At 60.5% G+C, this 57,671-nt stretch carries 51 protein-coding genes (1 of these 51 only partly in view); 26 read left to right on the plus strand and 25 right to left on the minus strand.

What is annotated here, in order from left to right; genetic code table 11:
* The 7 genes from FHT85_RS20390 to FHT85_RS20420 form a co-directional block, all read left to right on the plus strand.
* Positions 1–97: the end of a dihydroxyacetone kinase subunit DhaK gene (locus tag FHT85_RS20390; RefSeq protein WP_112411351.1), read on the plus strand. It extends 923 nt beyond the left edge of the window; only the last 97 of its 1,020 coding nucleotides appear in the window; its start codon lies off the left edge, out of view; it ends in the stop codon at positions 95–97.
* Complete coding sequence (dhaL, locus tag FHT85_RS20395) at positions 94–732, plus strand: dihydroxyacetone kinase subunit DhaL (protein WP_112411350.1); 639 nt, start codon at positions 94–96, stop codon at positions 730–732. The genes FHT85_RS20390 and dhaL overlap by 4 nt, the downstream gene beginning before the upstream one ends.
* Before the next feature lie 87 nt (positions 733–819).
* A complete protein-coding gene (locus FHT85_RS20400; protein ID WP_112411349.1) occupies positions 820–2,073 on the plus strand; it encodes an ABC transporter substrate-binding protein in 1,254 nt (417 codons plus the stop codon).
* A gap of 87 nt (positions 2,074–2,160) precedes the next feature.
* Complete coding sequence (locus tag FHT85_RS20405; RefSeq protein WP_112411348.1) at positions 2,161–3,060, plus strand: carbohydrate ABC transporter permease; 900 nt, start codon at positions 2,161–2,163, stop codon at positions 3,058–3,060.
* Positions 3,057–3,944 (plus strand): carbohydrate ABC transporter permease, encoded by an 888-nt coding sequence (locus FHT85_RS20410; protein WP_112411347.1) that lies wholly within the window; start codon positions 3,057–3,059, stop codon positions 3,942–3,944. The genes FHT85_RS20405 and FHT85_RS20410 overlap by 4 nt, the downstream gene beginning before the upstream one ends.
* 38 nt (positions 3,945–3,982) lie before the next feature.
* Positions 3,983–5,497 (plus strand): DUF5060 domain-containing protein, encoded by a 1,515-nt coding sequence (locus tag FHT85_RS20415; RefSeq protein WP_112411346.1) that lies wholly within the window; start codon positions 3,983–3,985, stop codon positions 5,495–5,497.
* A gap of 23 nt (positions 5,498–5,520) precedes the next feature.
* The gene (locus FHT85_RS20420; protein WP_112411423.1) at positions 5,521–6,585 is read left to right on the plus strand and encodes an ABC transporter ATP-binding protein; all 1,065 of its coding nucleotides are present in this window, start codon (positions 5,521–5,523) and stop codon (positions 6,583–6,585) included.
* A 24-nt stretch (positions 6,586–6,609) separates the two neighbouring features.
* Here the strand turns inward: FHT85_RS20420 and FHT85_RS20425 are convergent, their stop codons facing one another.
* The 3 genes from FHT85_RS20425 to FHT85_RS20435 form a co-directional block, all read right to left on the minus strand.
* A complete protein-coding gene (locus tag FHT85_RS20425) occupies positions 6,610–6,972 on the minus strand; it encodes a hypothetical protein (RefSeq protein ID WP_112337196.1) in 363 nt (120 codons plus the stop codon).
* 236 nt (positions 6,973–7,208) lie between these two features.
* Entirely contained in the window at positions 7,209–9,251 is a 2,043-nt protein-coding gene (locus tag FHT85_RS20430; RefSeq protein ID WP_112411345.1) for an NADH:flavin oxidoreductase, read from the minus strand.
* Positions 9,252–9,318: 67 nt separating this feature from the next.
* Complete coding sequence (locus FHT85_RS20435) at positions 9,319–10,236, minus strand: DMT family transporter (RefSeq protein WP_112411344.1); 918 nt, start codon at positions 10,234–10,236, stop codon at positions 9,319–9,321.
* Positions 10,237–10,345: 109 nt separating this feature from the next.
* Here FHT85_RS20435 and FHT85_RS20440 point away from each other — a divergent pair, with 109 nt between their 5' ends.
* On the plus strand, positions 10,346–11,221 hold the full coding sequence (locus FHT85_RS20440; RefSeq protein ID WP_183774271.1) for a LysR substrate-binding domain-containing protein: 876 nt from the start codon (positions 10,346–10,348) through the stop codon (positions 11,219–11,221).
* Here the strand turns inward: FHT85_RS20440 and FHT85_RS20445 are convergent.
* Complete coding sequence (locus tag FHT85_RS20445; RefSeq protein WP_112411342.1) at positions 11,196–12,188, minus strand: GlxA family transcriptional regulator; 993 nt, start codon at positions 12,186–12,188, stop codon at positions 11,196–11,198. The two genes, FHT85_RS20440 and FHT85_RS20445, sit on opposite strands and share 26 nt — an antisense overlap.
* A gap of 107 nt (positions 12,189–12,295) precedes the next feature.
* Between FHT85_RS20445 and FHT85_RS20450 the strand changes: the two genes are divergently transcribed.
* The 9 genes from FHT85_RS20450 (at position 12,296) to FHT85_RS20490 (ending at position 24,092) form a co-directional block, all read left to right on the plus strand.
* On the plus strand, positions 12,296–13,198 hold the full coding sequence (locus tag FHT85_RS20450) for a 3-keto-5-aminohexanoate cleavage protein (protein WP_112411341.1): 903 nt from the start codon (positions 12,296–12,298) through the stop codon (positions 13,196–13,198).
* Positions 13,199–13,205: 7 nt separating this feature from the next.
* Positions 13,206–14,696: a carnitine 3-dehydrogenase gene (locus FHT85_RS20455; protein WP_112411340.1), complete on the plus strand. Its 1,491-nt coding sequence runs from the start codon at positions 13,206–13,208 to the stop codon at positions 14,694–14,696.
* A 12-nt stretch (positions 14,697–14,708) separates the two neighbouring features.
* Complete coding sequence (locus FHT85_RS20460; protein WP_112411339.1) at positions 14,709–15,869, plus strand: acyl-CoA dehydrogenase family protein; 1,161 nt, start codon at positions 14,709–14,711, stop codon at positions 15,867–15,869.
* A gap of 4 nt (positions 15,870–15,873) precedes the next feature.
* Positions 15,874–17,931 (plus strand): acetate--CoA ligase family protein, encoded by a 2,058-nt coding sequence (locus FHT85_RS20465; RefSeq protein ID WP_112411338.1) that lies wholly within the window; start codon positions 15,874–15,876, stop codon positions 17,929–17,931.
* Positions 17,932–17,937: 6 nt separating this feature from the next.
* A complete protein-coding gene (locus FHT85_RS20470; protein WP_112411337.1) occupies positions 17,938–18,720 on the plus strand; it encodes a carnitinyl-CoA dehydratase in 783 nt (260 codons plus the stop codon).
* A 127-nt stretch (positions 18,721–18,847) separates the two neighbouring features.
* Entirely contained in the window at positions 18,848–20,437 is a 1,590-nt protein-coding gene (locus tag FHT85_RS20475) for an ABC transporter substrate-binding protein (protein ID WP_112398552.1), read from the plus strand.
* Positions 20,438–20,636: 199 nt separating this feature from the next.
* A complete protein-coding gene (locus FHT85_RS20480) occupies positions 20,637–21,644 on the plus strand; it encodes an ABC transporter permease (protein ID WP_112411336.1) in 1,008 nt (335 codons plus the stop codon).
* Complete coding sequence (locus FHT85_RS20485; protein WP_112337208.1) at positions 21,641–22,468, plus strand: ABC transporter permease; 828 nt, start codon at positions 21,641–21,643, stop codon at positions 22,466–22,468. The genes FHT85_RS20480 and FHT85_RS20485 overlap by 4 nt, the downstream gene beginning before the upstream one ends.
* On the plus strand, positions 22,461–24,092 hold the full coding sequence (locus tag FHT85_RS20490) for an ABC transporter ATP-binding protein (RefSeq protein ID WP_112411335.1): 1,632 nt from the start codon (positions 22,461–22,463) through the stop codon (positions 24,090–24,092). Before FHT85_RS20485 ends, FHT85_RS20490 begins: the two co-directional genes overlap by 8 nt.
* 27 nt (positions 24,093–24,119) lie before the next feature.
* Here FHT85_RS20490 and FHT85_RS20495 read toward each other — a convergent pair whose 3' ends face one another.
* Both FHT85_RS20495 and FHT85_RS20500 read right to left on the minus strand, forming a co-directional pair.
* Positions 24,120–25,145 carry a thioesterase domain-containing protein gene (locus tag FHT85_RS20495; RefSeq protein WP_246780045.1) on the minus strand — a complete coding sequence of 342 codons (1,026 nt, stop codon included), beginning with the start codon at positions 25,143–25,145 and terminating at the stop codon, positions 24,120–24,122.
* A 270-nt stretch (positions 25,146–25,415) separates the two neighbouring features.
* A complete protein-coding gene (locus FHT85_RS20500) occupies positions 25,416–26,201 on the minus strand; it encodes a helix-turn-helix domain-containing protein (RefSeq protein WP_112411333.1) in 786 nt (261 codons plus the stop codon).
* 122 nt (positions 26,202–26,323) lie between these two features.
* Here FHT85_RS20500 and FHT85_RS20505 point away from each other — a divergent pair, with 122 nt between their 5' ends.
* Positions 26,324–27,904 carry an ABC transporter substrate-binding protein gene (locus FHT85_RS20505; protein WP_112411332.1) on the plus strand — a complete coding sequence of 527 codons (1,581 nt, stop codon included), beginning with the start codon at positions 26,324–26,326 and terminating at the stop codon, positions 27,902–27,904.
* Between the two features lie 21 nt (positions 27,905–27,925).
* A complete protein-coding gene (locus FHT85_RS20510) occupies positions 27,926–29,929 on the plus strand; it encodes a CocE/NonD family hydrolase (RefSeq protein WP_183774274.1) in 2,004 nt (667 codons plus the stop codon).
* A 1-nt stretch (position 29,930) separates the two neighbouring features.
* Here FHT85_RS20510 and FHT85_RS20515 read toward each other — a convergent pair whose 3' ends face one another.
* The 10 genes from FHT85_RS20515 to FHT85_RS20555 all read right to left on the minus strand — a co-directional run bounded on the left by FHT85_RS20515 (position 29,931) and on the right by FHT85_RS20555 (position 39,424).
* Positions 29,931–30,851, minus strand: a complete 921-nt coding sequence (locus tag FHT85_RS20515; RefSeq protein WP_112411330.1) for an alpha/beta hydrolase — start codon at positions 30,849–30,851, stop codon at positions 29,931–29,933.
* Between the two features lie 113 nt (positions 30,852–30,964).
* Complete coding sequence (locus tag FHT85_RS30850) at positions 30,965–31,087, minus strand: hypothetical protein (protein ID WP_281412969.1); 123 nt, start codon at positions 31,085–31,087, stop codon at positions 30,965–30,967.
* Positions 31,088–31,283: 196 nt separating this feature from the next.
* Complete coding sequence (locus FHT85_RS20520; RefSeq protein WP_112411422.1) at positions 31,284–31,682, minus strand: cupin domain-containing protein; 399 nt, start codon at positions 31,680–31,682, stop codon at positions 31,284–31,286.
* A 138-nt stretch (positions 31,683–31,820) separates the two neighbouring features.
* Positions 31,821–33,452, minus strand: coding sequence for an FGGY-family carbohydrate kinase (locus FHT85_RS20525; RefSeq protein WP_112411329.1), 1,632 nt, complete (start codon positions 33,450–33,452; stop codon positions 31,821–31,823).
* Positions 33,452–34,180 (minus strand): SDR family oxidoreductase, encoded by a 729-nt coding sequence (locus tag FHT85_RS20530; protein WP_112398570.1) that lies wholly within the window; start codon positions 34,178–34,180, stop codon positions 33,452–33,454. The genes FHT85_RS20525 and FHT85_RS20530 overlap by 1 nt, the downstream gene beginning before the upstream one ends.
* A 25-nt stretch (positions 34,181–34,205) precedes the next feature.
* Complete coding sequence (locus FHT85_RS20535) at positions 34,206–35,456, minus strand: sugar ABC transporter permease (RefSeq protein WP_183774277.1); 1,251 nt, start codon at positions 35,454–35,456, stop codon at positions 34,206–34,208.
* The gene (locus tag FHT85_RS20540) at positions 35,453–36,274 is read right to left on the minus strand and encodes an ATP-binding cassette domain-containing protein (protein WP_112411327.1); all 822 of its coding nucleotides are present in this window, start codon (positions 36,272–36,274) and stop codon (positions 35,453–35,455) included. Before FHT85_RS20540 ends, FHT85_RS20535 begins: the two co-directional genes overlap by 4 nt.
* Positions 36,275–36,359: 85 nt before the next feature.
* Positions 36,360–37,445 carry a sugar ABC transporter substrate-binding protein gene (locus FHT85_RS20545; protein ID WP_112411326.1) on the minus strand — a complete coding sequence of 362 codons (1,086 nt, stop codon included), beginning with the start codon at positions 37,443–37,445 and terminating at the stop codon, positions 36,360–36,362.
* A gap of 204 nt (positions 37,446–37,649) precedes the next feature.
* Positions 37,650–38,534, minus strand: coding sequence for an AraC family transcriptional regulator (locus FHT85_RS20550; RefSeq protein ID WP_112337218.1), 885 nt, complete (start codon positions 38,532–38,534; stop codon positions 37,650–37,652).
* 485 nt (positions 38,535–39,019) lie between these two features.
* Complete coding sequence (locus FHT85_RS20555; RefSeq protein ID WP_112337219.1) at positions 39,020–39,424, minus strand: DUF983 domain-containing protein; 405 nt, start codon at positions 39,422–39,424, stop codon at positions 39,020–39,022.
* 332 nt (positions 39,425–39,756) lie between these two features.
* Between FHT85_RS20555 and FHT85_RS20560 the strand changes: the two genes are divergently transcribed.
* From FHT85_RS20560 to FHT85_RS20580, 5 genes are all read left to right on the plus strand, one after another.
* Positions 39,757–40,215: a universal stress protein gene (locus tag FHT85_RS20560; RefSeq protein ID WP_112398546.1), complete on the plus strand. Its 459-nt coding sequence runs from the start codon at positions 39,757–39,759 to the stop codon at positions 40,213–40,215.
* Positions 40,216–40,332: 117 nt separating this feature from the next.
* Entirely contained in the window at positions 40,333–41,589 is a 1,257-nt protein-coding gene (locus FHT85_RS20565) for an arsenic transporter (protein WP_112398545.1), read from the plus strand.
* A 56-nt stretch (positions 41,590–41,645) separates the two neighbouring features.
* A complete protein-coding gene (locus FHT85_RS20570; protein ID WP_112411325.1) occupies positions 41,646–42,248 on the plus strand; it encodes a TetR/AcrR family transcriptional regulator in 603 nt (200 codons plus the stop codon).
* Positions 42,249–42,289: 41 nt separating this feature from the next.
* Positions 42,290–43,270, plus strand: a complete 981-nt coding sequence (locus tag FHT85_RS20575; RefSeq protein ID WP_112337223.1) for a zinc-binding dehydrogenase — start codon at positions 42,290–42,292, stop codon at positions 43,268–43,270.
* Between the two features lie 176 nt (positions 43,271–43,446).
* Positions 43,447–45,798 (plus strand): heavy metal translocating P-type ATPase, encoded by a 2,352-nt coding sequence (locus FHT85_RS20580; RefSeq protein WP_112411324.1) that lies wholly within the window; start codon positions 43,447–43,449, stop codon positions 45,796–45,798.
* 62 nt (positions 45,799–45,860) lie between these two features.
* Here FHT85_RS20580 and FHT85_RS20585 read toward each other — a convergent pair whose 3' ends face one another.
* Positions 45,861–46,655 carry an AraC family transcriptional regulator gene (locus FHT85_RS20585; protein WP_112411323.1) on the minus strand — a complete coding sequence of 265 codons (795 nt, stop codon included), beginning with the start codon at positions 46,653–46,655 and terminating at the stop codon, positions 45,861–45,863.
* A 118-nt stretch (positions 46,656–46,773) separates the two neighbouring features.
* Here FHT85_RS20585 and FHT85_RS20590 point away from each other — a divergent pair, with 118 nt between their 5' ends.
* Positions 46,774–47,964, plus strand: coding sequence for an FAD-dependent oxidoreductase (locus tag FHT85_RS20590; RefSeq protein ID WP_112411322.1), 1,191 nt, complete (start codon positions 46,774–46,776; stop codon positions 47,962–47,964).
* A gap of 10 nt (positions 47,965–47,974) precedes the next feature.
* The gene (locus tag FHT85_RS20595; protein WP_112337227.1) at positions 47,975–48,400 is read left to right on the plus strand and encodes a hypothetical protein; all 426 of its coding nucleotides are present in this window, start codon (positions 47,975–47,977) and stop codon (positions 48,398–48,400) included.
* Between the two features lie 97 nt (positions 48,401–48,497).
* Here FHT85_RS20595 and FHT85_RS20600 read toward each other — a convergent pair whose 3' ends face one another.
* From FHT85_RS20600 to FHT85_RS20635, 8 genes are all read right to left on the minus strand, one after another.
* Positions 48,498–49,538 carry an LLM class flavin-dependent oxidoreductase gene (locus FHT85_RS20600; protein WP_112337228.1) on the minus strand — a complete coding sequence of 347 codons (1,041 nt, stop codon included), beginning with the start codon at positions 49,536–49,538 and terminating at the stop codon, positions 48,498–48,500.
* Positions 49,539–49,550: 12 nt separating this feature from the next.
* Positions 49,551–50,462, minus strand: a complete 912-nt coding sequence (locus FHT85_RS20605) for an ABC transporter substrate-binding protein (protein ID WP_112411420.1) — start codon at positions 50,460–50,462, stop codon at positions 49,551–49,553.
* Between the two features lie 104 nt (positions 50,463–50,566).
* The gene (locus FHT85_RS20610; protein ID WP_112411321.1) at positions 50,567–51,511 is read right to left on the minus strand and encodes an ABC transporter substrate-binding protein; all 945 of its coding nucleotides are present in this window, start codon (positions 51,509–51,511) and stop codon (positions 50,567–50,569) included.
* A gap of 93 nt (positions 51,512–51,604) precedes the next feature.
* Positions 51,605–53,386, minus strand: a complete 1,782-nt coding sequence (locus FHT85_RS30855; protein ID WP_112411320.1) for an amino acid ABC transporter permease/ATP-binding protein — start codon at positions 53,384–53,386, stop codon at positions 51,605–51,607.
* A 40-nt stretch (positions 53,387–53,426) separates the two neighbouring features.
* The gene (locus tag FHT85_RS20620; protein ID WP_095437626.1) at positions 53,427–53,975 is read right to left on the minus strand and encodes a GNAT family N-acetyltransferase; all 549 of its coding nucleotides are present in this window, start codon (positions 53,973–53,975) and stop codon (positions 53,427–53,429) included.
* Positions 53,976–53,983: 8 nt separating this feature from the next.
* A complete protein-coding gene (locus tag FHT85_RS20625) occupies positions 53,984–55,183 on the minus strand; it encodes a M20 aminoacylase family protein (RefSeq protein WP_112411319.1) in 1,200 nt (399 codons plus the stop codon).
* Between the two features lie 15 nt (positions 55,184–55,198).
* Positions 55,199–56,548, minus strand: coding sequence for an LLM class flavin-dependent oxidoreductase (locus tag FHT85_RS20630; RefSeq protein WP_112411318.1), 1,350 nt, complete (start codon positions 56,546–56,548; stop codon positions 55,199–55,201).
* 24 nt (positions 56,549–56,572) lie between these two features.
* Positions 56,573–57,565 (minus strand): LLM class flavin-dependent oxidoreductase, encoded by a 993-nt coding sequence (locus FHT85_RS20635; RefSeq protein WP_112411317.1) that lies wholly within the window; start codon positions 57,563–57,565, stop codon positions 56,573–56,575.
* Positions 57,566–57,671: the final 106 nt, after the last annotated feature.

A 57,671-nucleotide genomic window follows, 5' to 3' on the forward strand; every position in this document is an offset into this window, starting at 1 on the left:
CTCGATTACGCTCATGCATCTGGACGACGAACTGCAGCGGCTGATCGATCATCCCTGCGATTGCGCCATGTTCCGCTCCGGCGAGGCTCTGCAATGACGACGGTTACAACGGAAGATCTGAAGGCGCTTTTCGCGCGAATCGCGGAGGCGATGGAACGTGAAAAGGATCACCTCTGCGAACTGGACGGCGTCATCGGCGATGCCGATCACGGCATCGCCATGGAGCTGGGCTTTGCCGCCGCAGCCAAGGCGGTTTCGGAGCTGGACACGACAGCAGCCGATCCAACGCTGGTCTTCAATACGGCGGCAAAATCCTTCCTCAATGCAGTCGGCGCCTCGTCCGGGCCGCTCTATGCGACAGCCCTGATGCGTGCAGGCGCGGTCGCCAAGGGGAAGAGCACTCTGAACGACGACGATATGGTCGAGATATTCGCAGCCCTCGCCAAGGGCATTCAGGATCGGGGCAAAGCAGAGGTCGGCGAAAAAACCATGGTCGATGCCTGGGCGCCCGCCGCCGCGGCCTGCCGCGCCGCCCGGGATCAAGGGCTTTCACTTGCCGGCTGTTTTGCCGCCGCCCTCAAAGCCGGTGAAGCGGGTGCAGAAGCCACTAAAGATATGGTCGCGGCAAAGGGCCGTTCGTCGCGCCTCGGCGATCGAGCCCTGGGGCACATGGACCCCGGCGCGGCGTCCGCCGTTGTCGTCATCGCCTGCTTTCACGATCACTTCATGTGATACTGCTGATAAGCTCATCATACCAGTTGACATGTTGACAACGATTTGTCAAAACCGCCCTCAGCTTTGCTCAGAGGAGGACGGGAGATGGCTGGCAACTTCAAATATGCGCGTTGGTTCGGGGCAGCTGCTATGGCAGCGGCGGCCTTTTCGGCAACCAATGTTGCCGCGGAAGACCTGACGCTATGGACGCTGAACTTCGACAATGGTGCGGCAAACGGCGCGCTGAAGAAGGTGGCGAAAGACTTCGAGGCCGCCAATCCCGGCACCCATGTCGAAATCGTCCAGCGCGGCGTCGATGAACACAAGACCGCACTTCGCGTAGCCGCGGGCTCCAGCAAAGGCCCGGATATCTATTTCAGCTGGGCCGGCCTTGGCCTCGGTGGCGAATATGTGAAGGCGGGCCTCTCCCTGCCGCTCGACAAATACTACACCCAATACAAGTGGAACGACGAGCTGCTTCCCTCAGCTGCCGCTTTTGCCGATCTCTATCCGGGCGGCAAGCATGGCGTTCCCTTCACCTTCAAGGGTGAAGCGATCTACTACAACAAGAAGCTCTTCCAGAAGGCTGGTATCACCGGGGAACCGAAGACCTACGAGGAACTGTTGGCGGCAGCCGACAAGCTCAAGGCGGCAGGCATTCCGGCCTTCACCTTCGGCGGTTCGGTCAACTGGCATGTCATGCGCCTGATGGACGTGCTGCTCGAAACCAAGTGCGGCGCCGACAAGCATGACGCGCTGATGGCGATGAAGGCCGATTGGACGAAGGAGCCCTGCGCGACCGACGCCTTCACCGAATTCGCCAAATGGACGAAGGATTATACCCTGAAGCCCTTCATGGGGATCAGCAACCAGCAGTCCTATACGCTGTTCGTCGCCGGCCGCGCCGCGATGATGCTCGAAGGCGACTGGCTGGTCAGCCAGCTGAGCGGCAGTAAGGTCAATCTCGACGACTACGGCGTCCTGCCGTTCCCGACGAACACCAATCGCCTCTATGGCTTTGCCGAGTACAATTATGTCAGCACCAAGAGCAAGAATCCGGATCTTGCGGCAAAATTCCTCGACTACTTCCTGTCGACGAAGGTGCAGCAGGATCTCGTCGGCCAGATCAGCTCGATCTCGGTCAACAAGAATGTCCAGTACACCAACCAGAAGCCACTCGAAGCGAAGTGGCTTGAGATCTTCAAGACCTACAGCAAGGTCTACATGAATGGCGACCAGGCCTTCCCGCTTGACGTGACAACCGAATACTTCCGGGTGATCAACGATGTCGCCTCCGGCAATGTCCAGCCGGCCGATGCTGCCAAGCAGCTGCAGACCTTCATCTCCGGCCGCACCTGATCGATCGAGGGGCCGCCAATGCCAGTTGTAGCGGACGGCTCCCTCACCTTCATGCCCACGTGCCAGCTGCCGCCGGGAGCAAGCAGAATGTCATTCCGCAATCGTACTCATGATCCCCGCTTTCAGGCAGCGATACTGCTTGCGCCGGCCATGCTGATCTACGCGATTTTCGCGCTTTACCCGATGCTGAACGTGGTGGTGCTGAGCTTCCAGAAATGGAACGGCCTCGACCCGCAGCGCCCATTCGTCGGCTTGGCGAACTATCAATATATCTTCACACAGGATCCCGTCTTCTGGGTCGCCTTCCGCAATACAGTGATCTGGACGATCATGTGCGTGATCTTTCCGCCCATGGTCGGGCTGCTGCTGGCGCTGAGCCTCAATCAGAAGCTCTTTGCCCGCAATACCTTCCGCGCCATCTTCTATCTCCCGGTCATCATCGCCCCGATCGCGGTCGCGACCATGTGGAAATGGATGTATGATCCCTTCTTCGGTCTCTTCACCGAAATCCTGACATCGATGGGCCTGCAGGACTGGATCCAGGACTGGCTCGGCGACAAGGATATCGCGCTCTATTCCGTCTTTATCGCCTATCTCTGGCAATCCGTCGGCTTTTCCATGGTTCTGTTTCTCGCGGGCCTGCAGAATGTCTCGCAGACGCTGGTGGAAGCCGCCCGCATCGACGGCGCCGGGCGCTGGAACATCTTCCGCTACGTGACCCTGCCCGCACTGCGCGCGACGCTGACCATCGTGCTGGTGCTGTCGGTCATTTCCTCACTGAAGGCCTTCGATATCGTCTACGGCCTGACCGGCGGCGGTCCTGCGCAATCGACCCAAATGCTGGCGCTTTGGGCCTTCACGCAGGCCATGCAGATCTTCGATTTCGGCCGCGGTGCTGCGATCTCCGTCGTCCTGCTGCTCATCACCATCGCCATCGTCATTCCCTATCTGCGCTGGACGCAGAAGCATGAGGAGGCCGAACAATGACGGCAACATCGGCCACATCCATGTCGGACGACTTCGAAACCGTCACACCGGCAAAGCGCAAGCGCGATCCCGTCCTTATCGGCCTATGGATCGCACTGCTGGTCGTCGCCGCGATCTGGCTTGCGCCTTTCGTCTTCATCGTCTTCACCTCGCTGAAAACGCAGGCCGATGTGACATCGACCGGTGCCTTCATGCCGCCGCTCGATCCGGCCTTCGAAAATTATTCGAGCGCCTGGGGTCGTGGCAATTTCGCCAGCGCCTTCCTGAACAGCACCATCATCACCGTGATCAAAGTGCCGCTCGGGCTTATCCTCTCGGCAATGGCCGCCTATGCGCTCGCCAAGATCAGGCTGAGGTTCAGCAAGTTGCTGCTACTCCTCGTCGTTTTCGGCACGATGATCCCTTTTCAGGTCATGCTGGCGCCGCTGTTTACGCTGGTCAATTCGCTCGGACTGATCGACACCTATCCCGGCGTGATCCTGCCTTACATCGCCTTCGGCGTGCCCTATCAGGTCTTCATTCTCCACGGCTTCTTCAAAGGCATTCCGAAGGAACTGTCAGAGGCAGCCCTGATCGACGGCGCAAGCCATTTCACCATCTTCCGCCGGATTTTCCTGCCCGTCTGCCTGCCGGTGCTTGCCGCGCTACTGATCCTGGACTTCGTCTCGACATGGAATGAGTTCGCCATGGCGCTCGTGCTGCTGCAGGACCAGCATATGTGGACGCTGCCGCTGGGGCTCATGTCCTTCCAGGGCCAGTTTTCCAATGATTACGGGCAGTTGAATGCCGCAATTGTCATGACCGTGCTGCCGGCAACCATCGTTTATCTGATCTTCCAGCGCTACTTCGTCTCCGGTCTCACTTCCGGCGCGGTCAAGGGCTGAGCGGTCGAACCATCTATACATCTTCCGAGGAGAACATCATGTCCAACGCGTCCGTCGAAAAATGGGGTGTCTTCGAAGCGGCCTTCAACGGTCCTTCGAGCGGCAATCCCTATCTCGATGTGGCATTCGATGCCGTCTTCAGCCAGAACAGCCGCGAGATCCGCGTACCCGGCTTCTACGATGGCGACGGCGTCTATCGCGTTCGCTTCATGCCGGACAATGAAGGCGATTGGTCGTTCCGCACGCGCTCGAAGACATCGGAACTAGATGGCAAAACCGGCTCTTTCTTCGCGACCAAGCCTTCCGAGAGCAACCACGGGCCCGTGCACGTCCATAACAAATTCCACTTCGCCTATGCCGACGGCAAGCCCTTCCTGTCGTTCGGAACGACCTGCTATGCCTGGACGCATCAGCCGCTCGAGATGCAGACCCAGACGCTCGAAACGCTGAAAAAATCCCGCTTCAACAAGATCCGCATGGGCGTGTTCCCGAAGGACTATCCTTATAATGTCAACGAGCCACTCTACGCCTGCTTTGAAAAGGGTGCGGACGGCAAGGAGGACTTCGATCGCCCGAACCCGGTTCTCTTTCGCCATTTCGAGCGCCAGGTCGCAGCTCTTTGCGAACTCGGCATCGAGGCCGATATCATCATGTTCCACCCCTACGATCGCTGGGGATACGCCGACATGTCGGCCGAGCAGGATTTCCGCTATGTCGCCTATCTCGCGGCGCGGCTTGCCGCCTATCGCAACGTCTGGTGGGCGCTCGCCAATGAGTACGACTTCCTTCTCGACACCAAACCGCTGCAGCAATGGGATCGCTATTTCCACATTCTCGAGGAGAACGATCCCTACGGCCATCTGAAGTCGATCCACAACGGCGAGCCGACGATGAACTTCGATCATCGCAAGCCATGGGTGACACATACCTGCATCCAGAACTGGGACGTGAAGCGCACACAGGAATGGCGCGAGGCCTATGGCAAGCCTGTTGTCAACGACGAGCCGGAATATGAAGGCAACATTATCCAGTCCTGGGGCAACTTGACGGCGCAGGAGCTGGTGCATCGCTTCTGGATCACGGTGACGCGCGGCGGCTATGCCGGCCACGGCGAAACCTATTCGCATCCGCAAGACCTGATCTGGTGGGCGAAGGGCGGCGAACTGCGCGGCAAAGCCTGGAAGCGCATCGGCTTCCTGCGCGACCTGCTGGAGCAGGATGTCGTCAACGGCCTCGAACCCATGTCCTCCTACGGCGAATGGCCGTGGACGCGCGTTTCCGGCGCGCGAGACGGTGATGTCAGCTACATCTATCTCGGCGAACACCAGCCGGTCATCTGGTCTACCGGCCTGCCCAAGGACGGAACCGACTATGACGTCGACATCATCGACACATGGGAGATGACGATCACGCCTGCAAAGAAGGTGGAAGCGCCCATCCCGCATCCGACGCGCCATGGCGCGATCGTGCGCGGCGGCAAGGCGGATGCCGCCTTCGGCGTGGAACTGCCGGGCAAGCCATACCAGGCGCTGCGCATACGCAAGAAGCATTGATCGATCTTCAGGGAAAGAATGTCATGTCCGGATTGACCATCAAGAACGTCAGGAAGTCCTACGGCGCGGTAAACATCATCCATGGCGTCGATGTCGAGATCTCGGACGGCGAATTCGTCATCCTCGTCGGCCCTTCGGGCTGCGGCAAGTCCACACTGCTGCGCATGATCGCCGGGCTGGAAGACATCACCGGCGGTGAGATCTCCATCGGCGGACGGGTCGTCAACGATCTGCCACCGAAAGATCGCGACATCGCCATGGTGTTCCAGAACTACGCGCTCTATCCGCAAATGACGGTAGCGCAGAACATGGGCTTTGCGCTGCAGCTTGCCGGGGCGAAGCGCGCCGAAATCGATCAGAAGGTCGGCGAAGCCGCCAAGATCTTAGGCCTACAGCCATTATTGGATCGCAAGCCCGCCCAGCTTTCCGGTGGCCAGCGCCAACGCGTCGCCATGGGGCGCGCCATCGTGCGCGACCCCAAGGTCTTCCTCTTCGATGAACCGCTTTCCAATCTCGATGCCAAGCTGCGCGTGAAGATGCGCGCCGAAATCAAGGCACTGCATCAGCGCTTGAAGACCACGATCGTCTACGTCACCCACGATCAGATCGAGGCCATGACCATGGCCGACAAGATCGTCGTGCTACAGGGCGGAAAGGTCGAGCAGGTCGGCTCGCCGCTCGAGCTTTACGACCGCCCGAGAAATGTCTTTGTCGCAGGCTTCCTCGGCTCTCCGGCCATGAATTTTCTCGAAGGCAAGCTTACCGGCGGTGCCTTGCCGGAATTGGTATTGCCAACCGGCACACCCATCCAACTCGCCAACGCTCCGGCTCAATCGGAGGGTCGGGAGGTTATTCTCGGCATACGTCCGGAAGATATTTCCTTCGCATCGGAGGCTGGCGTTACCGCAACCGTGACCGTCGTCGAACCCACTGGCTCGGAAACGCACGTGGCGCTTGAGTTGGAAGGCAAGGAATTGACGTGGGTCATGCGGGAGCGCGCCGAACTCGCACCGGGGCAAACGATTCAGATATCGCTCAAGACGCCAAACCTGCACTTCTTCGACAAGACCAGCCAGCAACGACTGTAGGAGATAGCGCCTGGCGGACCTAAATCACTCAGCTGCGCGCCTTTGGGTACCATTCATGACCGAAAAAACGCGTTTGACGAAGGCATCGCCGTCGAACTGCCGCGCAGCTCCCTCGGTCACATGATCAGGGCGATCGAATATGAACGTCTCGATGTTGACGATCGGCAAGTTCAATCGCGTCCGCACGTCCCCGATCATCGCGGTATGCGTCACCACCAGGTGACAGCCGGTTGGATCGAACCATTCCTGAAGACCGGTCGTCGGTATGGCTGCGACCGTCAATCCCTGTTGCGACAAAAGCGAACTGATGCGCGAGGCAATCTGCTGATTATCCAGACAGATCAGCACATCAGTCTGCGAAGGGGACGGCGCATGGTTAGCCAGCATCAAACAACCTCTCGTTCACTCACATGCCGAATATAATGATTCGGCAGGTAACGGGGTGTTATAAGTTGTTACATTTTGTTTCAAAATTAAGGCAGTTCCCACAGCCATGTCGCGGCGGCGGAACCTCACATATCACTTAAGACACCCAAGATATTGCATTGACATCATGAATTTTATTGGCAACCGCAAAAATGTCTGGCGTGATAACGCGGTCAAAGTCGACAATCCCGATGATCTCACAGAAGCGAGCAATAGCGCAGCGCGTCGTAAATCGCGGCATGTATATTGCGGCTTGCGATCGCATCACCGATGCGGATCAGATCGAACGAACCGGCTTCGTTCTTGACGGGCAGCGGCGATCGCCTGGCGATCAATGCGGGATAATCGACGGCACCGAGATTGCGCGACGAGGCCTTTAGCTCAAGGTAAAGTTCATCATTCGCCACCGTGCCATGCTCGACGACCACCTGGGACACCCGCCGCTCCCATTGCGTTTCCTCCGAGAAGTCGGACCCTAGAACTGCAACTAATGCATTGCCGTCGCGGCGCACCGATTTCAGGCGCGTATTGATGGTGACTCGGACATTCTTCTCGGCGAAGGTCTTGGCATAGGGCACATGGTTCATGCCGCCCATCTCGGGGGCGAAGAAGCGCTCCGGCGAGACGAGTTCTAGTTCAGCGCCGCCATTGGCAATGACTTCTGCCGCCGACATGCCCGGATGTCCGCCATTGTCGTCGTAAAGCAGCACCTGGCCCTCGGGCTTAACCGCGCCGGCCAGAATGTCCCAAGAGGAGGTGACGAGGTTGTCGCCGCTCTCCAGCTCGGGGGATTGCGCGATGCCACCCGTTGCCACGATGACGAGATCAGGCTCGAACGCGAGGACATCGTCAGCTCCCGCATAGACGTCGTAGTGGATCGTGACGCTCAACCGCTCCAGCTCTGCCAGCCGCCAGTCGATGATGCCGATCATCTCCTTGCGGCGCGGATTGCGCGTGAGCAGATTCACCTGTCCGCCGGCCTTGCTGCTCGCCTCCAGCACATCGACCTTGTGACCGCGCTCCGCCAGCACGCGCGCCGCTTCCAACCCCGCAGGGCCGGCACCGATGACGACGGCCTTGCGTGATGCTGTTGCGCGCTCGATCCGGTGCGGCATCTCGGCCTCGCGGCCGGTAGCCGCATTGTGAATGCAGAGCGCCTCGCCGCCCTCATAAATACGGTCAAGACAGTAGGTCGCGCCGACGCAGGGGCGGATATTGGCCTCCTGCCCGGACATTACCTTGTTGACGATATGCGGGTCGGCGATATGGGCGCGCGTCATGCCGACCATATCGAGCTTGCCTTCCGCGATCGCATGACGCGCCGTGGCGACATCGGCGATGCGGGCCGCATGGAAGACGGGGAATTTCGTCGCTGCCCTCACCTCGCCGGCAAAATCGAGATGCGGCGCCGAGGCCATGCCCTGGATCGGGATGACATTGTTGAGCGCCGCATCGCTATCGATATGGCCGCGAATGATATTGAGGAAATCGACATTGCCCGAGGCCACCAGCCGCCTGGCGATCTCGACGCCTTCTTCCCGAGAAAGCCCCTTCTCCCAGTCCTCGTCGGCTACCATCCGCATGCCGACGATGAAATCCGGGCCGACAGCCTTGCGAATAGCTTCTGTCACCATCATCGAGAACCGCATGCGGTTTTCAAGCGAACCACCGAACTCATCGTCGCGCCGATTCGTTGCCGGCGACCAGAAGCCATCCGTCAGGTGGCCATAGGCCTCGATCTCGATACCGTCCAGGCCGGCTGCCTGCATGCGTTGCGCCGCCGCGGCAAAGTCGCCGATGATCCGTTCGATATCCCAATCTTCAGCCGCCTTCGGAAAAGCGCGATGCGCCGGCTCGCGGATTGGCGATGGCGCCAATACCGGCAGCCAGTCACCTTTGTTCCAGCCGGTGCGACGACCGAGGTGGGTCAGCTGGATCATGACGGCAGCCCCGAACTCGTGACAGTCGTCGGCAAGCTTCTTCAGCCAGGGCACGATCTCATCGCGATAGGCATGGAGATTGCCGAAGGCCGGCGGCGAATCCGCCGAGACAATCGCCGAGCCCGCCGTCATCGTCAGCGCGATGCCGCCCTTTGCCTTCTCGCGATGGTAGAGCCGGTATCGATCCGTCGGCATACCGCCTTCCGAATAGGCCGGCTCATGAGCCGTCGACATGATGCGGTTCTTCAGCGTCAGATGCTTGAGCTGATAGGGCTGGAGCAAGGGATCGTTGGAAGTCATGTCGCTTTCATCGCTTTTGTGAGATCTAGGCCCAAGCCGCTATCTTTGCTGAGACGAGAGGTTATGGCTATAGCGCATTCATAGGCGCTCGACGGCGGCGGCTATGCCGCAGGTCTATCGCAGTATGCCAAACGATCGTCGCGAAGATGATCGCTCCGCCGATGAAAGTGGCAACCGGTGGCATCTCCGAGAAGAAGAGCCAGACCCAGAAGGGCGTCAGCACGATTTCCATCGAACTGATGAGAGCGGCGTCGGCGGCGGGCATCTTCCTTGATCCGAACAGGAAGAGGACGAAGGCGAGCGCGAAATTGGTTGCGCCGAAGGCCGCCAGCAGAAGCCAATTTTGAACATCCACCGAGCTCGTCGAGGCGAAGGGCACAAAGACAACGAATGTCAAAAGCCCGCTAACAACGCTCGATGGCAGGATCGGAATGCTGGGGTCCATGCGCGGGATGACGATGATGAGAGCGAAAGTGACCGTCATGCCGAGCGCCAGCAGATCGCCGATGCCCGTACCGCCGCCGATCGATGAGGCAACGATGACCGCCACGCCGATGAGGCAGATGCCGCCAGCGATCAAGGTCCGCTTCGCGACCCGCTCCTTCAGCATGGTCCAGCTGAGAAACGCGGCGATGAACGGCGCGGTCGCGTAGATCATGGTCACATTGGCGACCGTCGTCATATAGAGCGCGCCAATGAAGCAGGCCTGGCTGATCGTCTGGCAGACCAGCATCGCCAGCCCGGCAGGATGAAAGATCGATGCCCATTGCCGCCTGGAAAACCCGCCTTCGAGGAAAAAGCTGGGAATCAGCAGAAACAGGCCGCCGAACAGCGACCGCCAGGCGATCGCCGTCCATATGTCCGCGGTTAGCAGGCGGGCGTAGATGCCGCTGCAGCTCCACGCCAGCATTGCCGTTGCCACGAGTACGACGCCCCTCTCATAATCGCTGGCAAGAGCGGAGCGGGTTGGAAGCTGGAATGTCATGTATGGACTCGAGGAACGAAGCAGAAGGAACGCCTCTGTGTGCGCCGATATTTGACATCAGGCAAACGAATAGTAGAGATAGTAGCTATCAGAAATATTTGTGACCCCAATGCGCGACCCCATTGATAGCGACCTTCTGCGGACGTTCCTCGTCATCACCGAGACGTCCAATTTTTCCACGGCCGCTCAAAGGATCGGCCGCACGCAATCGGCCGTCAGCGCCCAGATCAAGCGGCTCGAAGATACGATCGGCGAAACGCTCTTCGAAAGAAGCGCCCGCGGGGCCGTTCTCACCCGAGCCGGCACTCAATTGCTTCCCTATGCACAGCGCGTGATCGAGCTTCTGAACGAGGCAGCAGCGAATATTCGCACCAAACCGCTCGACGGGCCGGTCCGGATTGGAATTCCGGAGGAATACAGCCAGACTGTTCTGCCCGCGGCACTGGCCGCCTTCGCTATCAGGCATCCGGCCGTCGAAGTCACTGTCTCCTGCGATTACACGGCGCATAATCTGGCCGCTCTCGAGAAAGACGAACTGGACCTCGCCGTAGTCTTCGATTGGAACAACCAGAGCAAAGGCGAAGTTCTCTGTATCGATCCAACGGTCTGGGTGACATCGTTGGTGCATCGTGTGCATGAGGTTGCACCTCTACCCATCGCTGTTTATCGGGATTCGACATGGTGTCGCGATTTCGCGCTGAAGTCATTGGAGCAAATCGGGCGGAGTTATCGTATCGCCTTCATCGCCGACACGAGTTCCGGCTTGAAGAATGCTGTCTCCGCTGGCCTCGCCGTGACGACGCTGTCGCGCAGCAACATTCCGCATGGCTGCCGCGAATTGACGAGCGACGACGGTTTCCCGCCGGTCGATTCGTCCCGCGTGGTGCTTCGCCGCAACCCCTATCATTCGAGCGAAGCGATCCGGGAACTGGCAGAAATGGTGCGCGAGGCTTTCCGGCCTATGTCGGCTCTCCTGCAGGCGTAGTGCGGCGCCGTAGCCGACGTCGTGTGCCGGACGGGCTTTCGGAAAAGCTGGCACGATAGCTGCGCGAAAAGGCTGATGCCGAATTGAAGCCGGTCGCGGCCGCGATCTCGGTGAACGAAGCCTTCGTCTCGATGACCTTTCGCCGCGCCGCGTTGAGCCTCAACGCCAGATAATGCACATGCGGCGGCGCGCCGATGCTCTCCTGGAAAAGGGCCTGCAGATGGCGTGCACTGACGCCGACACGGCGCGCTAGACGCGCGAGAACCAGCGGCTGCTCGATATGGTCCTCCATCAGACGGATGGCTTGGGCAACTCGCGGATCGCGCATACGCAGACCGGCCGTCGATGGTGAAAGTTCTGCTGCGCTCGGCATGCTCGCTGGCTCGTAGATGAAAAGGCGGCTGACCTCGAGTGCCAGCGAATAGCCTTGCCGTCGCCGGATGATCTCCAGCATCAGATCGACCGTCGGCAGGGAGCCGGCCGTGGTGATCCGCTTGCCGTCGATGACGTAGCGGTCCTTGACGGCGCGCACCTGCGGATAGGCGAGCGCGAAATCGTCGTAATCCTCCCAGTGGACGGCAGCAGAGACATTGTCGAGCAGGCTCGCCTCGGCAAGCAGCCAGGTACCGGACTCGATGCCGGCAACCATCGAGCGGTGACGGGCGGTTTGCGACAATTGCATTTTCAGTGCTTGCGTGGCGCTGCGCCGCCAATTGTAGCTGGCGAGCACGAAAAGCGGTGTCGCATCCGATGCAGGGCGAAAGCCGGCGCAGGCAGGCACCGGGATAAGGCTCGTCGTCTCAGCGGGAGAGCCGTCCGGCGTGAAAAGCCGCCAGCGATAAAGCTCGGCTCCGGAAATGCGGTTTGCGCCGCGCAAGGGTTCGATCACCGACGCGATCAGGATCAGGTTCGTCTCCGGAAGGATCAGGAGGTCGATGTCGAGCGTCTCATTGGCCGATGTGAGCATTTAGCAATCCTCCGGTCGTTCCGAAACTGTATCGAATGCTTCTGATAATGCAAAGCATATGGGCGTCGCATGGCTCGTAATGTCCTCAATACGAGGGAGAACAAAAAATGCCTCTTGCGATGAATCGTGATGTTTTCATCACCTGTGCCGTGACCGGCGCCGGCGATACGGTTTCCAAATCCAGCCATGTTCCGATCACTCCCAAGCAGATCGCCGACTCCGCGATCGATGCCGCCAAGGCTGGGGCGGCAGTGGTTCACTGCCATGTCCGCGATCCGGAAACGGGCGCTGCCAGCCGCCGCAACGAGCTCTACAGGGAAGTCACGGACCGCATCCGTTCGGCAGACATCGATGTCGTGCTGAACCTGACCGCCGGCATGGGCGGCGACTTGATTTTCGGCGATGTCGAGAGCCCCCTGCCGCTGAATGATAGGGGTACCGACATGGCAGGCGCCACCGAGCGCGTCAGCCACGTTGCCGAATGCCTGCCGGAAATCTGCACGCTTGACTGCGGCACGATGAATTTCAATCTTGGCGACTACGTCATGACCAACACGCCCTCGATGCTGCGAGCCATGGCGAAGAAGATGACCGATCTCGGCGTCCGGCCGGAGATCGAGGCCTTCGATACCGGTCACCTCTGGTTTGCCAAGCAGCTTGCCGAGGAGGGCTTGATCGAGGACCCGGTTCTCATCCAGCTCTGCATGGGTATCCCCTGGGGGGCACCCGATGACCTCAACACCTTTATGGCGATGGTCAATAACGTTCCCAAAAGCTGGACCTTCTCGGCCTTTTCCATCGGTCGCAACGCCATGGCCTATCCGGCAGCGGCGATCCTTGCCGGCGGCAATGTCCGCGTCGGGCTGGAAGACAATCTCTATGCCGGAAAGGGCATGTTGGCGACCAATGCCCAGCTCGTCGAAAAGGCGGTGCAAGTGGTCGAAGGCATGGGCGCCCGCATTATCGGCCCCGAAGATGTCCGCAAGAAATTGAAACTGACGAAGCGCTGAGGCCCCGATGACGAAGATCAACAAGGCGGCCTGCATTGGCGGCGGCGTCATCGGTGGCGGATGGATCGCCCGGTTTCTGCTCGCCGGCATCGATGTCGATGTCTACGACCCGCATCCGGAGGCGAAACGCATCGTCGGCGAAGTTCTGGCTAATGCGGAAAAAGCCTATGCGATGCTGACCGGCGCTCCGCTTCCGCCGCGCGGCAAGCTCACATTCAGGGACACGCTGCAAGCCGCCGTCGCTGGCGCCGACTGGATCCAGGAAAGCGTGCCCGAGCGGCTGGATCTCAAGCGCAACGTGCTGACGCAGATCGATGCAGCCGCAAGGCCCGATACCTTGATCGGCTCATCCACCTCCGGCCTGTTACCGACCGACCTGCAACGCGACATGCTCCATCCCGAGCGCCTGTTTGTCGCCCATCCCTATAATCCCGTCTATCTCCTGCCCCTCGTCGAGATCGTCGGCGGCGAAAAGACCAGCGCCGCGACCATCCAGGCGGCGATGGAGCGCTTGCCGCCCATCGGCATGAAGGGCGTGCATATCGCCAAGGAAATCGAGGCTTTCGTCGGCGACCGCCTGCTGGAAGCGCTGTGGCGCGAGGCGCTGTGGCTGATCAAGGACGATATCTGCACCGTCGAGACGCTTGATGATGTCATCCGCTATTCCTTCGGCCTGCGCTGGGCGCAGATGGGCCTGTTCCAGACCTATCGTATCGCTGGCGGCGAAGCGGGCATGCGTCACTTCCTCGCGCAGTTCGGCCCTGCCCTGCAGTGGAACTGGACGAAGCTGATGGATGTCGTCGACCTCGACGATGCCCTTGTCGAAAAGATCGGCCAGCAGTCGGACGAACAGGCAGATGGTCTGTCGATCCGCGAACTCGAGCGTATCCGCGACGAGAACCTCGTCGGCATCCTTCAAAGCCTGAAGGGAAGCCATGGCGGCAAGGGCTGGGGCGCCGGCAAGCTGCTGAAGGATTTCGAGCAGCAGCTTTGGGCCGCGGGCGGGGACAAGAAAGAGACGCTCGACGTCACAAAGCCGCTGCGCCTGATCGACACCGAGGTCAGCCCGGCCTGGGTCGACTATAACGGCCATATGACCGAGCATCGCTACCTGCAGGTCTTCGGCGACACCTCGGATGCACTGCTGCGGCTGATCGGCGTCGATCTCGATTATGTTGAGCGCGGTCATAGCTACTACACGGTAGAAACCCATATCCGCCATCTCGGCGAGGCCAAGCTCGGACAGACCATCCATTCGACGGCGCAGATCCTCGCATCCGACGAAAAGCGGTTGCATGTCTTCCATGCGCTGCACGATAGCGCGAACGGCGACGTGATCGCCACCGCAGAACAAATGCTGCTGCATGTCGACGCGAAAGCAGGCAGAGCCACGGCCGCACCGGAGGAGGTGTTGGCGAAGCTCAGGCCGATTTCTGCCGCGCACGCAGCCTTGACCATGCCGGAGGGAGCCGGCCGTCATGTGGGACAAAAACGTTAGGAGGAAGCGATCGTGAATTTCGGGCTCAGCGAAGAACAGGAAATGATCGTCAAGACGGTCAGAGACTTCGTCGAGACGGAGATCTATCCGCACGAAAACGAGGTCGAGCGCACCGGCATCGTGCCGCCTGAAATCGGAGACGAGATCCGACGCAAATGTATCGAGCTCGGCTTCTATGCCTGCAATTTTCCTGAGGAAATCGGTGGCGCCGGACTCGACCACGTCACCTTTACGCTCGTCGAACGTGAGCTTGGCCGCGGCTCAATGGGGCTCACCGTCTTCTTCGGACGCCCTTCCGGTATTCTGATGGCCTGCGAGGGCGAGCAGAGAGAGCGCTATCTCCTGCCGGCGGTGCGCGGCGAGAAAATCGATGCGCTCGCCATTACCGAGCCGGATGCCGGCTCCGACATGCGCGGTATGAAATGCGCAGCACGGCAGGATGGTGGCGACTTCGTGCTCAACGGCACGAAGCACTTCATCTCGCACGCCGATGTCGCCGATTTCGTCATCGTCTTTGCGGCGACCGGCGAGGAGGACACGCACAAGGGCGTCAAGAAGAAGATCACCGCCTTCCTGGTCGATCGCGGCACGCCGGGCTTCGATATCCTTAAAGGCTACGATTCCGTTTCCCACCGCGGCTACCACAATTCCATATTGAACTTCACCGATTGCCGCCTGCCGAAATCGCAGGTGCTCGGAGAGGTGCATCGCGGCTTCGATCTCGCCAATCAGTGGCTCTACGGGACGCGCCTGACGGTCGCCGCCACCTGTATCGGCCGGGCACACCGTGTCTTCGATCTCGCCCTGCCCTATGCGGCCGAGCGCAAACAATTCGGCAAGCCGATCGGCGCCAATCAGGGCGTATCGTTCAAGCTTGCCGACATGATTACCGAGATCGATGCCGCCGACCTGCTGACGCTGTCAGCCGCGTGGAAGCTCGATGCCGGCATTCCGGCCAATCGCGAAATTGCGTCCGCGAAACTCTACGCCTCGGAAATGCTTGCCCGCGTCACCGACGAGGCGATCCAGATCTTCGGCGGCATGGGATTGATGGACGACTTGCCGCTCGCTCGCTTCTGGCGTGACGCCCGTGTCGAGCGTATCTGGGACGGCACGTCTGAAATACAGCGCCACATCATCAGCCGCGACCTGCTTCGGCCGTTCGGAGCATGAGCCCATGACGCAACGCTCGCTCGACCGCCTCATTCGCCCCAGAACGATCGCCGTCTTCGGCGGCAGAGAGGCACGGCGCGTCATCGAGCAATGCGACCGCATGGGGTTCGCCGGCGAGATCTGGCCCGTACATCCGACACAGGAAAGCGTCCTCGGCCGCCGCTGCTACCGGTCGGTTGCCGGCCTGCCTGACGCGCCGGACGCCGCTTTCGTCGGCGTCAACCGGACGCTCACCGTCGAGATTGTTCGTGATCTCGCAGCCAGAGGCGCCGGCGGCGCCGTTTGTTATGCCTCGGGCTTCAGCGAGGCCGTGGCGGAACTGGCTGATGGCGCGGACTTGCAGCGCGCGCTAGTCGAAGCGGCAGGTAGCATGCCGATCGTCGGCCCGAACTGCTATGGCATGATCAACGGGCTCGACGGCGCCCTGCTTTGGCCGGACCAGCATGGCATCGTCAGAACCGAGCGCGGCGTTGCCATCCTCACACAATCTTCCAATATCGCCATCAATCTCAGCATGCAGAGGCGCGGCCTGCCGATCAGCTACCTGATGACGGCGGGCAACCAGGCGCAGACCGGCCTCTCGGATCTCGCCCGCGCCGTCCTTGAAGACCCGCGCGTCACAGCGGTCGGCCTGCATATCGAAGGCTTCGGCGATATAAGGGCGCTGGAAGCACTCGCCATGCGCGCCCGTGAACTGAAGAAGCCCGTCGTCGCGCTGAAGGTCGGAAAATCCGAACAGGCGCAGCGCGCCGCCGTCTCGCATACGGCCTCGCTTGCCGGCAGCGACGCAGTTGCTGATGCCGTTCTCGATCGCCTCGGCATCGGCCGCGTCGCGACTTTACCGGAACTCATCGAAACGCTGAAACTCCTGCATGTTGCCGGCCCTCTCGAAAGCGATGCGATCTCCTCGATGAGCTGTTCAGGCGGCGAGGCATCGCTGATGGCCGATGCCGCCGTCGGCCGCAATGTCGAATTCCGCGCGCTGAAAGGCGAACAGCTGCCCGCCTTGCGCGCAACTCTCGGCCCGATGGTGACGCTCTCCAATCCGCTCGACTATCACACCTTCGTCTGGGGCGATCTGGCCCGGCAGACGGAGGCTTTCAGCGCCATGTTCGCGGGCGGCTATGCCCTCAATCTCCTCGTTCTCGACTTCCCGCGCGAGGATCGTTGCGATGGCGCCGACTGGATGATTACTGTTGCGGCGGTTGCCGCGGCTGCGACGCAGACGGGCGCGCGCGCCGGCATTCTGGCGACGCTGCCGGAAAACATGCCGGAAGCGATCGCTGAGCAATTGATCCAAGCCGGCATCGTGCCGCTCTGCGGCATCAGCGAAGCGCTTGCGGCGGCAGATATTGCCAGCGGCATCGCCAGTGCCTGGAAGAAACCGCAACCATTGCCGCTTCTCAGCACGCGGACGGAGGCAGGCGAAATCGAGACCTTGAGCGAGGCCGAGGCCAAGGCCGAACTTGCAGCCTTTGGCGTTGCGATACCCCGTGGCAAGACTGCTGCCACAGCAAGCGAGGCGGCCGAGTGCGCGGAGCAGCTCGGCTTTCCCGTCGCACTCAAGGCGCTAGGTGTCGAGCACAAGTCCGATGTCGGCGCCGTCGAGCTCAACCTATGGGATAGGAATGCCGTCACGGACGCGGCGGAAGGCATGGCTTCCGTGGCACGTGGCTTCCTCGTCGAAAAGATGGTCGAGCGCCCTGTCGCCGAGCTCATCATCGGCGCAGTACGCGATCCGGTCGTCGGCTTGACCCTGACAGTCGGCGCGGGCGGAATCCTCGTGGAATTGCTTGAGGATTCCGTCGTTTTGCCGCTCCCCGTAACGAAAGCCGAGGTTCTTGAGCGGATTTCGCGGCTGAAGGTTCACAAATTGATCGAAGGCTATCGCGGTGGCGCGGCAAGCAACCTGGAGATTGTAGCCGACGCCGTCCTATCAGCGGCAGAATATGTCGTAACGAACGCCGCACATCTTGAAGAACTAGACATTAATCCATTGATGGTCCTAGCAGAATCCCGGGGCGTTGTTGCTGCGGATGCTCTCATCCGGCGAAGGAGGTAGCGGAAGTTGCAAGACCCCATTCGAACCCGCTCCGAAGACGGCATCCTCGAGGTCATCATCGACCGGCCCAAGGCGAATGCCATCGACCTGGCGACCAGCCGCGAGATGGGGCTGATCTTTCGCGACTTTCGCGACAACCGGGATCTGCGCGTCGCCATCGTAACCGGTGCCGGCGAGAAATTCTTTTCCGCCGGTTGGGATTTGAAGGCTGCGGCTGATGGCGACGCCGTAGACGGTGACTATGGGGTTGGCGGTTTCGGTGGCATGCAGGAACTGCGCGATCTCAACAAGCCGATCATCTGCGCCGTCAACGGCATCTGTTGCGGCGGCGGGCTGGAGATCGCGCTGTCCACCGATCTCATAATCGCGGCAGCACACGCCACCTTCGCGTTGCCCGAGATCCGCTCGGGCACCGTCGCCGATGCGGCGTCGATTAAACTTCCGAAACGGATCCCCTACCATATCGCTATGGACATGCTCCTGACCGGCCGGTGGCTCAATGTCGAAGAGGCGCATCGCTGGGGCTTCGTCAACGAGATTGTCACGGCCGACAAGCTGATGGACAGGGCCTGGGAACTCGCTCGCCTGCTGGCAAGCGGACCGCCCCTGGTCTACGCAGCGATCAAGGAAATCGTTCGTGAAGCGGAGGGTTCGACGTTTCAGACTGCCATGAACAAGATCACCAAACGGCAGTTTGCAACCGTCGATCTCCTCTATTCAAGCGAAGATCAATTGGAAGGCGCACGGGCTTTTGCCGAGAAGCGAGCCCCCATCTGGAGAGGAAGGTAGGAGGCGGCGGCAACCGCTGAATTTCCCGCATGCTCGCGGGCGACAGGCTTCAGGCGGAAGAGGAACCGTGACCTGAGGTGGCTTGCTCGATAGCTTTGTCAACACGGCAAGAAGAAGGAACAGGGGAATGAACGACTATACGAAATATCTTGCAAGCCGCGTCACCGCGGGCGGTCTCAGCCGCCGCGAATTCATGGGACGCGCAATGGCAGCGGGCGTGACTTTGACGCTCGCCGACAAACTCTTTACCGAAAGTGCAATGGCGGCCGAACCGAAGCGCGGCGGTCATCTGAAACTTGGCCTTGAAGGCGGCGCTGCAACCGATTCAAAAGACCCGGCAAAATTCCTGTCGCAGGTCATGTTCTGCATCGGCCGCTGCTGGGGTGACATGCTGGTGGAATCCCATCCGCTGACGGGTGCCGCCGTTCCGTCGCTCGCAGAATCCTGGGAGCCGTCGAAAGATGCGGCCACCTGGACCTTCAAGATCCGCAAGGGCGTCAAGTTTCACAACGGCAAGGAACTGACGATCGACGACGTGGTCGCCACGCTCAAGCGCCATACCGATGCGAAATCGGAATCGGGCGCGCTCGGCGTCGTGAAGTCGATCAAGGAGATCAAGGCCGACGGCGACAATCTCGTCCTGACGCTGACCGAGGGCAACGCCGACTTGCCGTTGCTTTTGACCGATTACCACCTCGTTATCCAGCCGAATGGCGGCTATGACGATCCCCTCGCCTCGATCGGCACCGGTCCCTACAAACAGGTCAGCTTCGAGCCCGGCGTGCGCGCCACGTTCGAGCGTAACAAGGACGACTGGCGTACCGACCGCGGTTTCGTCGACAGCATCGAAATCATCTGCATGAACGATGCCACAGCCCGCATCGCGGCGCTCTCATCCGGCCAGGTCCATTACATCAACCGCGTCGACCCGAAGACTGTGGATCTTCTGAAACGCGCGCCGAATGTCGAGATCCTGGCCACCGCCGGCCGCGGTCACTACGTCTTCATCATGCATTGTGACAAGGCGCCTTTCGACAACAACGACCTGCGTCTGGCGCTGAAATACGCCATGGACCGCGAGACCATGGTCAAGAAGATCCTCGGCGGCTACGGCAAGGTCGGTAACGACTTCCCGATCAACAGCACCTATGCGCTCTTCCCTGAAGGCATCGAGCAGCGCAAATACGATCCCGACAAGGCCGCCTTCCATTACAAGAAGTCCGGCCACAGCGGCTCGGTCTTGCTGCGCACCTCCGAAGTCGCCTTCCCCGGCGCCGTCGATGCAGCCGTCCTCTATCAGGAAAGCTGCAAGAAGGCCGGCATCAACATTGAGGTCAAGCGCGAGCCGGGCGATGGCTACTGGACGAATGTCTGGAACGTTCAGCCCTTCTCCACCTCCTATTGGGGCGGACGGCCGACGCAGGACCAGATGTACTCCACCGCCTATCTCTCGACAGCGGATTGGAACGATACGCGCTTCAAGCGCCCCGACTTCGACAAGCTCCTGCTTCAGGCTCGCTCCGAACTGGACGAGGCCAAGCGCAAGGAGCTCTACCGCGCCATGGCGATGATGGTGCGCGACGAGGGGGGCGTCATCCTGCCGATGTTCAACGATTTCGTGAATGCCTCCACCAAGCAGGTGAAGGGCTACGTCCACGATATCGGCAACGACATGTCGAACGGCTACGTCGCGACCCGCGTCTGGCTGGACGCTTGATGCCCGAAGCCGGGCGAAAACGCCCTCATCTCTGACACAGCCAGGACCGCGAAAACCTTTCGCGGTCCTCCCGACGTTTCAAGCGATTCCCAGAAAAATGCACAGCTGTTTTTCGTCCGGAATTGCGTAAAACAACAAGATTGAGCGGCTCAGCGATTCCCATGAAACATGGAGCCGCTCACAGTGCGAGGCATCGGCCATGTCCAATTCACCTCCCGGAACCGTTCTGCCCGGGTTGAGGTTCAAGCAGCGCTTTCCGCTGCTATCCCTCATTATCGAACGTTGCGTTCTCAGCATTATTTTGCTGTTTGCCGTCTCTGTCCTAATCTTTGGCGGGCTCGAAGCCCTGCCAGGCGATTTTGCAACCACTTATCTTGGCCAATCGGCAACGCCGCAGGCCGTCGCCAATATCCGCGAGGAACTCGGTCTCAACCGGCCCGTGGTTACCCGCTATGTGCAATGGCTCGGCAATGCCGTCAGGGGCGATTTCGGCACCTCCTGGGCCAGCAAGAATTCCGTCGGCGAGCAGATCGGCAAGCGGCTCGGCAACTCCCTGTTTCTCGCCGGCTTTGCCGCCGTGATCTCGGTGCCGCTGGCAGTCTGCCTGGGCATGCTCGCGGTCCATTTCCGCAACCGTATGCCCGACAAGATCATCAATGTGATTTCGCTGGCGGCGATCTCGCTGCCGGAATTCTTCATCGGCTATCTCCTCATCATGTTCTTTTCCGTCAAATTCGGTGTCGCGACCTTTCCCGCGACCGTCTTCGATGGCATGGGCTTCATCGACCGGTTGAAGGCAATCGCCCTGCCGACGGCGACGCTGGTTCTGGTTGTGCTGGCGCATATGATGCGGATGACACGGGCGGCCATCCTTTCCGTCATGTCTTCGGCCTACATGGAAACCGCCGAACTGAAGGGGCTCTCCGCCTTCCGCGCCATCGTCAAGCACGCCGCCCCCAATGCGCTGGCACCGATTATCAACGTCGTCGCGCTGAACCTTGCCTATCTCATCGTTGGCGTCGTGGTCGTCGAAGTCGTCTTCGTCTATCCGGGCATGGGCCAGTACATGGTCGATGCCGTGACGGTGCGCGATATGCCCGTGGTCCAGGCCTGCGGCCTGATCTTTGCCGCCGTCTACATCTTCCTCAATATGACGGCCGATATTCTCGCCATCGTCGCCAACCCCCGTCTGAGGCATCCGCGATGAGATTAAGAGATATCCCCATCACCGCCTGGATCGGCATCATCGGTATTCTAATTGCCTTCATCTGCGCGATCTTCGCGCCCTGGATCGCCCCTTTCGGCGAGACCGAAGTCGTCGGCAATGTCTGGCAGCCTGCCGATGCGCAATATTTCTTCGGACTGGACAATCTCGGCCGCGATATCCTGTCGCGTCTGATCTACGGCACCCGCACGACGCTCTTCGTCGCGCTGGCGGCAACGATCATCTCCTTCTCGCTCGGCATTATCCTCAGCTTTACCGCCGCCGTCTCGCGCGGATGGATCGACACGGTCTTTTCGCGCTTCAACGACCTGATGATGTCGATCCCGACGCTGATCTTCGCGCTGGTCGTGCTCGCGGTTCTGCCACAGAACCTGATCGTGCTGATCCTCGTCATGGCGATCCTCGATTCCACCCGCGTCTATCGTCTCGGCCGTGCCGTAGCACTCGATGTCGCGGTCATGGAATTCGTGGAAGCCGCCAAGCTTCGCGGCGAAGGCAGGATCTGGATCATCTTCCGCGAAATCTTGCCGAATACGCTGTCGCCGCTATTGGCGGAGTTCGGGCTGCGCTTTGCCTTCTCGATCCTGTTCCTCTCCACCCTCTCCTTCCTCGGCCTCGGTATCCAGCCGCCGGCGGCCGACTGGGGCGGCATGGTCAAGGACAACAAGGATGGCATTATCTTCGGCATTTCCGCCGCGCTTGTGCCCGGCTCCGCCATTGCCGCGCTGGCAATCTGTGTCAATCTGGTGGTCGACTGGCTCTTACGGCGTACCTCCAGCCTCAAGGGAGGGCGTGGCGATGCCTGAGCTTCTTTCCGTTCGCGGTCTCAAGATCGAGGCGACCAGCTATCCACCCGGCGAGCCGCCGAAGCGCGTCACCATCGTCGACGGCGTCTCCTTTGATCTTCAGAAAGGCAAGGTGCTCGGGCTGATCGGCGAGTCCGGCGCCGGCAAATCCACCATCGGCCTCTCTGCCCTCGCCTATGGCCGCGGCGGTGCGGAAATTACCGGCGGCCAGGTATTGCTCGATGGCGCAGACATCCTGCCGCTCGGCAAATCCGGCATCCGCAGGATTCGCGGCGCGCGGGTCTGTTATGTCGCGCAATCGGCAGCAGCCGCCTTCAATCCGGCGCATCGCTTGGGTGATCAGGTCATTGAAGCGACTGTGAAACACGGCCTAATGACGAAGGAGGAGGCAAGAAAGCGGGCGCTCTATCTCTTCCGCGTGCTCGGCTTGCCCAATCCGGAAACCTTCGGGGACCGCTATCCGCATCAGGTCTCCGGCGGCCAGCTGCAGCGCGCCATGACCGCCATGGCGCTCTGCTCCAATCCGGAACTGATCGTCTTCGATGAGCCGACGACCGCGCTCGACGTCACCACGCAGATCGACGTGCTGGCGGCGATAAAGCACGCCATCGAGGAGACGCATACGGCCGCGCTTTATATCACCCACGATCTTGCCGTCGTCGCCCAGATTTCCGACGACATCATGGTGTTGAGACACGGCAAGACCGTGGAATATGGCAGCGTCCAGCAGATTATCGAAGAGCCGCGGCAGGATTATACCCGCGCTCTTGTCAACGTCCGCCAGGAGGCACGAGCCGAAGCCACCGATCAGTCGAGCGCGCTTTTGAAAGTCGAGAATATCAGCGCGCAATATTCCAATGGTTTCAGGGTATTGCACGATGTTTCTCTGCATGTTCCTAAAGGCCAGACGCTGGCGGTGGTCGGCGAGTCCGGTTCCGGAAAATCCACGCTTGCTCGCGTGATTACCGGCTTGCTGCCGCCGAGCGACGGGCGGATTTCCTTCGACGGCAAGCCGCTGACGGCTGCCTTGAAAGACCGTTCGCGGCAGGAGCTGCGGCGTATCCAGCTCATCTATCAGATGGCCGATACCGCCATGAACCCGCGCCAGACCGTGCGCGATATCATCGGTCGTCCGCTGACCTTCTATGACGGCCTGCGTGGCTCGGCAAAGACGGCGCGCGTGAAAGAGTTGCTGGATCAGATCGAGATGGGCAACGGCTTCATCGACCGTTACCCGGCCGAGCTTTCCGGCGGCCAGAAACAGCGCGTCGCCATCGCCAGAGCGCTTGCGGCCAAGCCCGAACTCATCCTTTGCGACGAGCCGACCTCGGCGCTCGATCCGCTGGTTGCCGAAGGCATCCTGAAACTGCTCTTGAAGCTGCAGGAGGAGGCACACCTTTCCTACGTCTTCATTACCCACGATATTGCCATTGTGCGCGCTATCGCCGACAGCGTCGCAGTGATGCATCGCGGTAAGCTCGTTCGCTTCGGCCCGAAATCGCAAGCGCTTTCGCCGCCCTTCGACGATTACACCGACTTGCTGCTGAAATCCGTGCCGGAAATGGAGATCGGGTGGCTGGAGCGCGTGCTGACGACGCGGAAGATGGAGAGCGCCGGCAATTGAGCGCTGGATTATTTCGATCCCGTGGGCTCAGCGCGTAAGGCGCGCGCTGAGTTCGCGCGCGAGCGTACCGGCGTTGCGGCCGACGATCATGCTCTGGTGGTTGCCGGCAACATCGACCCAATCCGCGTGCGCAAGAAAGCGCGCCCATATGGTCTTGGGATCGCAGTCGACGGGTGAGCCCTGCATGCTGCGGTAGAAGGTCAGTTCGCCATCGTAACGGCTTGGCCTGTAAACGCCCTTCATGCGCAGAAGTTGTCTGGCGGCCGCATCATAAAGTGGCGGATAATCGCCCATCCATTGCGGCGCCAGTTCCGGATAATAGGCCGTGTGGGGGTCGGCGTAGCGGAAGGAAAGTGGCTTCAGTTTCTTCGCGAGGAATTCCCGTCGCTCGATCATCGGCCTACTGCCCTGAGCCGATGTTTGACGACGTGGTTGAGGATCGGTCTTCCTCAGATTCTTCTTTCGGGTATGAGCTCGCCTCCAGCGTTGCCACATGAAGCTGCCCCAGGTCATCAGCGGCCATTCTTGCTCGCCCAAGGGGGTATCGAGCATGCCGAGGAACGCGATCTTTTGCCCTTGTGCCCTCAACGCACGCGCAAGCTCCAAGGCAAAAACACCGCCGAAGGAATAGCCGAGCAATCGATAGGGTCCCTCGATCCCGGCTGCCTGCAACGCTTTCAGCGTGCTTTGAACCTCGTCTTCCACCCTTGCCGGTTGGTGACGATCGCGGTTGAAGGCCGTCAATGCTACGCCGAGAATTGGCCCGGGAAAGCGGATTTCCTTGATGAGCTGCTGCATTTCCAGGAAGCAGCTTGCTCCGCCGGCAAATAGCAGCAAGGGTGCACTACCTTCGCCGCCGCGGAGCTCTATGATTTTCGGCGAGACTGAAAGATCTTCGTGATTGGAAATTGCAAGGCCGAGGGCATCAAGAGTGCGATGACGATAGAAGACATTGACATCCAACTCCTCCCCGGTTTCGCTCCACAAATGCTTGATGAAATTCAAGACCCGGTTGACTGAAACGGCATCGGGAATGTCGGCGTCGCGGTCCAAATTAATCTTTGCTTCCCGGCGAAGCAGATCGCTGACATAGGTACACGCACTGGGATCTGCATCCGTCCTCGCAGAGAAAAGCATCTAACCGCCCCCGAATGTCAAAGCATGCGTCACCAACGTTGAGATAGACTGCAATCTTATAAAGGGACCCTTAATATATTCTGTAAAGACACAACTTTTTCTTGCATTTGAGAGCTTTCTCCATTGGCCAGCCGCATCGTCCCCGACCTAACGGCCATGAGCAGGCGAAGCGGACAATCGAGGTTTTCAATACTCTGCCGGTATCGCATAGACTTCTGCGGATGGATCGGCGAGGAACGAGCGCACCGTCGGCGGCAATCTGCGCGAGGATAGCGGCACAGGTCCGCAACGCGAGAGAAGTTCACGAAGATCCGGCTCAGTGCCGACGTGACGCCAGATCATCCGCGAGGCATAGGGAAGGTTTTCCTTTCGCCAGGAAACGCCCATTGTCGTTCCGCGTAAGTAGACGCGCTGATACTCGTCGAATGGCAGGAGGATCGTCTGTGACAGTATGGGATTCGGGCCGACCACACGCTCGGTAATGAAGATCCGGTTTCGATAGAAGGCTGCCAAGCCGACATATTTGGAAAACTGCTGGATGCCGTTTCCAGGGTCGCGCAGACGCTCCATCGATTTGACATGCATCAGCCCGCCCTGCTCGACAATGCGGCTGCAGGAACAGACGACCATTCCAGGCCAGGACGGTGAGCGATGGTAGGTCTGGAAATAACCGATATGGCGTCGGAGAGCGGTCAGATCCCCGGGAAACGCCTTCAAGAGTTCGGAACTTTGATTGAGGTCCAGGTTAGGTTTGCGAAGCCGCTCGCGAAAGAGCCGCGGAGCGAGACCAAAGTCGGCTGCGTCGAGATCGAAATACTTGGCTATACGCGCGAGATTATGGGCAGACGGCCGCGTCTGACCATTGATATATCGGTTGAATTGTTGCCGGTTGATATCGATTGCACGGCACAGATGCGAAATGGAACGTTGCGTTGCGCAGGCAATTTTGAGGTTCTCGGCCAGGTGAGGCATCCGTAACTCCGTCTTGGAATGAACTAGCGTAAACTCGCTTAAAGATGCGTCAAGTCGCGAAATTGCGTGAAGCAGCCTGACCTCTACGTTCCCTCCCAACAAAGTTGAAAAAGGGAACTGCAATGACGCGTGAAAAAGATCAATCATCGCCTCTGAGCATCGGCCGCCGCCACTTCCTGGGCGGTGCCGTCGCACTGGGTGCTTTGCCTGCCCTCGCCTCCAGCCTCCTGATGCCGCGCGATGCCCGCGCGCAGGAAGCAAAGCGTGGTGGTCATCTGAAGCTCGGTCTCAAAGGCGGCGCGACCAGCGATGCGCTCGATCCGGCGACCTATAGCGCCTCCGTCTTGTTCGTTATTGGCCGCCTCTGGGGCGATACGCTCGTGGAATCCGATCCCAAGACCGGCGCACCCCTGCCGTCGCTGGCAACGTCCTGGACACCATCGGCTGATGCGTCCGTCTGGACCTTCAAGATCAGGAACGATGTGCAATTTCACGACGGCAGCAAGATGACCGTCGCCGATATCGTCGCGACGCTGAAGCGGCATGCGGACAAGAACTCGCAGTCGGGCGCTCTCGGGCTCATGGCCTCCATCACCGGGATTGAGGAAAAGGCGGGTGATCTTGTCCTAACGCTTTCCGAAGGCAATGCGGACCTACCTCTTCTTCTCACCGACTATCACCTGATTATCCAGCCGAAGGGTGGCGTCGACAAGCCGGCGGCCGCCATCGGCACCGGCCCTTACATTCTGAAAAGCTTTGAGCCGGGCGTTCGCGCCACCTTTGAGAAGAACCCTAGGGATTGGCGCTCCGACCGAGGCTTTGTCGACAGCGTTGAAATCCTCGTCATCAACGACAACACCGCCCGCATTGCAGCACTTGCCTCCGGCCAGGTTCATTTCGTCAACAATGTCGACCCGAAGACCGTCCCGATGCTGCAGCGGGCACCGACCGTCGAGATCGTCCGCAATGCCGGCAAGGGCTTCTACTGCTTCCTGATGCATTGCGACACGGCGCCCTTCGACAACGCCGATCTACGGCTTGCGTTGAAATATGCCATCGATCGCCAGTCGATCCTCGACAAGGTTCTGGGCGGCTACGGTACGATCGGCAACGACTATCCGGTCAACTCAAACTACGCGCTTGCGCCGACCGATATCGAGCAGCGCCCTTATGATCCGGACAAGGCCGCCTTCCATTTCAAGAAATCGGGCCTCGATCGTCCAGTTCAGTTGCTTACCTCCGATGCAGCCTTTCCGGGCGCTGTCGATGCGGCGATCCTGTTTCAGCAAAGTGCGCGCAAGGCCGGGATCACGATCGACGTCAAGCGCGAACCGGAAGACGGTTACTGGACCAACGTCTGGAACAACAAGCCTTTCTGCGCCTCCTTCTGGGGTGGCCGCCCGACTCAGGATTCGCGCTACTCAACCTCCTATCTCTCGACCGCGGAATGGAACGACACGCGTTTCAAGCGTCCGGACTTCGACAAGCTGGTGCTGCAGGCCAGGGCCGAACTCGACGAAGCCAAGCGCAAGGTGCTTTATCGACAGCTGGCTCTGATGGTGCGAGACGATGGCGGTCTGATCCTGCCCGTCTTCAACGACTACATCATGGCCTCTTCGAAAACGCTGAAGGGATATGTCGACGATATCGGCAACGATATGTCCAACGGCTATATCGGCAGCCGTGTATGGTTTAATGCCTAAACCTCTTCGGGATATATGATCATGGCTGAGCACAGCTTCACCACCATCGAAAATCAATGGATTACCCTGAAGGACGGCACGCGGCTCGCCGCGCGTATCTGGATGCCTGACGGAGCGGAGAGCGATCCCGTGCCGGCGGTCTTCGAATTCCTGCCCTACCGCAAACGCGACGGAACGAGCCCGCGTGATGAATCCACCTACCCGGTCTTTGCCGCAGCCGGCATAGCCGGCGTGCGTGTCGACATCAGAGGCTCCGGAGAGTCCAGCGGCATCATCGATGGCGAATATACCGAGCTGGAGCTTGCCAATGCCTGCGAGCTGATCGCCTGGATCGCAGCGCAACCCTGGTCGAACGGCTCGGTCGGCATGATGGGCATTTCGTGGGGTGGCTTCAACTGCCTGCAGGTGGCGGCCTTGAAGCCTCCGGCGCTGAAGGCGGTGATTTCGATCGCCTCCACCGTCGATCGCTACAATGACGACATCCACTACAAAAATGGCTGCCATCTCTCCGCCCAGCTTTCCTGGGCGGCGACAATGCTCGGCTATCAATCGCGTTCGCCAGATCCAGCCATCGTCGGTGACGACTGGCGCGATATGTGGCTGGAGCGCCTCGAGCAGGAACCCTTCTTCATGGAGGAATGGCTCCAGCACCAGCGTCGTGACGATTTCTGGCGGCATGGCTCCATCTGCGAAGACTTCGCCGGCTTCGATATCCCCGCCATCGTCATCGCCGGCTGGGCTGACGGTTATCGCAACACGCCGCTGCTGGCCGTCGAAGGGCTAGGCGATAAGGCGAAGGCCTTGATCGGCCCGTGGGTTCACAAGTATCCCCATTTCGCCTGGCCGAAGCCGCGGGTCGATTTCCACGGAGAGGCCATCGCCTGGTGGAACCGCTGGCTGCGCGGCGAACCCAACGGCGTCGAGGCCATGCCATCGATGCGCGCCTATATTCTTGACGCCATAAAGCCCGCCAAACGCCGCGACTTCGACCCGGGTTTCTGGATCGCGAAGCAAGAATGGCAGCAGCCGGAGATGCAGTGCTTCTATGTCGAGCAGTTCGGCACATTGATGGAAGGCATGCCGATCCCGCATGCGCCGGAACATCCCGTCTATCTGCGTTCGCCGCTCGATACTGGCACAGCTTCGGGCGAATGGTTCACCCTGAAGCCGGACGCGGAACTGGCAATCGATCAACGCGCCGACGATGCCGGGTCGCTGACCTTCCAGACAGCGCCACTGATCGAGGACCACGACTATCTCGGCCGCCCCGTCGTCACCTTGACGCTGCGGTGCGATGCCGAAACCGCCAATCTCTGCGCAAGGCTCGTCGACGTCCATCCGGACGGTACCGCGACGCGCGTCTCTTTCGGCGTGCTCAATCTCGCTCATCGCAACGGCAATGCCGCGCCGGAGCCTCTGAACAAGGGGCAGCAGGTCAGGGTGACTGTAACGCTCGATGCCTGCGGTTATCGTTTCCGCAAGGGGCACCGCATCCGCCTGTCGCTGTCGACAGCTTATTGGCCGATGGTGCTGCCGCCACCGGAAGATCCGGGGCTAACGATCGACATCGCTTCCATAGGTCTTGCTTTGCCCAAGCTCGGCGTGCACGAGCTTATCGACATCAAGCAGCCCGACAATCCCGATCCGCTGCCGAAATATATCGAACATGCACCTGGTTCGACGAAGCGGCAGGTGGTGCGCGATCTCTCAGCCGGTCTCACCTGCTATGAAATCCATGAGGATACCGGCCTCTCGGAGCATCCCGGTACCGGCCTTTCGACGCGGCAATTGCGCGAGGAGACCTGGTCGATCGCACCGGATGATCCGCTGTCGATGACGGGTATCTCGACATGGACGTGCGACATGCGACGCCCCGGCTGGTTCGTCCGCACGGTCGCGACATCGTCCATTTCCTGCACGGCAAAGGACTGGGTGATCAGCGCCTCGGTCGTCGCCTATGAGGGTGAAACCGAAATCTTCAGGAAGATCTTCGAGGAGAAGCGCGTCGCCCGCGACCTGATGTAGATCAGCGCGACCCCGCAAATCGGCTTGCCGCCGCGCATATGGCGGCAAAGCCGGCCTGCGCGCCTTCGCTCATATGCCGTGCCCGCAGCCAGGCATGCACCATCTGCTGCTCCTCGCGGAACCACACCTCGACGCCCGCCTGCGCCAGACGCGCCGCATAATTGCGGCCGTCGTCGCGCAACGGATCATAATGAGCCACGGTGATGAAAGCGGGAGGAAGGCCAGCCATTGACGATAGGGCGAGCGGCCCTGCGACCGGATCGCCTTCCGGCGCCTGCAGAACAGTGCGGTAATAGGCGACGTCGGCCGTTGTCAGGCCCGGTGCCTCCACCATTTCTTCATAGGAGCCGGAGACGAGATCGCCGCCGAGTGCGGGATAGATCAAGATCTGGCCGACAATGCCCGAAAGCCCCTCGGCTTGCGCCCGCACCGCCAGCCCAGCCGCGAGATTGCCGCCGGCACTGTCGCCGATCAGCACGACCGACTTCTTCTCGGCCAACATTTGCTTGAGAACACTGAAGCAATCATCCGTTTGGGCCGGCCAGCGATATTCCGGCGCCAACCGATAATCGACGGAGATCAGTTCAGCGCCAGCATGATCGGCAATCTCGGCGCAGATGGCATGATGGCTCTCAAGCGAGCCAACGACGAAACCGCCGCCATGGAGATAGAGGAGCTTCGTTGCCGTGCGGATATTGGCAGGCTTGTAACGCCTGACGGGTATCGTTCCGGATACGAAGCCATCCGTCGTCTGCATGCCCTCCGGTAAAGGGCGATCGAAACGAGCGCAGAGCGCGTCATACCATTGACGCTGCTGTGCGATGGAGGCCGTTACCGCATCCGGCGGATAGAAGGAATCGCAAATTTCCATGAACTGCAAGATGCCGGCTTCGCTCGGCATAGGACGTTCAGCAGAGGTCATTGGATATCCTCGATTCGTGCCTGTACATCGACACTACGCGGCGATGCAACCGAACGCTTATCTGCCTACGGCCAGCACCGCCGCGATGGCGACATCGAAGGATGGTGATAAGTTCAATCGGCCGCAAATACGCTGCTCGACAGCAGGGAAAAACCTGTTGGCATCTGCATGCATTGCGCATTGGACCATGTGAGCATTGCCAGCGCGAGAGCCGCGCCAATCACAAGCCGAAGCATGATATGTCTCCATCCGTGTTGCTGCCATCGCGAAGTCAGTTGCGTCGCGCGGCATTCGATCGTTAGGCCGACGCCGTGGAAGCGGCAGGGTTCCGTCTATACTGACCTCGTGCGGCTGACTTATGGCCAAGCCATGGCAAGCGTTAGGTGCTCGCGAGCAATCCGCTCGGTGCTGGTCCGACTGCGGGTTGGACTTTCACCTGGCGTGATATTGCTCGTCCGTCACATGCTCCAGCCAATCCACCACCTTGCCGTCGAGGTGTTCGTGGACGGCGATATGGGTCATGGCTGTCGTCGGCGAAGCGCCGTGCCAGTGCTTCTCGCCCGGCTCGAACCAGACGATATCCCCGGGGCGGATCTCCTCGACCGAGCCGCCTTCGCGCTGAACGAGACCCAGGCCCGCGGTGACGATCAAGGTCTGGCCGCGCGGGTGGGTATGCCATGCAGTTCTTGCGCCGGGTTCAAACGTAACGCTGCTGGCTGCGGCTCGCCGCGCATCATTGGCGGCAAAGACCGGGTCGATGCGGACTGTACCGGTGAACCAGTCCGAAGGGCCTTTGCCGGAGGGCTGCGCACCGTTCCTCGTGATATCCATGATGACCATCCTTTCCTGCGATGAGCCGTGGCGACTCGGCTGCATGAGGGCAATTTAGCCCGCAATTGACAAAGCGGTAGGGGGCCATCCGCGTATAGACTTATGAATTGGAGCAATAAATGTCGTTTCTCGCCTGACTTACGACGCCATCAAGGCCCGGATGCTGCGATCTGCCGATTGCAGCAGTTCGAAAGCTTCGTAACGTCGTGCATGCAACGCCTTGACGGCACCGTCCGCCGGCTCGAACTTCTTCGCCAGTCGCGACATGGTTGTCATGGCTTCCAAGAGCGAGCCGCAATGCCCGTCAGCCGTAGCGCCGAGCATGGCCGCACCGAGAAGCACCGGCTCCTCCGTATCGGCGACGGCGACAGGTCTGCCGGTCGTATCCGCGAGAAGCTGACGCACCAATCCGCTCTGGGCAGCACCACCGCTGGCGATGATCAGATCGCAGGCGATGCCGTCCTTCGCCAGCTTTTCGAGCAATTGCTTGAGGCCATAGCCGATACCGCAGAGGCCGGCGATGTACAGAGCGATGAGATCGTCGATGCCGGTTTCCAGCCCGAGGCCGGAGATGATGGCGCGTGCATCGGGATCAGCATAGGGTGAGCGGTTGCCGAGAAATTCGGGGACGACCTGAATGGATTGCGCGAGCTTCACGGCGTCGGACGCGTTGCCGCTCGCCTGCATAGCCTGTCGATCAAGCCAGGCGACCAGCGACAAGCCCTCCGCCTCGGCCTTCTGACGCGCCTCGCCGAATGCCGGATGCATGGTAACGAGATGATCGATCGCGGCACCGGCAGCGGATTGACCGCCTTCGGTCAGCCAGAGGCCGGGCACCATGGCCGAATAATAGGGTCCCCAAACGCCATCGACGAAGATGGCCGCTTCGCTCGATGCCATCGAGCAGGCAGATGTGCCGAAGATATAGGCGAGCCTGTTCCTGACATCGGCTTTACCATCCGGTCCCTGCCCGCCAAGCGTGCCGACACCGCCGGCATGGGCATCGATGAGCGATGCGCCGACCGGCGTACCAACGACAAGGCCAAGATCGCGGGCGGCGCTTTCGTTCAAGCCCTCGCCAAGCGCCGTACCCGGCTCGACGATCTCGGTGCCGATCCGCACAAAGCCTTCGTCGGCCAGCTCACCAAGGCCGATATCCTTGAAATATTGCGCGTCCCAGCGCTTTTCGTGGGCCAGATAGGTCCACTTGCACGTCACCGTGCAGACCGATCTCTGCAGCGAACCTGTCGCGCGCCAGGTCAGATAGTCGGCGAGATCGAAGAAATGATCCGTTGTCGCGAGAGACCCCGGCAGATTTCGCTTCAGCCATAAGAGCTTTGGCGTCTCCATCTCCGGCGAGATGCGGCCGCCGACGTAGCGCAGCACGGCATGTTTTCCGGCATTGATCTCCGCCGCCTCGCCGGCCGCGCGATGATCCATCCAGACGATGATGTTGCGATTGGCGTCGCCCGATGGTCCCATAGCCACGGGTCGACCATCTGCCCTGACCGCGACCAGCGAGCAGGTTGCATCGAAGCCGATGCCTGAGACATCACCGGCCGCTATCTTTGCCATGGCGACAGCCTCTTTGACGCTGTCGCAAACAGCCTTCCATATCTGCTCGCTTGACTGCTCAACAATGCTGCCGGCCCCGTGCCAGATGGTGATCGGCCGCTTGGCCGCAGCCAGCAGATGACCATGTGCATTGAAAACGCCGGCCCGGGCACTGCCGGTGCCGACATCGATGCCGATGAAATAAGGTGCCGTCATCAGAGATCCGTACTCAAGGGCAGGATCACCAGATCCCGGATTACGATGTTACGCGGTCTCGATAGCATGAAGACCACCGCCTCCGCCACTTCGGTCGCCTCCATCAGGCCGCCTGCGGCGATCGCCTCATCGAGCTTTGCCTGCGGCCAATCGCTGATCAGCGCCGTCACCACCGGCCCCGGCGCCACGGCGCCAACGCGGATGCCATGCTTGGCGACCTGGCGCCGCACCGTATGCGTGAAGGCCTGCACGGCATGTTTGGACGCCGTGTAGATCGGCTCCCAGACCACCGGCACCAGGCCGGCGATCGAACTGGTCATGATGATATCGCCCGTCTTGCGCTCGATCATGTGCGGCAGCACCATGCGGACCGAACGGAAGGCCGCATTGATATTCAGGTCCAGCATCCGGTCCCAGGCATCGGGATCGCCTTCCGCGACCTCGCCGCCGATATAGGCGCCGGCATTGGCATGGAAGATATCGAGCTTGCCGAACTTGCCGAGAATCTGCGGCATCATCGTTGCGACACTCTCGGGATTCAAGAGATCGACGACGACGGGAAAGGCGTTCGGCCCCAGTTCGGCGCAAAGGCTTTTCAGGCTATCTTCGGCCCGGTCGACGAGGGCGACGCTGGCGCCCTCGTTCAATAGCGATCTGGCGCATTCCAGGCCAATTCCGGACGCAGCCCCGGTTATGGCGGCAACCTTGCCGGCAAAATCCTGTCTCATAGCAATCCTTACCTTCTTGAAGAAATCAGCCGCGCCCATGCGAGGCGCGGGAACGACGGGCGAGCGAGTCGACGATGACGGCAATGGCAAGAACTGCGCCTGTAATCATGTAGCGAAGCGCCGACGACAGATCGAGCATGGTGAGGCCGCTGGCGATCGACTGGATGACGATGATGCCGAGCAGTGCCGAATAGGCGCTGCCGCGGCCGCCGAAGAGGCTGGTGCCGCCGATGACAGCCGCCGCGATCGCATTCAGATTGACGTCGCCGGTGCCCGCCTGCTGGCTGGCCGAGGCGAGACGCGCTGCCGCGAGCACACCGCCAAGGGCTGCGAACATGGCACAAAGCACGAAGGCGCTGGTATAGATCCTGCGTACATTGATGCCGGCGCGCCGCGCCGCTTCGCGATTGCCGCCGACGGCGGACATCGACCGGCCCCATTGCGTGCGTGTCAGCGCATAATTCATGACGATGGCGAGCACCACAAACAGGGCAAACATCCAGGGAATCCCACGATCCTGATTGAGGTAGAAGGCGACGAATTCCAAGGCCACGGTAATGACGGCCGCCTTCGCCAACAGGCCGCCGACGGAGGGCGCGGAGAGGTTCGCCTGCTTGCGCCGCCGCACGGTGCCCAAGCCGGTCAACAGCAGGACCGCACCCGGAATGAGCGCGAAGACATAGGCAAGCGGACGGGGGATCACCAGAAGCTGGCCGAAGTTCACGACGGCCGAGCCATAGGGCAGATTAATCGAACCCGTCGCTCCGAGCAGATAGAGTTGCATGCCGAGTACAGCGAGAAGGCCTGCCAATGTGGCAACGAAACTAGGCATGCCCAGCCGGTTGAGCAGCACGGCATAGATGACGCCGATCACGCCGCCGACGACGAGCGCGGCCGCGATCGCCAAGGCCACCGGCCAGCCCTCGTTCACCCAGAGCATACCGACCATGGCCGAGGCGAAGCCGCTGATCGACCCCACCGAAAGATCGATCTCGCCGACCATCAGCACGCAGACGATGCCGAGCGAGATGATGCCGACCGTCGAGGCGTCGAACAGCAGGTTGGCAAGGTTGTTGCTCGAAAGGAAAGTCGGGTTGAGCGTGCCGAACACCGTCCAGATGATGACGAGGCCCACGACAACGGGCAACGATCCGAGATCGCCGGAGCGCACCTTGTCGATGGAAGAACGGATCGTGGCCGCAAGCCCGGTATCATGGTTGACGCGGACGTCGCTGCGGTCAAGCAGCAGTGTGGATTGCTTGCCATTCTCGCTCATGGCTGGCCCCCTTCTCTGAGTTCCTGTTGGGCCTGACGTCGCCCTGCCCGTCGCGACACGGCGTTTTCCGTGGCTCCGGTGATGGCGCTGATGAGTTCCTGGTTTGACGTGTCAGGATAGAAAATCCCGTTGTTGCGGCCGAGGCGCAGCACGACGATACGGTCGGCAACGGCGCGCACGTCCTCCATATTGTGGCTGATCATGATGACGCCGAGGCCCTTGTCGCGGACGCGCTCGATGAGGTTCAGCACTTCGGCGGTTTGTGCGACACCTAGCGCTGCGGTCGGCTCGTCGAGCATGATGAGTTTCGGCTCGAGCAGCAGCGAACGCGCGATCGCCACCGTTTGCCGCTGGCCGCCGGAAAGCGATGCGATCGGGATGCGCACGCTCGGAATGCGCGCTGCGAGCTCATTGAGCAGCGTCCAGGCGCGAACCTCCATGGCGGTTTCATCGAGCTTCAGCGGGCTCAGTTCCCGACCGAGGAAAATGTTGGCGACGACATCGAGGTTCTCGCAAAGCGCCAGGTCCTGAAAGACCGTGGCGATACCGAGATCGAGCGCCGTTGCGGGATCGCTGAGGGTCACCTGCTTGCCGCGGAATGTGATCGTGCCTGCACTCGGTTGATGCACGCCGGCAAGAACCTTGACGAGCGTCGATTTGCCCGCGCCATTGTCGCCGACAAGCGCCACGACTTCGCCGGCATGCACATCGAGGTTGATATCCGTCAGTGCCGAGACGGCGCCGAAGTGTTTGGAGACCCCCTTGAGGCTGAGCACAAGCTCGCCGGACGGGGCTCTATGATCGGAAGCGTCACTCATGACCAGCCACCTTCTCGGGTTGAAATGCAATCGGATGCGTTTTGCCTCCGGCCGCCGAAGCGGCCGGAGACTGGGAGGAGCAGCCTTAGCTGCCGATACCGAGCTTCTTGCAACCATCGGCATAACGGTCGTTGCAGAGCTGGTCCGGTGTCTGGATCGGCTTGCCGTTGACGCTCTTATCGATGATCTCAGCCTTCAGGTTTTCTTGCGTGACCAGGGCCGGCGTGAAGAGCTTGGTCGGCGTGTCGAAGAGCTTCGTGTCGGCCTTCGGCGTCCCGCCCGAGAGCAGTTCGATCGCGACATTGGCGGCGGCGGCAGCCACGATCTCGCTCGGCTTGGAGATCGTATTATACTGATCGCCGGAAATGATGAGCTGCAGGCCGGCGATGGTCGCGTCGTTGCCGGTGACCGGCGGAACAGGATCGAAGCCGGCGGCCTTGAAGGCGGCGACAGCGGCACCACCGGTGCCGTCATTGGCGGCGACGACACCGAGGATCTTCTTGCCGAAGCGCGTGATCTGGCCGCTTGCCCATTGCTGTGCTTTCGGCGGCGCCCATTCCGGCGTGTCGAACTCCGCAAGCACCGGATAGCCACCGTCGGCCAGACCGGCATGGATGCCCTTCTTGATCAGGCCCGCGGCAGCATCCGTCGGCGAGCCGTTGATCTCGAGAAGGCCGCCATCGCCAGCCTTCACGCCCTTCGCCTTCAGATGATCGACCAGCGATTTGGCAATCATCTTGCCGATTTCTTCGTTGTTGAAGGAGACATAATAGTCGGCAGCGGCCGACGGGATCGGGCGGTCGTAGGCGATGACCTTCACACCCTGGCTTTGCGCGAGCTTCACCAAGGAAGCCGCGGCAGTGGAATCGACCGGATCGAGCACGATGGCCTTCGCACCTTGCGAAATTGCCGAATTGAACTGCTGCTGCTGACGCGAAGCATCGCCATTGGCATTCTGGTAGATGACCTTGCAGCCGGCGCAGAGCTTCTTCATTTCCGCCTGGAAGCCAGGAAAATCATGCTCTTCATAGCGCGTCGAACTCTGGTCGGGCATCAGGAAGGCGACGGTCGCGTCCGTGACCTTGGCGGATTGCGCGAAGGCAGATGTGCCGGCCAGAAGACCGGCGGCAAGCACGGCTGCGCCGGCGATTTTCAGTGCGAAATGGTTCATTGGAATTTCTCCGTTCCAAATGGTAATGGTTTCCCTCGATCATCGCGGCTATCCGCACGCGATGCTCTTGTTTGGTTGTCCGCAAACAACGGCCATCGGGCCGACGCAGCGGTAATTTCGGACAAGCCTTCTCCTTCGGACGGCAAAAATGCCTGCCCGTTCGCTTGCCCTGAATTTTGTCTCTCCTCCCTGTCCTCCCTTTTGTTAGGCGGCCTCCACCGCGCGTGCGTGCTGTGCCAAGAGCGATCTGAACCGGGAGGGCGCCATGCCCTTCAGATCCAGAAAACGCCGATTGAAGTTCGAAATATTGTTGAAGCCTGCGGCAAAGCAGATGTCGGTGATCGTCATGTCGGCCTTGCTCATCAAGAGATGGCAGGCGAAGTTGATGCGCAGACGATTGACATATTGCACGAGCGCCATGCCGGTATGGCGGCGGAAGCTGCGCGAAAAGGCGCTCGGGCTCTGGCCGGTCAATTCGGCAAGATCGCACTCGCTGAACGGCTCGGTCAGATGCGCATTGATGTAAGCCAGCGCCTGGTTGACACCCGCCGACATGAAGCCGGATGGGTCCGGCTGATAGCCGGCGCTGGCAAGCGTGCGCGTGCCTTCAGCGCGGCTCATGGCGTCGAGAATATTCATGAAGAGTTCGACGCGGCGGATGCCTGATGCCTCGACCAGTTCGCCAAGGATCGGGCCCACGATGACAGCCGTCTCAGGCGTGAAGAGCGCACCGCGGCGGCTCGTTTCAAGAATACCTGCGCAGGCCGACAGCTCCGGAAAGACTTTACTGGCATCGGCAAAGAAGGATTCGGAAAATTGCAGCACGCGGCAGCGCAGCGGTAAGGTGACGCCAACTGGAACGTCGCTCACCCAATTATGCGGCAGGTTCGGCCCCGTCAGCACGAGATTGCCCGGCTCGAACTCACCGATGAAGTCGCCGATGAAATATTGGCCCGTCGTCGCGACGACGTGATGGATTTCATATTCGGGATGGAAATGCCAGCGAACCGTCCGATAGGGATAACCGTGTTCCCACGCCTTGAAGGATTCTCCGCTCCCGATCGCGACCACTTCCAAATCGGGGTTCATCGGCAAGCCTCCTTTCCATCCGTCCGTATTGCAACGGTTGCGGCGCCTCCTCCCAGAGGCCATCACGTCTTCTATGTGGTAAACCTACCCCTCATAAGCGCCTGCCGCTACTACGCCTTGTACGCTCGACTGATACTTTTTTGACTTGAAGGGTGACCTATCTGGCGAAATGTGCAGTGCGGCATAGGCACTGCGATGCCGAAGGGTCGATATCCGGCATCGAGAGCCGAGAATTTCGCTTTGATCCGAGGCGTCAAGGGGGCGTTCGGCGGGCGCTTGCGGTCCGCTCGTTATTTCTGCTTCCCTTGATCGTGATGCCACTTGATGGCGAAGAACATGCCCGTGCCTAGGACGAGAACCTTGAACAGGATGAAGACTATAGGGAACCAATCCCACATTTCGGATATTTCCAGGCTAATTGACACTACTTATCATGAGGAGCACCACCTCGAAACGGTCATCAATTCGAGATGAGGCCGACAGACTTAGCTCGCTGAGTGCGGCGTCTCGGTTGCCGGCAGGCGGACGAGCTTGCCTTCCTCGGCCTTATAAAAATACTGACTGGCGACAAGCCAGCCCTTGAGCGGGCGTAGAGGTGGGATGCAGGTCGCCAGCATGAAGGGGCCAGTCAACAGAAACTGCACCCAGACCGGAGCGGAGAAGGCCACCTCCAGCCAGACGCCGAGAAGAACGCTCGGGATACAGGCGAAACAGATGACGAAAAATGCCGGGCCGTCGGCCGGATCGGCAAAGGAATAGTCAAGCCCACACGCCTCGCATCGTTTGCGCAGGGTCAGAAATCCATCGAACATGCGCCCCTGACCGCAGCGCGGGCAGCGGCACCGGAGACCAGTCTGCAATGGGCTCAGTGGGGGATAGTCAATATCCATGACATTACTCCTGATTCAGTCTCTCAAGTGAATGCAATCAATTAGTAAATTGCATGCATACAATATATGTATAATGAATGGAATGATCGAGTCCAGTTGTCAGAATGACGCAGCTGCTTCCGCGCAAGACGGGATAAACCGACGCCAAATGGCGACGGAGCGAGCAGATATGCATGGTTTGGTTTGCATCATGGCAGCAGCGAGACTTGACGAATCCCGCCATTATCGATGTGCTGAATATTCGTATGCTCGCCGTGCTCGTCGCAAGTTTAACCGGACAGATGCCAGTGACGCCAAGAACGACTGCGGCCAGGGCGTTTTGGGAGAATGCAATGTATAACAATATCATTTGCGCCATTGGGCTCGGCTCACGCGAACGCGCCGAGCGCCTGTTGCGCACATCCCACGCACTACTGTCTCCGGACGGCGAATTGACGGTCGCTCACGTTATCGAGCGCTTCCTCTCGGGGCGGGAAAGCCCGGACGAATGGGCTGTCTCAACGATCACGGAAGCCGAGGAAAAGCTCAATGCCTTGTGCAGGCGTCTCGGCATTACCGCGACCATCGATGTGCGCATGGGCACGGCATCGACGACGCTGCTGACCATCGCCAAGGAGAAGAAGGCCGATCTGATTATCCTCGCAACGCATACGTCCGATATCATCGATCGCATTTTCGGTTCGACGGTCGAATACGTCATCCGCCATGCGGAATGCTCCGTCCTTGTCGAACGAGCCGACAAATCGCATGACGATATTGTTGGGAAAGCGGATACGGCGAAGAAGGCATAACGCTCCCTCGGAGTGGCCTTTCATGCTGGGTTCTCTGCGAATATAGCGCGGTTACAGTTTGCGCTGCCCCGTGGTGATGCTACATAGCCGCTCCGACCCAAATCCAAGATGAGTTGAATGACGGAATCTGCAATCACCTGGAGCATCGCCGGCCTGACCGCCCTCGGTGTCGTCACGCGTCCGTTCCGGTGGCCGGAAGCAATCTGGGCGGTTCTCGGCGCAGCGCTTCTCGTTGCGCTTCGGCTCATCGGTCCAGCCGAGGTATGGACAGGCATATCCAAAGGGTTCGATGTCTATCTCTTCCTGATCGGCATGATGCTTTTGTCGGAGCTCGCACGGCGCGAAGGGCTCTTCGACTGGGTGGCGGCGATCGCCACCGCGCATGCCAAGGGCTCTCCCCGCCGGCTGTTCGTGCTCGTCTATGTCGTTGGCGTGGTCGTGACGGTATTCCTGTCGAACGACGCAACCGCCGTCGTACTCACGCCGGCCGTCTACGCAGCCTGCCGTGCGGCGCGGGTGAAGGACCCCATGCCATATCTGCTGGTCTGCGCCTTCATCGCCAATGCCGCGAGCTTCGTGCTGCCGATCTCCAATCCGGCCAATCTGGTGATCTTCGCCGGCGGCGAGATGCCACCCCTGTCGCGCTGGATGCAGACCTTCCTGCTGCCATCCATCGTGTCGATCATCGTCACCTTCGCCTGCCTCTACTGGACGCAGCGCCATGCACTGGCGGAAGACACGATCGCCCGCGAGGTTGGCCAACCCGCCCTTTCCCATAGCGCCAGGCTGGCAGGATGGGGGCTGATAGTCACCGCCCTCATTCTGATCGTGGCGTCGGCCATGAATGTCGATCTCGGCATCCCGACATTTGTCGCGGGCCTCCTCACGACCGTCATCGTTCTCGCCCTTACCCGGCAAAGTCCACTGGAGACGGTTCGCGGTATCAGCTGGAGCGTAATACCTCTGGTTGCGGGTCTTTTCGTGATCGTCGAGGCGGTCAACCACACCGGGCTCACCGCCCTCCTGTCCGAAAAGCTGGCGTTGCTGGCGGCTCAGTCGCAGACACAGGCGGTCGGCGCTGCCGGGCTTTCGGTTGCGATCGTCTCTAATCTGGTCAACAATTTGCCGGCCGGTCTTTTCGCCGGCAGCGCCGTACAGGCAGCCCATGTCCCTGATTCCATTGCCGGCGCCGTGCTGATCGGCGTCGATCTCGGCCCCAACCTCTCCGTTACCGGCTCGCTTGCCACGATCCTCTGGCTTGCCGCCCTTCGCCGCGAAGGGCTGCATATGGGAGCGCTGGCCTTTCTGAGGATCGGCGCTCTCGTGATGTTTCCGGCTTTGATCCTCTCGCTTGCGGCCCTCGCACTGATCTGACTGCGAACAACATCGAGTTTATAGACGACCGGTCGATTATTTGTTACGGACCGCTCATGATGACGAAGAAGAAATCGGAGCTGACTCGCAGCCATATTCTCGCAATCGGGCGGGAACTGGTGCTGCGCAAGGGTTTCGGAGGCGTGGGCCTGAAGGAGCTGCTCGAGCAGAGTGCCGTGCCGAAAGGCTCATTCTATTACTATTTCGCATCCAAGGAGGCCTTCGGCTGCGCCCTGCTGAAGCAATATTGCTCCGACTACGCGGAGCGGCTCGACGCGCTCTTCGGCTGGAAAGGCAATGGCCGCCAGCGGTTGATGCTCTATTGGAATGCCTGGCTTTCCGACGGCAATACGGCCAGCCTCGCCGACCGGTGCCTTGTCGTGAAGCTTGCCGCCGAGATATCCGATCTCTCGGACAATATGCGCGTGATCCTCCTCGGCGGTGTCGAGGACCTCATTCGCCGCATCACCAACACAATCACCGAGGGACGCGAGGACGGTTCGATTTCGTCATCCTGCGTCCCGGAAAAGACGGCTCGTTCGCTCTATAGCCTATGGCTCGGGGCGGCAATCCTGGCGAAGCTAGGAAAAGACAAGACACCGCTCGACCAGGCCATGCTTGCCACTGAGCAAGCCCTTTTGGCACCCGGCGGCCTTTGATCCAAAGCAGGACCAGTATGTCAACACACAAGGAAAATACAATGCGCAGTGCCATCCACGATGTCTTTGGCGATCCGGCTTCGGTCCTTTATTTGGCCGACATGCCGCTGCCGGAGCCTGCCGCCGGAGACGTGCGCATTCGCACCATTCTCTCCCCCATCCACAATCATGACCTTTGGACCGTGCGCGGCGCCTATGGCTACAAGCCGGTTTTGCCTGCCATTGGCGGCAGCGAGGCGGTCGGCTTTGTCGATGCCGTCGGGCCCGACGTCGACAAGGCGCTGATCGGCAAGCGCGTCGTTGCAGCCGGCGTCCATGGCACTTGGGCAGAGCAATTCACGGCGCCGGCAGCAAGCCTCGTTCCGGTGCCTGACGTGATCTCCGACGAGGCCGCCGCGCAGCTGATCGCCATGCCGTTCAGCGCTATCTCACTTTTGGAATTCCTCAATGTCGAGCGCGGCGACTGGATCATCCAGAACGCGGCGAATGGTGCTGTCGGCAAGACGCTTGCCATGCTGGCACATAGCCGCGGCATACACATGATCAATCTCGTTCGGCGAGATGGTGGCATCGATGAGCTATCCGCATTCGGTATCGGCAATGCCGTCTCGACCGCGGCGCCAGATTGGAAGGCGAAGGTGCGCGCCATGATCGGCGACGCGCCGATCCGTGCCGCAGTCGATTCCGTCGGTGGTGTTGCGAGCAACGACCTGGCAGACCTGCTGGGCGAAAACGGCCTGCTGGTTTCCTTCGGCACTGCTGCCGGCAAGCCGATGCAGATCGCCTCGAGGGCCGTCATCTTCAAGCAGCTCACGATCAAGGGCTTCTGGGGCATCAAGATCAGCGCCGCCATGCCGGCGGAAGAGCGGCGGCGGCTGATCAGCGAACTCATCACACGCGTCGCCTCAGGCGAAGTCAAGTTGCCCGTGGAGGCAGCCTACGACATCACCGAGATCTCGGAAGCTGTGAAATCATCGCTGGCGCCCGGCAAGACCGGCAAGGTTCTGCTCAAACTACTATAGGTTTTCTAGGCCTTGGCGTAGCCGCCGCCGCAGGGAGCTGGGGCGGCTTCGTGGCACGCGGCTAGATCGATTGCAGCGCCTGCGAACGATTACGCAAAAATTCGCGGAATTGCTCTTGTCCCTCTAGTTACTAGAGGATGTAGCGATGGTTCCAAGATAAAATCTGGAACCGAAACATGACGTCGCCAACACAACAGAGCCGCTATCGCGTAGAGGGCATGGATTGCGCCTCCTGCGCCGCGAAAATCGACACGGCCGTTCGCCGGCTGCCCGGTGTCGAGGATGTTTCCGTCTCGGTCACCGCAGGCACGATGACGATCAAGCATCAGAGCGCCCCGGACCTATTACCCAACATAAACAAGCGGGTTACGGGACTGGGCTACAAGGTTTTTCCACTGTCGCAAAGCAGCGTTCCGACAGAAAAAGCCAATCATGACGATCACGCCTGCGGTTGCGGGCACGACCATCACGCGCACGAGTCTGATGGCCGCGACCATGGTCATGCGGATCACGACCACAAGCATGATCACGGCGGCGACCACGATCACGGCGCCGACGGGCATCGACATGATCATTCCGATCACAACCACGCTTCGGATGAGCGCGATGCCTCAGTTGCCGGCCTCCACGGTCACGATCATGGACCGACCAGCGGGCCATGGTGGAAATCCGCCAAGGGCCGCCTGACGATCGCAAGCGGTGTGGCGCTCGCCGCCGCCTGGGGTATCGGCAAGCTGGTTCCGGCACTGGACGTCTGGATCTTCAGCGTGGCCATGCTTGTCGGCTTGGTGCCTATCGCCAGGCGCGCCCTCATGGCCGCAAGGATGGGAACGCCGTTCTCGATCGAGATGCTGATGACGATCGCGGCCATCGGCGCCGTTATCATCGGTGCCAGCGAAGAAGCTGCTGCCGTCGTCTTCCTCTTCCTGATCGGCGAACTGCTGGAAGGCGTTGCGGCCGGCAAGGCGCGCGCCAGCATCCAGTCCCTCACGGATCTGGTGCCCAAGACCGCACTCATCGAGGAGAATGGCAAGACCCGCGAAGTGCAGGCTGAAAGCCTTGCTGTCGGCGCCATCATCCTGGTGCGCCCCGGCGACCGCGTTCCGGCCGATGGCGTGATTCTCTCCGGCGAAAGCGCCATCGACGAGGCGCCGGTGACAGGCGAAAGCACGCCGGTGCGCAAGGGCGTGGATGCAGGCGTCTTTGCCGGTACGGTCAATGGCGACGCCGCGCTGCGTGTTCGGGTAACGGCAGCGGCAGCGGACAATACCATCGCCCGCGTCGTCAAGCTGGTCGAAGAGGCACAGGAATCGAAGGCTCCGACCGAGCGTTTCATCGATCGTTTCTCGCGTTATTACACGCCAGGTGTCGTCGTTGTCGGTGCACTCGTCGCCGTCATCCCGCCTTTATTCCTGGGCGGCAGTTGGAGCGAGTGGGTCTATAAGGGTCTGGCGATCCTGCTGATCGGCTGCCCGTGCGCCCTGGTCATCTCGACGCCGGCGGCAATTGCGGCATCACTGTCTTCAGGCGCCCGCCGCGGTCTGCTGCTGAAGGGTGGCGCCGTGCTGGAAAATATCGGCAAGGTCACCGCCGTTGCTTTCGACAAGACCGGCACCTTGACCGAAGGCAAGCCCAAGGTCACCGATATTGTTGGTCTCGGCATGAATGAAACGGACGTGTTGCGCCTGGCAGCCGCGCTCGAAACCGGCTCCAGCCACCCGCTCGCCCGCGCCATCCTCGACCGCGCAGCTGAAGCCGGAACAGATATCCCTCAGGTCATCGATGCCAAAGCGATCGGCGGAAAGGGCGTCAGCGGCACGGTCGATGATGTGGAGGTTTTCCTCGGATCGCCGCAGGCAGCTACCGACCGCGTATTATTGACCTCGGAGCAATCGGCCCGGATCGCCGCGCTCAACGATGAAGGAAAGACGGTTTCCATCATCGTTGCCGAGGGTGCGGCAGCCGGCCTGCTCGCCATGCGCGACGAACCGCGCACCGATGCGGCCGCGGGTCTCAAGGCGCTTGCTGATGCGGGGATCAAGACCATCATGCTGACGGGCGACAATCAGCGCACGGCGCAGGCGATCGGCAAGACGCTCGGCATAGAGGTTCGCGCGCAACTATTGCCCGAAGACAAGCAGCGGATCGTCGGTGAGCTTAAGCGGCAAGGCTTTCAGGTCGCCAAGGTCGGCGACGGCATCAACGATGCGCCAGCGCTGGCAGCCGCCGATGTTGGGATTGCCATGGGCGGCGGTACCGACGTTGCGCTGGAAACGGCGGATGCCGCCGTGCTGCGCGGCCGCGTCGGAGATGTCATCGAGATGATCGATCTTTCCAAGCGGACGATGAGCAATATCGGCCAGAACATCACCATCGCGCTCGGCCTCAAGGGTGTCTTCCTAGTGACCACGATTATCGGCGTTACGGGGCTCTGGCCGGCAATCCTCGCCGATACCGGCGCAACCGTACTGGTGACCATGAATGCGCTTCGCTTGCTCGCCTTGAAGCCGCGCCGGGTCGCAGTCTGAATTGTTGACGGGCGCCGACGAACAGGCCGGCGCCCTGATATAATTCCGAGATTGCAAAGAGATCAGGATCTCCTGGCGGACAGATAACGGCGCGGCGACAGGCCGAATGCCTTCCGGAACATGGCGATGAAGCTGCTCGCGCTCGCATAGCCCAAGCTGTCCGCCACCTCAGCGATCGGTGCTCCCGCGCTCAGATGCTCCAGTGCCAGCAACAGCCGAGCCTGCTGGCGCCAGTTTGCGAAAGACATGCCCGTTTCTGCATGGAACAGCCGCCTGGCTGAACGCTCGGATATGCCCGCGCGCTGCGCCAGTGATTGAAAGGTCTCCTCGCTGGCGGGGTCCTGCAGTACGGCGTCCGTGATGCGCAGAACACGCCGGTCCGTCGGCATCGGCAGATGCAGGCTTTCACGCGGTGCGGCCCGAACCTCATCGAGTAGAACGGCTGCGAGGCGACGCTGCTGCGCCGACAACCGTTCCTCCCAATGCCATGTGGTTGCCCGGCGCACCAATGCTCGCAACACGTCACTGACGCTCAGAACACAAGGCGTCACCGGCAAGCCGGCGCTGGCGCTTGGCGTCAGCAGGATGCCCCAGCCGCTCAGCACGCCGTTGATCCCCGCCTTGTGCATGACACCAGGCGGAATCCAGCCCGCACGCTGCGGCGGTAGCAACCATGAACCGCCTAGCGTATCGACACGGACGAGCCCGCTCTCAATGCAGAAAAGCTGCCCGCGGCTATGCGCGTGCCAATCATATTCCTGAGTGCCGAGACGGAAGGCGCTGCCCGGTTCGTCCGATCCCCAAAAGGCGATGAGCGGCGGCCCGTCGAGACGGTCGCCAATATCTTCGATGTCCATATTTCGTTTGGCCGGTTTGCAACATTTAAAGACCGAATGTCGTTATCACGCTCCGGCGGCCCTCGGCTATATTTCTCTCGCAAGATCGAAATCGACCAATGAATGGAATAGAAGACCCATGCAGGACTTTCATGTCGTCATCATTGGCGCTGGCCTCGGTGGCTTGTGCCTCGCACAGGGGTTGAAGCGCGCCGGCATCCGTTTTGACGTGTATGAGCGCGATCCGGCTGCAGATAGCCGCCTGCAAGGCTATCGCATCCGTATCGACGCAAACGGGCAGCAAGCGCTGGCATCATGCCTGCCGACCGCTCTTTTTGACCTCTTTCGAGCGACCGCCTCGACGAGCCCTCGATCCGCGTGCTTCCTGACGCCTCAACTTCTGCCCGTTACGGGCGGCACGCCGACGAGCTGGGATACCGGCGAAAATGATGACGACGGCGATCTGAGCGTCAATCGCCTCACCCTTCGCGAAATCCTACTATCTGGGATCGAAGATCACGTTCATTTCGGACATGCCTTCACGCGGTATCGCTACATGGATGACGGGCGTGTCGAGGTGCATTTCGAAGGTGCCGCCTCGGTTTCCTGCAGCCTGCTCGTCGGTGCCGACGGTGTGAACTCGCAGGTGCGACGCCAGTTGGCGCCCTATGCCGAGCCGGTGGACACGGGCTCCATCTGTGTCTACGGCAAGAGCGAAATACCACTGAGCGATGCCGCCGATCTGCTTGGAGACGGAACGACCGTGATCTTTGCCGATGGGTGCACGGCAATCTTCGATCTCATGCGGTTCGGCGATCACTTCCCGAACCTTGCCGCCAGTCTCGCGCCCGCTTGCAAGCTGACGTCAGTTACCGATTATCTCTATTGGGCGCTGATCGCCCCCCGCCAAAGGCTGGGACTGGAAACATATGACCATACGCAAGATCTGCCCGTCTTGCTGAGAACCGCCATGCGCGGCTGGCATCCGGAGCTGAAGCAGATCATCAGCCGGAGCAAGGTCGAAGCGGTGGCAGCGCTTCCCGTCAGAAGCGGGCGCCCCGACGCCCTTTGGCCGTTCGGTGCCATCACGCTTCTGGGCGATGCAATCCACGCAATGAGCCCTGCCGGCGGCCTCGGCGCCAATACGGCCCTCGAAGATGCCCGCATGCTGGCGCAGATCCTGGCCGGAGCCGGAAAGGAGACAAAGACCACCTGCACGGCCCTGCTGGATTACGAGACCGATATGCGTGAACGGGCGGCTTACGCCATCGCGTCGTCGCAACACGGCGCCGAGATGCTGTTTGCTGCCATGACCGATAAGATCGCCTGAGGAGACCGATATGACAATCGATACAACCGACTTCGCCTTTCACGATGTCGCTCTATGGCCGATCGTGCGCCATTCCGCTGCCTCAGTGCATCCGGGCTATTCGAAGCAATGGGAGCGGGAGATGGACGCCCTGCTCGCCCTCTCGATGCCTTTCGTCGTGATCATGGAAGGTGACGAACACACCGAAGAGCACGAGGATCGCAAGGCCCGCGGCATCTGGCTGAAGAAGAACAAGACGGCGCTTGCTGCCGTTTGCAAGGCAGTCATCGGCATTGAGGCAAGCGCAATCAAGCGCGCCGCCATGCAGCTGCAGATGAGCCTTGCAACGAAGGCATTCGGCATAAGAATGGAAATTGTTGCGTCTCGGGAGGAAGCGCTGCTTCTTGCTGAGCGGATTCTGAAAGGAAAGGACGCCGCGACCTCTCTCGCCTGCTAACCGACGCTATGCCCGACCGTCTTCAGGGCATAAGCGAACCGGACCTGACGGGCATAGAGCCCATCGATCCAACATAGATGTGGGACGGTCGCGGCCCTCAGGATGCGGTCCGCCGCAGAAGCGTGGTCTCTTTCCAGCCGAGTTCGGGCGCAATCGATGTCACGAAGTCGTGGATGATCTGCCGGTATTCCTCATCGTGGAACTCGTAAGGCAGTTCCAGGCGGAATTCGCTGATATGAGGAAGGAGCGGATCCTTACGCAGGCGTTCGAGGATTTCATCCGACGATCCCACAAGATCGCGCGCGAAAAGCGTGCGTCGCTCGCCCTGGGGCGAAAGCGTGCGCTCGTATCGGCCGGCGGCATAGTCGGTATAGCGTTTGCGGGTAATTGCATCGGCGCTGTCGAAAGGCACGATGACCCGGCCAAGCGCCACCCGCCTCGTATCGCCTCCGGACGCGCGATAGGTTTCCAGCTGTCGCGATTGCGCAACGAAGAAATCGTCGGTCTGCTCGCCCGTGGTGACGTTGCCGATCAGCAGATTGAAGCCGTTGCGGCCGGCCCATTCGGCAGACCGCAACGAGCCGCCGCCATACCAGATGCGATCGATCAAGCCTTTCGCATAGGGCTGAAGCCGCGGCCGTTGCGGGCCGAACGGCGTCTTGATGAGCGTATCCTGATTGCCGAGATAGGCGCCCCTCAGATTGTCGGCAAAGCGCAGCACCCGCTGATGAGAGAAATCGTGGTTCTCCCAATCGCCATCGAAAGCAAGCGGCCCGATCAGATCCGCATGCAGCGGCCGACCAGCGCTCAATCCGATATTCAACCGTCCGCGCGAGAGCACATCCACCGTCGCCAGATCCTCGGCCAGCCGATAAGGGCTTTCATAGCCGATGGGAATGACGGCGGTGCCAAGCTCGATGTGGCGCGTGCGCTGCGTCGCAGCCGCCAGAAAGGCACTCGCCGAGGAAATGCCGGGCTCCAAGTGCCGCTGGCGAACCCAGGCGCTGTTGAACCCCCTCTGCTCTCCGTATTCGAGCAATTGCAAGGTCTGTTCCAGACCGGCGAGTGGATCCTCGTCCGGATAGTTTCCAGGCGTGAGAAAGCCTATATGGCTGATCGATGCGGCTTGGCGGCTCATGCGGCTGTCTCCTCAAAATTTCGGCAGGCCCGGCGGATTGGTTTCCGATTTCGGCAAGGCTTCTTCGGCGAGATGCCAATGGTCGAGGATCTTGGCGTAGGTGCCATCTTTGATCAGTCCATTCGTGGCGAGCGTCAGCGCCGGTGCAAGGCCACTGCCCTTTCGCGTGGTGATCGCGACATCCGAGCGATCCGGCCAACCGGCGCTCAGCGTGCCCACGCGCTTGATATCCTTGTCGCGGGCGGCGATGTAGACAAGCTGGGCGTGCGGCTGCACGATGACATCGGCGCGGTTGGAACGCAGAGCCAGAAGGCTCGCCGCCTCGTCGTCGTAATATTGCAGCTCTATCGGCTTCAAACCGGCTTTGACATTCTCATCGCTCCATTTGAGCAGGATGCGCTCCTGATTGGTGCCGGCGCCGACGATGATGCGAAGGCCAGCCGCATCCTTCGGCTCCTTGATACCAGTGATCTTGCTGTCATTCTTGACAAAGAAGCCGTGCAGGCCCTGTCGATAGGTGGAGAAGTCGAACTTCTCCTTGCGCTGCTCGGTGACGCCGACATTGGAGATGACGGCATCATATTTGCCCGACGTTAGTCCCAGCGGCCAGTCGATCCAGGCGACCGGAACAAGCTCGAGCTTCAAGCCGAGCGCGTCAGCAACCGCATAGGCATAATCGGGATCGGCACCAACCACCGTCTTGGCATCAGTCGCATAGGTCGCAAGCGGCGGACCGCCTGGCGCGACTGCTACTGTGAATGTGCCTGGTGTGACGAACTTGAAATCCTTTGGAATAGCGGCAATCGCTGCTTCGTTTTTCGACGCGTGAACACGTCCCGGCTGTTCCGGGCTCAGATCGAAATCTTCGGTCGCCATTGCCGGCGCGAGACCGGTCAAGGCAAGCGCCACTGCGGCTGCCAGCATAGTTTTGAAGTTGATGCGGATAGTCACGGAACCTGTATCTCCATTTGAGATGGATGGGAGCGGACCGACGTGAGCCCCACTGACGCCGGTCCGCCCCATCAACATTACGAACCGCTCTTCGGCAGGCCCGCAGGGTTGGTCTTGGATTGATCGACCGCTTCGGCAGTCAGGCTCCAGCGCTTCAGCACTTCGCCATACTTGCCGTTCTTGATCAGATCGTTGAGTGCGAGGGTGACGGCATCGGCGAGGCCTGCGCCCTTTTTCGTCGTCACGGCGATTTCGGCGGTCAGCGGCCAACCGCCGGAGACGGTGCCGACAAGCTTCCTCGTGCCGTTGATGGCGGCCTTATAGGCCTGTGTCGCATTCGGATTGAATTCGACATCGGCTCGACCGGACTGCAAGGCAAGATCGGCGGCGGCACGGTCGTCGTAATACTGAACCTCGATAGGCTTCAGGCCGGCTGCCACATTCTGCCGGTCCCATTCGAGAATGATCTTCTCCTGATTGGTGCCAGCGCCGGTGATCACCTTGAGACCTGCAACATCCTTCGGCTCCTTGATCGAGGTGATCTTGCTGTCGGCCTTCACGTAGAAGCCGAGCACGTCCCTGCGATAGGTGGAGAAATCGAACTTCAGCTTGCGCTCTTCCGTGACCGTCACATTGGAAATGACTGCATCATACTTTCCGGAGGAGACGCCGAGCGGCCAGTCCTCCCAGGCGACCGGCACCAGGTCGAGCTGCAGGCCGAGGGAGTCGGCGAGCAACTGCGCGATATCGGGATCGGTGCCGACGACCGTTTTCGCGTCGGTCGCGTAGGTGGCGATCGGCGGATCCCACGGGTTGATCGCGACCGTGAATTTGCCGGGATTGACGAACTTGAAGCCCGGCGCAATCGCCTTGATCGCTGCCTCGTCCTTCTCGGCACCGATGCGATTGGATGTATCCGGGCTCAGGTTGAACTTTTCAGCCGCAATCGTCGGCGTCCCACTCATCGTTACCGCTGTTAGAACGCCGGCAACGATATATCTTGCTCTCTCAATGAATGTCATTTCCCTTCTCCTTTTTCAATTATAAGTTGTCTATGCTGCTATAATGATCCGGACGCCTGCTGCGTCAGAGCGTCGAGTGCTTGCCTGCGACTGCTAGAGAACCTTGGCGAGGAAAGCGCGCGTGCGCGGATGTCTCGCATCGTTGAGGATCTGTGTTGGTGAGCCGGCTTCGATGACGTGGCCGCCCTCCATGAAGACGATGCTATCGGCGACCTCGCGGGCAAAGCCGATCTCGTGGGTGACGATGACGAGCGTCGTGCCGGTACGCGCAAGCTCCTTGATGACATCGAGGACTTCGCCGACGAGCTCGGGATCGAGTGCGGAGGTTGGCTCGTCGAAGAGAAGGACCTTCGGCCGCAACGCCAAGGCACGGGCGATGGCAACACGCTGCTGCTGGCCGCCGGAGAGCTGGCGGGGATAGGCATCGATCTTGTCGCTAAGGCCGACGCGGGCGAGAAGCTCTTGCGCATAGGCGGTCGCTTCGTCGCGGCTCACCCCACGTACCTGGATGGGTGCCTCGATAATATTTTCTAAAACAGTGAGATGCGGAAACAAGTTAAAGTTCTGAAAGACCATGCCGATGTCGGTCCGGCGCTTCAGAATGTCCTTTTCCTTAAGCTCATAGAGCACCTCGCCCTTCTGCGTGTAGCCGACGAGTTTGCCATCGACGGAGATGAAGCCGCTGTCGACGCGCTCGAGATGATTGATCGAACGCAGCAGCGTCGATTTTCCCGAGCCCGACGGACCGATAATGGCCGTGACGCTGCCGGCCGGCAGGTTAAGCTCGACATCGTCGAGAACTTTCAGCGTGCCGAAGCTCTTCGAAATACCATGGATGCGCACGGCACCGCCCCTGGCACGAAGATCTGTCACGCTCCGAAAAGCGGCGAATGCCCTGGTGTCCGAACTACCGTCTACAGTAGCGGGCAGCGGCCGCTGGAAGCGTCGGAAGAATGCCTGAAACGGCAAAGGTGTCGGATTGCGCACCGCACCCTTGGAGAAATAGCGCTCGATATAGTGCTGGGCAATCGATAGCACCGTCATGATGACGAGATACCAGACGGTTGCCACCATCAGCAGTGGAATGACTTCCAGATTGCGGCGGTAGATGACCTGCACCGTGTAGAAGAGTTCCGGCAGGGCCAGCACGTAGACCATGGAGGTGCTTTTGGCGAGGCCAATGATCTCGTTGAAGCCCGTGGGCAGGATGGAGCGCATCGCCTGCGGCAGAATGATGCGGAACGCCTGACGGCGGCGCGACAGGCCGAGGGACGCGGCCGCTTCCAGCTGACCCTGGTCGACTGACAGAATGCCGCCGCGCACGATTTCGGCAAAGAAGGCCGACTGGTTCAGCGTCAGCCCGAGAAAGGCCGCAGCAAACGGCGTCAGGAGCTGCGTGGTCGGATAATCAAACAGAACCTTGTCGCTGAACGGGACTCCAATGCTAATGGTTTCATAGAGATAGCCGAGATTGTTGAGAACCAGCAGCAGCACGATCATCGGGATCGACCGCAGCAGCCAAATATAGCCCCAGGAGAGGCTCGCAAGTAGCGGCGACTTCGATACGCGCGCCAGAGCCAATGCCGTTCCGAGCATAGAGCCTGACACCGCCGCAAGCGCCGTCAGAAGCAGCGTCCTGCCAAGGCCAACCAGCACCGGCTCCGCAAAGAACCACTCGGCGAAGACACCCCAGCCCCAGCGCGGATTGGTGAAGGTGGAGTAGAGGACGACCGCCATGACGACTGCGGCAAAGATCGTGCCGGCGGTTCGTCCAGGGTGCCTCGCCGGCACGATGCGATAACGCGAATAATCTGTCTTCGTCTCGGCGGCTCCAGTGCCTCGATCGACACCCGCAAAATCCGTCGTCAGCGCCATGATCCTTACCCCTTTTTGATTGTCGTTGATCCGCTACGCATTACCGGCCGGCGGCAGCCAAGCGCTGCTGCGAGCCCGAGGTTTCGGCGATATAGGCCAGAGCCAAATGGCTGATATCCTTCTCGAAAGGCAGGCTCTTGTAGATTTCCGGATCGACGGAGGTATCGAACAGGGCCGTGTAGCCATTATTGAGGTAAAGACCGACGGCCTCGGGCTGGCGAAAGCCTGTCGTCAGGTAGATGCGGCGATAGCCCTGCCGCGCCGCCTGGGCCTCCAGTTCGACCAGCAGCCTACGCGCCAATCCCTGACGACGGAGATCGTGCCGCGTCCAAATCCGTTTGAATTCGGCGGTTTGGTCGTCATAGTGCTTGAAAGCGCCACCGCCGATCGTCTCACCGTTTCGGAGCAGGAGCAGAAAATTGCCATGCGGCGGCGCAAAGGCTTCCGGCGGATAGCGATTGAGTTCGGCAGCCGCCCCTTCGGCATTGAAATAGTTGCCGTAGCGGCTGTCATATTCATGGATCAGCTCGTCGATCAGCGGCTTGGCGCGCGGGTCCAGCGTGGTCGTATAAAGAAACGTGTCGCTCATATCGTTCGTCACCCGTTGTCATTCGCGAGGAAAGCTTCGGCGAGCCGCACCCAGTAGCGGGCTGCCGGTGCGATGATGGCGTCGTTGAAATCGTAGCGGGCGCTGTGCAGCGGCGCGCTGTCGCCATTGCCGACGAAGAGGTAGCTCCCTGGCTTTGCCTGCAGCAGGAAGGCAAAGTCTTCGCTCGCCGTCCTCGGCCGGAAATCCGCCTCGACGGCAGCGCCTCCAAGCGCCTGCAAGGCGACATTGCGGGCGAATTCCGTCTCTTCGGCATGATTGACGAGCGCGGGAAAACCTAGGCGGTAATCGACTTCCGCCTCGGCGCCAAAGCTTTGCGCCTGCGCGCGCGCCAAGGCGGAAATTCGTTCCTGCAATCTCGCCCGAACAGTCTCATTGTAGGCGCGCACGGTCAGCTTCATCTCCACGCTTTCCGGGATGACGTTCGAAGCCGAACCGGCGTGAATGGAACCGACCGTTGCGACAGCCATCTCCTGAGGATCGATATTGCGCGAGACGACGCTTTGCAGGGCGGTGATGAACGAGGCCGAAGCCAGCACCGGGTCGACCGCACGATGCGGCTCGGCACCATGCCCGCCTTTTCCAACGATCGTGATGACCGCCTTGTCGACTGAGGCCATCGCCGGGCCGGCAACGAAACCAAACTGCCCCGCCCCAACGCCGGGCCAATTGTGCAGCCCGAAGACCGCATCGACGGGGAAACGATCGAAAAGTCCTTCCGATAACATCTTGCGCGCACCGGCGCCGATTTCCTCAGCCGGCTGGAATATCAGCCGCAGCGTGCCGCTGAAATTGCCGCTTTCGGCAAGATAGCGGGCTGCAGCCAGCAGGATCGACGTATGCCCGTCGTGACCGCATGCATGCATGACGCCGGGATTGGAACTCGCATAATCAAGCCCCGTCGCCTCTTCGATCGGCAAGGCATCCATGTCGGCGCGGATGCCGATACAGCGGTTGCCATTGCCCCGCCTCAGCGTCGCGACCACGCCGGTACCGGCTATGCCTGTTGCGACGTCGTAGCCCCACTCGGCAAGCAGCGAGGCCACCTTCTTGGCGGTACGATGCTCCTGAAAGGCGAGTTCGGGATATTGATGCAGATCGTGCCTAAGCGCGATGATTTCATCGAGATAGGCGGCGATCCCTGTCGCGATTGGATCGGTAATCGAAACGGTCTTGATGATGGCGTTCATGGTGATCGTCCTGGCTCAAGCGCCTACGGCCTTTGCGGGTTCGATGTCGGCAGCCTCTGCCGCATAACGGCTTTCGCGATACGGCAGTCCCAGATGATCGCGGAGCGTCTCGCCTTTCAAAGCGGGATCGAAATAGCCCCGCTCGGTCAGGATCGGCAGGACATGCCTGGAGAAATCGTCGAAGCCTTCACCGATGACGGGGAAGCCGAGGATGAAGCCGTCGGCGCCCTCTTCGTCCACCCAGCGGATGATTTCATTGGCAATGTGCTCGGCCGTGCCGATGAAGGAGGTTCGCGGCGTTGCCGCGTCGAGCGCCACTTCGCGCAGGGTGAGACCTTTCTCGCGCGCCGTCTTTTTTATGCGGTCTGTCGTCGCGCGGAAATTGTTGCGGCCGATATCGCCAAGGTCGGGAAACGGCTCGTCCAACGGGTAGGCGCTGAAATCGTGATGATCGAAGAAGCGGCCGAGATAGGCGAGCGCTTCCTCGATGGTGACGAGATTGCGGATCGCCTGGTATTTGGCTTCCGCCTCCTCCTGCGACGCGCCGACGATCGGGCCGATGCCGGGGAAGATGCCGATATCGGCGGCGCTGCGGCCATGCGCGATCGCGGATTGTTTGACCTGCTTGTAGAAGATCTTCGCGTCTTCCAGCGGCCCGCCATTGGTGAAGACGGCATCGGCATGTTTGCCGGCCAGCCGGATGCCGGAATCGGATGCACCAGCCTGGAAGACCACCGGCTGGCCCTGCTTGGAGCGGCCGATATTGAGGGGGCCTTCGATGCGGAAGAACCGGCCTTTGTGGTTCAGGCGATGCAGCTTGGATTTGTCGGCGTAGACGCCGCTCTCACGGTCGCGCACGAAGGCATCGTCGTCCCAGGAATCCCAGAGCCCCTTGATCGCGTCGAGATATTCATCGGCGATCTCGTATCGCAGCTCGTGCTCGGGATGTTCGCGGCTATAGTTGCGGCCGGAGCCTTCGAGCGGAGACGTCACTGCATTCCAGCCCGCGCGGCCGCCGCTGATGAGATCGAGCGAGGCAAATTGCCGGGCAATGGTGAAGGGATCGCTATAAGAGGTCGAAACCGTACCCACCAGGCCGAGCTTCGTCGTGAAGGCGGCAAGCGCTGACAGAATGGTCAGCGGCTCGAAGCGATTGAGGAAATGCGGGATCGATTGCTCGTTGATATAGAGGCCGTCCGCGACGAAAGCGAAGGCGATACCGGCCTCTTCGGCCTTACGGGCCGTTTTGACGAAAAAGTTCAGATTGGTGCTGGCATCCGCCGGGACGCTCGGATGCTTCCAGGCATTCATGTGGCCGCCGGGACCCTGTAGCATGATACCGAAAGTGACGTGCTTTTGAGCCATAATGATCCTCCTGGGACAGGCCGCTCAGGCAACGAGGGAAAGGCGTTCTTTGGCGAGCAGCTCTATGGAATTGAGCCGTTCGGCTGCGGTTAGCGCCGGCGTGTCGAGCACGAATTCCTCGACGCCGTAGCGTCGATGGAGTGCGTCGAGCTCGTCACGGATCTGCGTCGCCGTACCGTGCAGCACGCTCGGTGCCTTCTCCTCGGTTCGGAAGTCCGAGAAGCCGGCCTGCCGCGCGAATTCCGCCGCTTGCTCCTGGGTGCCGACATTGACGCTTTGGCCGTTGGGCAGGAAGAGCTTGACGATGCGCAGCTGGCCGACGCGCTCACGGGCATGGGTTTCGCTTTCGGCAGCAAAGGCTGCGAGCGCCAGGATCGGCACCTTGCCGCCCGTCGCATTCCCGTAGGCTTCGAAGGTATTGCGCAAATTTTCCGGATCGCCGTTCAGATGGCCGGCAAACACCAGCCTCCAGCCCTTCTCCGCGGCAAGCTTCGCACTCTCGACGCTGGCGCCAAGAAGGAAGCGCTCTGGCGCGCGTGGCGGAAACGGCGTCGCCAGCGCGCCATCGGAACGAGGGTCGGCCGCGAGATAAATGTTGATGTCGGAAAGCTGCTCGGCGAAGTCAGGCTTCTTCTCGGGATCGAAGGCCCGCTGCAATGCCCGCGTCGAGAGCGGAAAGCCACCCGGCGCCTTGCCGACACCGAGATCCACGCGTCCCGGCGCCAACGAAGCCAGGAGATTGAAAGTCTCGGCAACCTTGTAGGCGCTATAATGCTGCAGCATGACGCCGCCGGAGCCGACGCGGATCCTCGAAGTGCGCGCAAGAAGATGAGCGATCAGGACTTCCGGCGCCGAGCTTGCGAGGTTCGCCATATTATGATGCTCGGCGACCCAAAAGCGATGATAGCCAAGTTCTTCGGCCCTAACGGCCAGCCTCGTCGTTGCGCCAAGCGCATCGGTGGCACTGAGCCCCTGTTCAATCGGACTTTTGTCGAGAAGACTAAGGAGATAAGACATGCCGTTTCATCCATGTTTTCGCTCGATGTCGACCATGGAGCTCTATAGTCTATAAAAAACATAGATTTTAAGTTATTTAAGAAACAGCTTTCTTTTTCTTCCGCCG

This window comes from Rhizobium sp. BK312, from assembly GCF_014193605.1.
GTDB lineage: Bacteria > Pseudomonadota > Alphaproteobacteria > Rhizobiales > Rhizobiaceae > Rhizobium.

What these genes read in the sequence shown, in the direction of transcription:
- FHT85_RS20475 (WP_112398552.1), top strand. Translation starts at nt 18,848, where the DNA reads ATGAACGACTATACGAAATATCTTGCAAGCCGCGTCACCGCGGGCGGT.
- FHT85_RS20570 (WP_112411325.1), top strand. Translation starts at nt 41,646, where the DNA reads ATGATGACGAAGAAGAAATCGGAGCTGACTCGCAGCCATATTCTCGCA.
- FHT85_RS20555 (WP_112337219.1), bottom strand. Translation starts at nt 39,424, where the DNA reads ATGGATATTGACTATCCCCCACTGAGCCCATTGCAGACTGGTCTCCGG.
- FHT85_RS20510 (WP_183774274.1), top strand. Translation starts at nt 27,926, where the DNA reads ATGGCTGAGCACAGCTTCACCACCATCGAAAATCAATGGATTACCCTG.
- FHT85_RS20620 (WP_095437626.1), bottom strand. Translation starts at nt 53,975, where the DNA reads ATGAGCGACACGTTTCTTTATACGACCACGCTGGACCCGCGCGCCAAG.
- FHT85_RS20405 (WP_112411348.1), top strand. Translation starts at nt 2,161, where the DNA reads ATGTCATTCCGCAATCGTACTCATGATCCCCGCTTTCAGGCAGCGATA.
- FHT85_RS20435 (WP_112411344.1), bottom strand. Translation starts at nt 10,236, where the DNA reads ATGACATTCCAGCTTCCAACCCGCTCCGCTCTTGCCAGCGATTATGAG.
- FHT85_RS20625 (WP_112411319.1), bottom strand. Translation starts at nt 55,183, where the DNA reads ATGAACGCCATCATCAAGACCGTTTCGATTACCGATCCAATCGCGACA.
- FHT85_RS20610 (WP_112411321.1), bottom strand. Translation starts at nt 51,511, where the DNA reads ATGACATTCATTGAGAGAGCAAGATATATCGTTGCCGGCGTTCTAACA.
- FHT85_RS20480 (WP_112411336.1), top strand. Translation starts at nt 20,637, where the DNA reads ATGTCCAATTCACCTCCCGGAACCGTTCTGCCCGGGTTGAGGTTCAAG.
- FHT85_RS20540 (WP_112411327.1), bottom strand. Translation starts at nt 36,274, where the DNA reads ATGAGTGACGCTTCCGATCATAGAGCCCCGTCCGGCGAGCTTGTGCTC.
- FHT85_RS20590 (WP_112411322.1), top strand. Translation starts at nt 46,774, where the DNA reads ATGCAGGACTTTCATGTCGTCATCATTGGCGCTGGCCTCGGTGGCTTG.
- FHT85_RS20635 (WP_112411317.1), bottom strand. Translation starts at nt 57,565, where the DNA reads ATGTCTTATCTCCTTAGTCTTCTCGACAAAAGTCCGATTGAACAGGGG.
- FHT85_RS20535 (WP_183774277.1), bottom strand. Translation starts at nt 35,456, where the DNA reads ATGAGCGAGAATGGCAAGCAATCCACACTGCTGCTTGACCGCAGCGAC.
- dhaL (WP_112411350.1), top strand. Translation starts at nt 94, where the DNA reads ATGACGACGGTTACAACGGAAGATCTGAAGGCGCTTTTCGCGCGAATC.
- FHT85_RS20415 (WP_112411346.1), top strand. Translation starts at nt 3,983, where the DNA reads ATGTCCAACGCGTCCGTCGAAAAATGGGGTGTCTTCGAAGCGGCCTTC.
- FHT85_RS20575 (WP_112337223.1), top strand. Translation starts at nt 42,290, where the DNA reads ATGCGCAGTGCCATCCACGATGTCTTTGGCGATCCGGCTTCGGTCCTT.
- FHT85_RS20515 (WP_112411330.1), bottom strand. Translation starts at nt 30,851, where the DNA reads ATGACCTCTGCTGAACGTCCTATGCCGAGCGAAGCCGGCATCTTGCAG.
- FHT85_RS20425 (WP_112337196.1), bottom strand. Translation starts at nt 6,972, where the DNA reads ATGCTGGCTAACCATGCGCCGTCCCCTTCGCAGACTGATGTGCTGATC.
- FHT85_RS20490 (WP_112411335.1), top strand. Translation starts at nt 22,461, where the DNA reads ATGCCTGAGCTTCTTTCCGTTCGCGGTCTCAAGATCGAGGCGACCAGC.
- FHT85_RS20520 (WP_112411422.1), bottom strand. Translation starts at nt 31,682, where the DNA reads ATGGATATCACGAGGAACGGTGCGCAGCCCTCCGGCAAAGGCCCTTCG.
- FHT85_RS20500 (WP_112411333.1), bottom strand. Translation starts at nt 26,201, where the DNA reads ATGCCTCACCTGGCCGAGAACCTCAAAATTGCCTGCGCAACGCAACGT.
- FHT85_RS20565 (WP_112398545.1), top strand. Translation starts at nt 40,333, where the DNA reads ATGACGGAATCTGCAATCACCTGGAGCATCGCCGGCCTGACCGCCCTC.
- FHT85_RS20605 (WP_112411420.1), bottom strand. Translation starts at nt 50,462, where the DNA reads ATGCTGGCAGCCGCAGTGGCGCTTGCCTTGACCGGTCTCGCGCCGGCA.
- FHT85_RS20550 (WP_112337218.1), bottom strand. Translation starts at nt 38,534, where the DNA reads ATGAACCCCGATTTGGAAGTGGTCGCGATCGGGAGCGGAGAATCCTTC.
- FHT85_RS20440 (WP_183774271.1), top strand. Translation starts at nt 10,346, where the DNA reads ATGCGCGACCCCATTGATAGCGACCTTCTGCGGACGTTCCTCGTCATC.
- FHT85_RS20585 (WP_112411323.1), bottom strand. Translation starts at nt 46,655, where the DNA reads ATGGACATCGAAGATATTGGCGACCGTCTCGACGGGCCGCCGCTCATC.
- FHT85_RS20600 (WP_112337228.1), bottom strand. Translation starts at nt 49,538, where the DNA reads ATGAGCCGCCAAGCCGCATCGATCAGCCATATAGGCTTTCTCACGCCT.
- FHT85_RS20505 (WP_112411332.1), top strand. Translation starts at nt 26,324, where the DNA reads ATGACGCGTGAAAAAGATCAATCATCGCCTCTGAGCATCGGCCGCCGC.
- FHT85_RS20420 (WP_112411423.1), top strand. Translation starts at nt 5,521, where the DNA reads ATGTCCGGATTGACCATCAAGAACGTCAGGAAGTCCTACGGCGCGGTA.
- FHT85_RS20545 (WP_112411326.1), bottom strand. Translation starts at nt 37,445, where the DNA reads ATGAACCATTTCGCACTGAAAATCGCCGGCGCAGCCGTGCTTGCCGCC.
- FHT85_RS30850 (WP_281412969.1), bottom strand. Translation starts at nt 31,087, where the DNA reads ATGCTTCGGCTTGTGATTGGCGCGGCTCTCGCGCTGGCAATGCTCACA.
- FHT85_RS20455 (WP_112411340.1), top strand. Translation starts at nt 13,206, where the DNA reads ATGACGAAGATCAACAAGGCGGCCTGCATTGGCGGCGGCGTCATCGGT.
- FHT85_RS20595 (WP_112337227.1), top strand. Translation starts at nt 47,975, where the DNA reads ATGACAATCGATACAACCGACTTCGCCTTTCACGATGTCGCTCTATGG.
- FHT85_RS20530 (WP_112398570.1), bottom strand. Translation starts at nt 34,180, where the DNA reads ATGAGACAGGATTTTGCCGGCAAGGTTGCCGCCATAACCGGGGCTGCG.
- FHT85_RS20485 (WP_112337208.1), top strand. Translation starts at nt 21,641, where the DNA reads ATGAGATTAAGAGATATCCCCATCACCGCCTGGATCGGCATCATCGGT.
- FHT85_RS20410 (WP_112411347.1), top strand. Translation starts at nt 3,057, where the DNA reads ATGACGGCAACATCGGCCACATCCATGTCGGACGACTTCGAAACCGTC.
- FHT85_RS20450 (WP_112411341.1), top strand. Translation starts at nt 12,296, where the DNA reads ATGCCTCTTGCGATGAATCGTGATGTTTTCATCACCTGTGCCGTGACC.
- FHT85_RS20630 (WP_112411318.1), bottom strand. Translation starts at nt 56,548, where the DNA reads ATGGCTCAAAAGCACGTCACTTTCGGTATCATGCTACAGGGTCCCGGC.
- FHT85_RS20560 (WP_112398546.1), top strand. Translation starts at nt 39,757, where the DNA reads ATGTATAACAATATCATTTGCGCCATTGGGCTCGGCTCACGCGAACGC.
- FHT85_RS20580 (WP_112411324.1), top strand. Translation starts at nt 43,447, where the DNA reads ATGACGTCGCCAACACAACAGAGCCGCTATCGCGTAGAGGGCATGGAT.
- FHT85_RS20400 (WP_112411349.1), top strand. Translation starts at nt 820, where the DNA reads ATGGCTGGCAACTTCAAATATGCGCGTTGGTTCGGGGCAGCTGCTATG.
- FHT85_RS30855 (WP_112411320.1), bottom strand. Translation starts at nt 53,386, where the DNA reads ATGGCGCTGACGACGGATTTTGCGGGTGTCGATCGAGGCACTGGAGCC.
- FHT85_RS20445 (WP_112411342.1), bottom strand. Translation starts at nt 12,188, where the DNA reads ATGCTCACATCGGCCAATGAGACGCTCGACATCGACCTCCTGATCCTT.
- FHT85_RS20525 (WP_112411329.1), bottom strand. Translation starts at nt 33,452, where the DNA reads ATGACGGCACCTTATTTCATCGGCATCGATGTCGGCACCGGCAGTGCC.
- FHT85_RS20430 (WP_112411345.1), bottom strand. Translation starts at nt 9,251, where the DNA reads ATGACTTCCAACGATCCCTTGCTCCAGCCCTATCAGCTCAAGCATCTG.
- FHT85_RS20465 (WP_112411338.1), top strand. Translation starts at nt 15,874, where the DNA reads ATGACGCAACGCTCGCTCGACCGCCTCATTCGCCCCAGAACGATCGCC.